The organism is Paraburkholderia suaedae, assembly GCF_040812055.1.
Lineage (GTDB): Bacteria > Pseudomonadota > Gammaproteobacteria > Burkholderiales > Burkholderiaceae > Paraburkholderia.
The window spans coordinates 1-47564 of sequence record NZ_JBFOAH010000042.1; the positions used below are offsets into that span (position 1 = coordinate 1).

The following is a 47564-nucleotide window of genomic DNA, read 5'->3' on the forward strand; positions in this document are numbered from 1 at the left end:
CGTTGCTTTCTACAATCCGGTGCGCCTGCACTCCACGTTGGGCTATCTGTCGCCCGCCGCCTACGAGGCGAATCCGACAGCGAAAGAACCTGTCTACCTGTCCGAAATTAGTTGACCACTACACGGGGTTGACCTTGGCCAAGGACACTTCTGCAACCACGGTGTACTCGCTGAATGTCGAGCAACCCATGTAGTGGTAGATAGGACGACCATTGTAGGAGAAACGGGTAGTGCCATCTGGCATCAGACCCTTGCCTTGTGTTGCACGAACTGCGACACAGAGATTGGTCTTGCCGGACTTGCAGAACAGGCACTCGCCGCACTCGGCCGTGTAGAGTGGGATAACGTGATCGCCGGGCGCAACGGAAGTGACGCCTTCGCCTACTTCGACAACGATGCCAGCCCCTTCATGCCCGAGCACGCAGGGAAACAGACCTTCGGGATCATCCCCTGACAGGGTGAAGGCATCGGTGTGGCAAACGCCTGTATGGGTGACCTGAATCAGCACCTCGCCTTTCTTCGGCGGGGCAACGTCGATTTCAACAATTTACAGTGGTTTGCCGGGAGCAAAGGCGACTGCCGCGCGTGACTTCATGAGTGGCCTCACAGTTGTTCGAGAAAGTTAAACGGCTCAATGTTTTTGAGGGCGCTTTGTATGAAATCCTTATCGGACATTTAGGAAAAGAATTAGTCTGATGTGCTTGCCCCGGCCAGACCTATGTCGATCTACCTTCCCGCGGATCCCGAAAAACGACGCCTCAACCAGTTGGCGAGCACTCCCACCGTCGGTTGTGAGCGACACTTCTGGCTGACGGAAAGGCGAAGACAGGAAGCCCGATCGTTAGCAATCGAGAACCAGACGTCCCCGTTTGCAACCCGAGACGCAAACCATCAGAGACTTGCCGGTTTTCCGCTCCGACTCGCTCAATACACTGTCCCGATGGTCGATTTCGCCTTCAAGGACCGTCATCTCACAGCTGCCGCAAATTCCGTGTTCGCAGCTGAACGGAACGTCAACGCCCGCGGCAATGAGTGCATCGAGGAGACGTCCGCCGCGCTCGACCCGAACGGTTTTCCCGCTCCGGGCTAGTTCAACCTCGTAACCCGGCGTCGCTACGGCACCGATGCTGACCGGAGCGGCGCCAAATCGCTCGATATGAGCGTGGGGGTAGCCGTGCCTGGAGCATGCCTGTTCAAATGCGCTCAACATGGGTGACGGGCCACAACAGTAGTAGCGCGTCTCGGCGCCACGGCCATCAATGAATGCGTCGAGATCAGGCGGCCCGCTCTCGTCAGCGTCAAAGTGCAGCCAGAGCGTGATGCCAAGTGCCTGAATCGGAGCCAGCCATGCGGCGTGTTCGCGAGAACGGCAGCAGTACAGCATTTCGACCTGCTTGCCGAGGGAAACGAGCCGCTGCGCCATGCTGTAGATGGCCGTGACACCGATGCCGCCAGCAATCAGCACGAACCGCTCGCCTGACTCGTCCAGCGGAAAGTTGTTGCGCGGCGCCGAGATGGTGAGGTGGTCTCCCACGCGCAGTTGCTCATGAATGAATAGGGAGCCGCCCTGACTTTCGCGGGCGCGCAGTACGCCCAGTACGTAGCGCTGAGCGTCGTTCGCTGGGTTGACCAGAGAGTAGCTGCGCACGATCCCATTGGGCAGCTTAAGGCTGATGTGCGCCCCAGCGTCGAAAGCAGGCAGATTTTCGCGGCCAACCGGACGCAGTTCGACGCTCAGCGTGTCAGTTGCTTCGACGGTCAGCTTGTCGACCACGACATTGAGAGTAGCAGTGCGCATGTTCATACTCAGATGCAAATACGACGGGCCATGTAGCTGTAAAAGTCGCGCAGCGTTCCCTCGTGGTGTTCCGATGCGAGCGGGCCAGGTCTGTAGAAGCTGGTCTTGAGGCCCGTGTGCAGCGTCTCCAGTTTCACTTTGTCCTCAGCGTTGAACGCATCGGCGAATGCGACGTATTGCTGCAGGTTCTCGTGGCTCGGATTCTTTTCGTGACCAGCGATGCCCCAGCGGATCGCCACGCTGCCAGTCGAAACTGGTCTCAGCAGAAGATAAATAGTCTGGTGCGGCATATACGTAACGACCAGATTCGGGAAGACGCTGTAAAGAAAGCTGTACCGACGCTCTTGCGCAGAAAGTTCGGGGTGGAACGGCGCGCGCTGAGCCGACTCGTGCGTGTAGTGAGAACGGTACGCCGAGAAATGGCCGTTGCCCGGCACGTATTCACATAGCTCTGTTGGGGTGACCGGACGGAGGGTCTTTGGATGCGTCGCGTTCAGGTGATAGCCTTCCATAAAATTTTCGGCAAGACATTTCCAGTTGGTGTTCCACGTCTCTTCTCGCGTGTAATATAGCTCGCGCTCTTCGTTGTGATAGTTGCGGATGTGAGGTTCGAGCGGCGCAAGCGACTGCGCAAGAGGTGCCGCCGTGCCGTCCAGATTCACAAAGATGAAGTTCTGCCAGACGGTCGTGGCAATGGCTGGCAACGCGCAGCGTGCAGTGTCCAGTTCCTTGCTTTCCTGCATCAGCGGTGCGCGTTTAAGCTTGCCCTCAAGGTCGTAGCTCCACGCATGGTAGGCGCAGACATGTACGCGAGCATTTCCGCAACCGGTAGCGACGAGGTTGCCACGGTGCCGACACACGTTTGCGAATACCCGGACCTCGCCCTGTGACGTGCGCTGCACGAGAAGTGGCTCACCGATCAGATCCGTGGTGAAGTAGTCTCCATTGTTGGGAATCTCGCCTACGTGTCCGACGCAGGCCCAGCCATTACGGAATACGCGCTCGCGCTCCAGATCCGCGAAGCTCTCCGAAGTGTAGAACGCACCGGGCATGGCATGGTTGGTACGATTGCAGCTTGAGGCGAGCGTGGAGAGCAGGTCGAGTAACTGGCGGTCAGTTTGCGATGACATCATGGATGTGGACGTGGCGACGTTGGACATGATCAGGCTCCTGTGCTGCACTAAGTGGCCGGTTGACCCTGCAGCGAGTGAATCGTAGAAAATAGAGCGTTGAGTGACTTTTCGTATGCCGCTTGTCATTCTTTTCGACCTGCGGCCGACAGCGACACCGCAAATCTACCGCATCGAATTATTAGCGGGCACATTATTTTTTTATGTATCTCAAAGGCTTTGACTATGCAGATGGGCAAGCGAAGATAAGTCAGAAAACCGTTCGAAACTCATGTTCGGCTATTCGAGAGTCGCCCTATGGAAGTCGTCGCGGGATTCCGATCCGGGAGAAGCCGATGACCGAAGCACGTCGCGATACCGATGCGGAAAAGGTGCTATCGGTAGCTAACTCGAAAAACACGGCACGGGCGACGTGCCCGTGCTGAACAGTGACGCAATGTCCCAGGCCAGTCGGTGTGCTCTGGCCGTTATGGAAGTACTTGTCGATTCTGAGGAAAGGGAGATCGTGGCTCGCCGTCAGATTGCTAGCGGGCCACGCTGGAACCAGCGGACGGGGAGGGACGAGTCAGGCGAAGGCTCTGCTTGCCGCTGCGGCGCGTTTGCGCAGCCAGTTCATGCATGCGAACAGGGCAATGGCAAACACCATGAGAAGCGTGGCCACCGCGAGGATGGACGGATCGATTGAGTCGCGTATGCCACTCCACATCTGTCGGGGGACTGTGCGCTGGTCTGGCCCACCAATGAAGAGGATCACGATGACTTCGTCGAAAGAAGTAGCAAAAGCGAAGACGCTGCCGGTTGCAACGGCGGGCGTAATCAACGGAAGTGTGACGCGTCGGAATGTGACCCACGGTGCGGCGCCGAGTCCGGAAGCGGCGCGTAGCAGGCTCTGATCGAAGGAGAGCATGGATGCCGTCACAGTGATCACGACAAAAGGGGTGCCGAGCGCGGCATGAGAAAGCACAACGCCGAGATAGGAATTGACGAGCCCGAGCGGTGAGTACACCAGATAGAACCCTGCGGCCACGACCACGATCGGTACAATCATCGGCGACACGATAATGGGCATGACGACAGGGCGGAACGGGAAATGAGACCGGCTCAGGCCAAGCGCTGCCAGTGTGCCGAGCACGGTCGCAATTGTTGTTGATGCAGCGCCAATGCCGATGCTGTTCGCAAAGGCGCGCTGCCAGTCTGGCGACCCTAGCGCCACCTCATACCAGTGCAGGGAAAAGCCCTGCATCGGGTAGGAAAAGAAGGATCCAGAGTTGAAGGACAGCGGTATGACCGCAAGGATCGGCGCGACGAGGAAGAAGAAGATCACTGCGCAGTGTACGTTCAGCCCCGCGCTAGCGATGCGCTCCGAAATAAGCCAGGTTCGTCTGTCTTTCATTTAAGTCCGCCTGTTAATGTTCGGTGTACAGTGAGCCTACGGGTAGTCTGAAGCGGCGCGCCGCTTCAGCCGAAACGCAGACGGTCGATGCCAACAAGTCGGTTGAAGATGAAATAGAAAACTGCGGTGAACAGGACGAGATAGCACGAGAGCGCGCCCGCTAGCCCCCAGTTCAATTGGTTATTGGTTTGCGATGCAATGATCTGGCTGATCATTTCATCTCCAGCGCCACCCAGCAGGGATGGCGTGATGTAATAACCGAGTGCCAGGACGAATACGAGGAAACACCCTGCACCAACACCTGGAAGCGTTTGCGGGATATAAACCCGCACGAACGCGACCGCGGGATGTGCGCCGAGAGACTTGGCTGCTCGCATATACGACGGCGATACGTTTTTCATGACCGAGTAGATCGCGAGGATCATGTACGGCAGCAGGATGTGTGTCATGCCGATCAGAACTCCGGTCCGATTGAAGATCAGCGGTAGGGGGTGGCTAACGAGCCCGAATTTCATAAACGCGCTATTGATGATGCCGCTCGGCTGCAGCAGTACGTACCAGGCAGTGGTACGAACGAGAAGCGACGTCCAGAAGGGCACGATCACAAACAGCATCAACCGGTTGCTCTGCTTCTCGGGCAGGGTTGCGAGCAGATAGGCGACTGGATAACCAAACAGCAGACAGAGCAGGGTGACAGTTGCGCTGATCGTCAGGTGCGGCCGAATGCGGCGCGGTACACGGCGCTATCGTCGGCAACCTGCTTGACGGAACCATCTGATGCAATATGCGCGTCAACGGCGTTCAACAGATAGTCGGGGGTCGGCGACACGGACGCCCGCTTCAGCAGGCGCCAGGTTTCGGGCTCATTCCAGCGCGAATCAATATCGATTAGCGCAGGCTTCCATTGCGCAGGGGATCCGGAACGCGTGGCGCGGGCGGTCTTGAAGAGCAGGCTCCGATACTCCGACTTGTAGAAGTTCATACGCCTCGCGATGTTGCCGAGTTGACCGTTCTCGCCCGCATCCTTCACGTCATGTGCGAGCGCGGCGAAAGCAGACTCACCGGGGACGCCGATACCGTCCCACGTTGACAGCGCTGCGCTCAGCTGCGGCATACCGGTCTGCAGTTCCGGATTCTGGACGCTGCGGCCAAGCAGGCTCGCGATCGGTGCGACAAATGTCACCAGAAGAAAGACGAGAAGGGGTAGGGCCAACAGCAGGGCATGTGCCGCCGCCTTTCGACGGGCGACACGAAACGACTGGCGGTCCGCGGCTTGCGAGCTGCGGCCGAACGGAACGGTGGATGGCAGCGGCGTGTTCATCGTTATGAATCTCTCCTGGTCTGATCGGGCCGACGGAACCGCGTCGGCCCGAGTGGTCCCGATGCGGACCGGTCGTTACTGCGTCAGCCAGTTCTGGAAGCGCTTGGCTATCGCATCCGCATTGTCAGCCCAGAAGGAGGCGTTGATCTGCAGTGGGCGCTTGAAGTTGTCCGGTGCAGTAGGCAGGCCGTTCAGACGCGCCTTATCGATAAGGGGAATCGAGTTCTTGCGCGGAGGCGCATATGCGATGTATTTCGACAGGTCGGCGTAGGCCTGCGGCGACGAAGTAGCGACAATGAACTTATTGGCAGCATCGGCGTGCTTGGCGCCCTTTGGAACGCCCCACCATTCGAAGTCGTAAATTTGTGCGTCCCAGACGATCTTGAATGGTTTCTTGTCCTTCTGAATAGCGTCGTCGATCCGGCCGTTGTAGGCCTGGACCATCACGACTGCGCCGTCGGCGAGCAGTTGGGGTGCCTGCGCACCGGCTTCCCACCAGACGATGCTCGACTTGATCGTGTCGAGTTTCTTGAAGGCGCGATCGACGCCAGCCGGCGTGGCGAGTACCTTATAGACATCCTGCGGCGCCACGCCATCGGCGATCAGCGCCCATTCCATCGCACCCTTCGGCGACTTACGCATGCCGCGCTTGCCAGGGAATTTCTTCAGGTCGAAGAAGTCGTTGATGGTGGTCGGCGCAATCTTCAGCGCGGTCGTGTCGTACGCGTAGACCGTGGACCACACCATCGACGCAACAGCGCAGTCGTTGATGGAGTTCGGCAGGAAATCGCTGGTATTGCCGAGCGTTTTCTTGTCGAGTTTTTCGAGCAGACCCTCGTCGCACGCAGTAATGGCGTCGTTCGATTCGAGGTCCATCAGATCCCAAGTCGGGTTCTTCGCCTGTTCCATCGCCTGGAGCTTTGCGAGGCCACCGTCATACGACTCGGTCGAGAACTGTTGCCAGTTTTTGCGGTGAATGGCTCGAACCACGCCTTCTTTGCGGCGGTTTCGTAGGCCCCGCCGAAAGTGACAACAGAGATCGTGTCGCTAGCGTATGCACTAGCCGCACCGAATACGCCGAGCGCGCATGCCGCGACGGTGGTTCTGATTAGGGAAATGGGGGTCTTCATTTCTAGTTGACTCCTGCGATGAGTGGCGATGCGGTCGATGAAGCGGAAGTGGTCGAACAATCGATTACGTCAGCCATAGCGGCAGGAGAAAGTGCAGCCGCATTCGCTGGTAATACCTTGCAGTCGTCACGTCGCCACGCCACGGCGGTCTGCCCGCCAAGTGATGGGAGATCGTGATGCTGGCTGTTTGGCACCTTTACGACCACGGTCTCTCCGTAACCGAGTTTCAGATGTACGCGATGGTGGTCGCCGCAGTAGACGAGTTGCTGCACGAGTCCCCGCACAATGTTCATGTTTTGACGTTCTGCTTCCCGCACTGCGTCCGGCGTCGCCGCTACGTGAGCGCGCTCCGGGCGCAAAGCCAGCATTGCGGTGCCGCCGGCGGCCAACCCGGTGCCAGCGCGACCGAATACCGTGCTGCCATCGGCGAGTTGCATCGCGGCCCATTCCCCGCTGTCCGGCATGACCCGGCCAGTGAGGCCGTTGTTTTCGCCGACAAAATTCGCAACGAACGCATTCGCGGCGTTTTCATACAGTTCGGTTGGCGAGGCAGCCTGCTGGATGCGACCATCGGAGAACACGGCAACGCGGTCTGACATCGTCAGTGCCTCGTTCTGATCATGCGTTACATAGACGATCGTCAGCGACAGTTCCCGATGCAGACGCATGATTTCGTACTGCATGGTCTCCCGTAGTCGCTTGTCGAGAGCACCGAGCGGTTCGTCCATCAGCACGACGCTGGGCTCGAACACCAGCGCCCGCGCAAGAGCGACGCGCTGCTGCTGGCCACCCGACAGTTGCGCCGGCCGACGGCCCGCCAGATGCGCAAGCTCCACCATCTCCAGCGCTCGCATTACGCGCGCCTTCTGATCGCTGCGGCTGACCCTGCGCACAGACAACGGGAACGCCACGTTCTCCGCGATCGTCATGTGCGGGAAAAGCGCATAGTTCTGGAACACCATGCCAATGTCCCGCTGGTGGGGCGGCTTGTCATCCAGCCGCTTGCCTGCAAGGCGGATTTCGCCGCGCGTCAGCGATTCGAAGCCGGCGAGCATCATCAGTGTCGTGGTCTTGCCTGAACCCGACGGTCCGAGAAGCGACACGAATTCGCCGCGAGCAACGTCGAGTTCGAGTCCTTCTACGACGCTGTGAATGCCGTCATACGACTTGCTGACGTCCTCAAACGAGATAAACGGTTGGATTGACATAGAAAGTCCAGCAGAAGATTGAGTAGCGACCGGCGAGGTTGTTACGCTGCGCCGAGGCGGCTCGCGAGATAGCGCGCAAAGTCGTAGTTGGGCCGTTCGAGATGGCTCAGGTGCCCAGGCTTCGCGAGCGGTGCATGCACGCCCCGAAACACCGACTCCACCCCACGCCGGTCTTCTGCGTTGACCGTGTCGAGCAGCGACTTGAGCGTCGTCATGTATTCATCGGCTTTCGGGTCGTTGACGAATTCCGGAGCAAGGCCGCCTCCAAAGCGGATATGCACCTGGCCGACACCGCGCGGCTGGAGAATCAGGTACCAGAAGTAGCCGGGTGTAAGTGTGATGAGGTGAGTCGGGTAGATCGCGAGCAGGGCGGTAGTGCGCCGCCATTGGCCTTCAAGGCGCGTGTTGTCCGGGTGAGCATTCCCGATCGGCAGCGACGCCTCTTTCGTGATCCAGTGGTAGTTGAACGCCGGTAGGCCGGGCGGGCACTCCATTTCTTCAAGTTTCGAATGGGGCCCTACCGTTGCACGATGCAGCATGGGCAGGTGGTAGCTCTCCATGAAGTTCTCAGCGAGAATCTTCCAGTTGCTGTCCCAAACGTGTTCTTCGTGGAACGTCTCGAGGTAGTGGGTCATGCCGTACGGCTCGATCAGCTTCGTCAGTTCCGACAGATGCTTTTCAATCGACGGAGCGTGCTGGTTGAGCGTCACATAGATCCATCCCTGCCATGTCTCGCATCGCACCGAAGGCAGTTTGTATTGCTCCTTGCAGAACCCTGCCTGGCGCTCCATCATCGGAGCGTTGGAGAGCGATCCGTCGAGGGAATAATTCCACGCGTGATACGGCAAACGATGCGGCGCACGTTGCCCCGGCCTTCGAGCAGCACTGACATGCGATGTAGACACACGTTAGAGAAGGCGCGCAACTCGCCGCTCGTGTCGCGCAGAACGACAATCGGCTGATCGTCGATGGCAGCGGTGAGATAGTCTCCCTCTTTCGCGAGCGTGCTTGCCCGTCCTACGCAAAGCCATTCGTTGCGGAACACGTCACGTTGTTCGAGGGCCAGGAATGCCGCCGACGTATAGACCCGAGGCGGCATCGCATGAGCGTCTTCGAAGGGACGTTCGCAGTTATCACGGAGGGCGCGAACGATTTCGAAACCGTTGTCTGTCGAATCGGGAAGGGCTGCCATGCGGGCCTCCATGTAAATGTGTGAATCGATGAACACCAATTTACCAATCCAAATTACCAGTCAAAGTATTGTTTTTTGATGCATTGAATAGCTTTTGCTTATGGCCAACTTTCGGGCAGCTAGCCGACGTGCAGCCGGCGGATGTATGTTTCACAGAATGTCGCAAAGTGCTTTACTATCTCGCGCGGCTTCATGGTGCTCGGCAGCGCGATGCCCAGGATCGTCGCGTTGACGTCCTCCTTGAAGCGCTTCATGACGAAATCTTCACCATCGACCGTCCGACTCGACCTGAGCGGAAAGTTGAGAATGCTGTAGCCGAGTCCGTTGGCCACCATTCCTCGGACGACCTCCGGCTGCGACGAGCGGAACGAAGCCGCCGGGCGCGTGCCTACAGCGTCAAACAGCGCGGAGAAGTATTCCCGGCTGTGGGGCAGGTCGAGCATCACGTACGGCTCGGGAATCAGGTCTGCCAGCGAGACCTTGCGAGCCCGCGCCAGTCGGTGGGTTTTGGGAAGGATCACGTACGGTGGCAGAGACAGCAGTGGGGTAAACGTGATGTCGTCGGTGATGTCCAGGTTATAGGTCAATGCAATATCGAGAGAGCCGTCGCGCAATCCACTGAGCAGGCCATCCTGATGAGCCTCTGTCGTCCGGAACGTTATTGCAGAGTGGTCGTGGACAAAGCGGCTGATGATGCCTGGCATCAACGGCGGCGCAAGCGAGAGGAGGCATCCCAGCGAGATTGCGCCGGTCATGCCGCCGTCCATCTCTCTGGCGGTCAGTTGCAGCTCTTCCGCACTCTTCAGCAGATTGCGTGCGTGACCGAGAAGATCGCGCCCTGATTGGGTCAGTGACAGGCCGCTCGCGTGGTGGCGGATGAACAGCTGGACACCGAACGACGTTTCGAGATCGGCCAGTGCTGTGGAAATGGACGGCTGTGAGATATGCAGCCGCTTGGCTGCCGCCGTGAAAGAAAGGGTCTCGGCCGTTACCACAAAGTATCGAAGCTGCCGTAACGAATAATGTACGGGATTAAATTCCATCGCGCTCCCCATGGTCTGTTCCGGGTGGATTGTCGCCCGCTCAAAAAAGCCTGCATAGAGAAAAGCAATGCATGGCATGTTTTAAATGTATTTTTCCCTATCTGCGGCGAAGCGTAGAGTTTGACCGGGCGTAACCATGCGAGTCCAGACGCGCCGGTATCAGTTGGAGCGTCGCGACGGATGACGCGCGTCCATGACGCAATAGGTCACGAAGACAGAAACGAAACAGACTGCTATTGAGAAGGAGACAGCCATGACGGCTGAAACAACGTCGATCGACACTCTGGTTGTGGGCGCAGGTCAGGCGGGCATTGCCATGAGCGAGCACTTGAGCAAGCTCGGCGTGCCGCATCTCGTGCTTGAGCGTGACCGCATCGCCGAGCGTTGGCGCACGGGCCGTTGGGATTCGCTGGTCGCCAATGGGCCAGCCTGGCACGATCGCTTTCCCGGCATGGAATTCGAGGAACTCGATCCGGATGCGTTCGCCCCCAAGGAACAGGTTGCGGATTACTTCGTGGCCTACGCGAACAGGTTCAACGCACCGATCCGAACTGGGGTGCAAGTGACGAGTGTCACGCGACAGCGCGGCCGTCCGGGGTTCATCGTTGAGACAACCGATGGCGTGTTCGAAGCGAATCGCGTGGTCGTTGCGACGGGACCATTTCAGCGGCCGGTGATTCCACCGATCGCGCCGCGAGACCAACGTTTTACGCAAATTCATTCGGCCGACTATCGCAACCCGGAGCAGTTGCCCCAAGGCGCCGTGCTGGTGATAGGCGCAGGTTCGTCGGGCACGCAGATCGCCGATGAGCTGCGCCGCGCAGGCCGCACGGTGTATCTGTCGGTTGGCGCGCACGACCGTCCACCGCGCGCATATCGCAATCGCGACTTCTGCTGGTGGCTCGGCGTACTCGGGGAGTGGGATAAGGAGGTCGCCGGGCCGGGACGCGAGCACGTGACGATCGCAGTGAGCGGCGCCTATGGCGGGCAGAGCATCGATTTCCGCCGTCTCGCGCACGAGGGCATGACGCTCGTCGGCTTGACCAGGTCGTTCAAGGATGACGTTGTGACCTTCGAACAGGACCTCGTCGAGAATCTGAAGCGCGGCGACGAAAATCTGTTTTCGCTACTCGACGCCGCGGATGCATACGTGGAGCGCAACGGCATTGACCTGCCGGAAGACCCCGAGGCGCGCTACATTCCGCCGGACCCCGAGTGCGTGACGAATCCGCTGCGCGAACTCGATCTGGCCCAGGCTGGCGTCAAGACAATCATCTGGGCGACCGGCTATGCGGTCGACTATAGCTGGCTACACGTCGATGCGTTCGACGAGACAGGCAAGCCGAAACATCAGCGCGGCGTATCGAAGGAGCCGGGCGTGTATTTTCTCGGCCTGCCGTGGCTGTCGCGCCGCGGATCATCTTTCATCTGGGGCGTCTGGCACGATGCGAAGAACATTGCTGATCACATCGTCACGCAGCGCAAGTATCTCGCGTATCGCGATGCGTCACAGCGCAGCCTTGACAATGCAAAGGCAATGAAGGCGGAAGCGCCGGCTTCCGGAGACGCGCAAAACATCAACGAAGTGGGAGTTATCTGATGCCGACGCATACCCGCATCCGCATGTTCAACACAAAAGACACTTACCCGAACCAGTCGCTCGATAACGACCTGTGCCAGGCGGTTCGCGCCGGCAACACGGTCTACGTGCGGGGCCAGGTCGGGACGGACTTCGACGGCAATCTGATGGGCCTCGGCGATCCGCGCGCCCAGGCCGAACAGGCGATGAAGAACGTGAAGCAGCTACTCGAGGAAGCAGGCAGCGACCTGTCGCACATCGTCAAGACGACGACGTATATCATCGATCCGCGCTATCGCGAGCCGGTGTACCAGGAAACCGGCAAGTGGCTGAAGGGCGTGTATCCGATTTCCACGGGCCTGTGCGTGAGCGCGCTCGGCCAGCCGCATTGGCTGATGGAGATCGATGTGATCGCAGTGATCCCGTCCGACTGGACGCCGACGCAACCTTAAGGAGCGAATCGATGACATTCTCGATCGTCGGACGTTGTCATCAGACCGGCCAGCTCGGCATCGCCATCTGTTCGTCGAGCATTTCGGTGGGCGCGCGCTGTCCGTGGGTGCGCGCGGGCGTCGGCGCGGTGGCGACTCAGAACGTAACGCTGCCCGCGCTCGGTCCCGAGGTCCTGGATCTGATCGAACGCGAAGGACTCGCGGCCGATGCGGCGCTCGAGCGCGTGTTGCGCGCGCATCAATGGCGTGACTACCGGCAGGTGACGGTGGTGGACCATCAGGGCCGCACTGCGATGTTCACCGGCAGTCAGGCGCTCGGTGTGCACAACGCGGTCGGGGGCAATCAGTGCGTCGCGGCTGGGAATCTGCTCGGCAGCAAGGAGGTGATCGACACGATGACCGAGACGTTTGAAGCGTCCGACGGCGCGCTTGCAGACCGGCTGCTCGCGGCGATGCACGCCGCCGTGAAATCGGGCGGCGAAGCGGGGCCGGTGCATTCGGCGGCGCTGAAGATCGTCGATACGGCAAGCTGGCCTGTGGTCGATCTGCGCGTCGACTGGGCCGACGAAGATCCGATTGGTCGGCTCGACGCGCTATGGCAGGCGTACCGTCCGCAGATGCAGGACTACGTCGCGCGCGCGCTGAATCCGACGGCCGCGCCGAGCTATGGCGTGCCCGGCGATGAATGATCTGTCGAGTCGCGAGCTGCTTGAGCGGCTGGTTGGCTTTGCAACCGTCAGCCGCAATCCGAACCTCGAACTGATCGCGTTCGTGCGGCAATACCTCGCGGCTCTGGGCGTGGAGAGCGAGCTGTTCCTTAACGCCGAGCGCACCAAGGCAAACCTGTTCGCGACGATCGGACCGCGCGACAAGGGCGGCATCGTGCTGTCCGGTCATACGGATGTGGTGCCCGTCGACGGTCAGGCGTGGACGGTCGACCCCTTCCGTCTCACGGAAAAGGAAGGGCGTCTCTATGGACGCGGCACAGCGGATATGAAGGGCTATCTCGCGTCCGTGCTCGCCACGGTGCCGGTGTTTCTCAAGCGCAAGCTGCAACTGCCCCTGCACCTCGCTTTTTCCTATGACGAGGAAGTGGGCTGCCTTGGCGTGCGTTCGATGCTCGCCGAACTGGAGAAGCGCGCGCACAAGCCGCGGCTGTGCCTGATTGGCGAGCCGACCGAACTGAAGCCGGTGCTGGGCCACAAAGGCAAGCTCGCGATGCGCTGCCACGTGAAGGGCGCAGCGTGCCATTCGGCTTACGCCCCATATGGCGTCAACGCAATTCAGTACGCGGCGCGGCTGATCAACCGGCTCGAAGCGATCGGCGACGAGCTCGCGCAGCCGGAACATCACGACGGACGTTTCGATCCGCCGTTCTCGACGGTGCAAACCGGCGTCATCAACGGCGGACGCGCGCTGAACATCGTGCCCGCCGAATGCGAGTTCGATTTCGAAGTGCGCTCGGTGCCGGGCTTCGATGCGAACACGGTCGCAGAGCGGCTGCGAACTTACGCGGAGAGCGAACTGCTGCCGGGAATGCGCAAGGTGCAGGCCGATACCGATATCCGCTTGCAGCCGCTGAACGCGTACCCGGGCCTCGCGACGTCGCCCGACAGCGACGCGGCCCGTCTCCTCGCGCTTCTCAGCGGGTCGAGCGAGTTCGGCACCGTGGCGTTTGGCACCGAAGGTGGCCTGTTCACGCAGGCGGGCATTCCGACCGTCGTGTGCGGTCCGGGCAGCATGGACCAGGGCCACAAACCCGACGAGTTCGTCAGTGTCGATCAGATGAATCGCTGCGACGCCATGCTGTCGCGACTCGCGGAGCATCTGTGGGGCGCAGGTTAGGTACGGCTCCCACTGATTCCGTTTCGATCGCTGGGTGTTGAAACAGGAGGGATCGGAGTCGTCACACGCGGTCCGAGCCCGATCAGCATCGTCAAGCGTTGACAGTCACCAAGCTCGGGTGCTATCGTGTCCTTGCAATTGCGGATCGATGGTCCGCATAGAAGAACGAACTGAAAAAGTAGCGATATCTTGTGGGGAGGCGTGATGCAGGGATCGCCCAGCAAAAGTGCGGAATATCTCGCGGCGCTCGGTCGAATCACGCAGCAGAGCGGAAGCGGTTCGCGCAGTAATTCAACGACTTCATTATGGTGACGGAAATGGCCTGCTCGGAGCCGGGAGCGCGAGCGCCACGTGCCATAGTCGTCCGACAGGGCTGGCGTGCTGATGATCCGTTCATGACGGAGGCTGCAATATGCAAGCGACGGATCGCGGAGGCAACATCGCCTGCTTCGACGTCCGCTGAAAGCCACCATCGGACGCTTGGCCATACCCGCGCGCTCAAAGACGGCAGCGTGAAGCCGGAAACGTGCATGCTGGAACTCAAGGAAGTCTCCCCGATCATTCGGCGTTCGGGCGCATGTTGCGTGGTCATCAGTCCCGCATGAGCGAGATGGCAATCGCACGTACCTCCGCGCGCGTGCGAACCGCAGGCGTTTTACAGCAGTCCAGGTGTCTCTGGTGCGTATTCCACCAAGGCGCGATCGTGTAAAACACCCGGTTCGGTATGCGTCATCCTAATGATCTGACAGCTAGCGCATCCGCAAGAATCGCGGCCGGCGTGTGAGCGCCCAGCGTCCTACGAGACGCCATCACGGACATAGGCGCGATCACCCGCGCCACAGAGACATCCACACCATTGCATTGAGCGTGCGCGCGCCGATGGATAGCGAGCGCGTGGAGACGGTGAACGAATTGAACGCGAGTCAAGGTGCGTCGATCCCGCGGTCGAACGGCACCTTATTCGTTGGTTGCGACCTGCGCCCCAAACGTTTTCAGTCGTTTCAGCTGCGTCGATGCCGCGTCGATACTGACGCCTTGCCTGTCAATCCGCCCGCAGCGTTGCACTCCATTGGCAGGGTGCGCTTGGGCACAACAACGGAAATTGCTATGCTTGTGCTAAGCAATCTGAAAGTCCGCGCCCGATTATTTACGGGCTTTGGTGTTGTGTTGATCGTGCTGTGCGCCACCTGCGCCATCGCTTTGTATCAGGCGTCCCGAATTGAGGCGGGTACGCAGGACCTTGCTCAAAACTGGTTGCCGGGCGTCCAGGTCCTGGGGGATCTGCGCTCGGCGACGGATTCGGAGCGCCGCGCCACGCTTCGCGTGGTGCTGGAGGTCGATCCGCAAGGAAAGCAGGATGCGATTGCCGAGCGCAGCCACGCCTTGTCGAAGATAACCGGCGCATTTGCGGCCTACGACAAGCTGATCGATTCGCCCACCGAACGCGAGTTCCTCGAACATGACCGGGCAGGGTGGGCCGAGTACCAGAAGATCGACGACAAGCTGATAAAACTGGCATTGGCGGGCGACAGCGATTTTGCCGCCGTACGCACGCTGGCGGCCGAATCCTCGCACGACTACCGCGAGTATGCTCACAAGGTCGACCTCCACGTGGCGTTCAACCGCAAAGGCGCAATGCAGGCGAGCGCGAAAGCGAGCGCCTTTTATCGTTCTGCACTGCAACTGGCGATTGCGGCGATCGTGGCGGCGATTATCTTGAGCATTGCGGTGGCTTACGTCATCACGCGCTCGATCATCGGACCCATTGATCAGGCCGTCACCATCGCCGCGACGGTTGCGTGCGGCGACCTCACTTCCCATATCGAAGTGCGTGGCGACGACGAACTGAGCCAATTGCTGCGCGCGCTTCGGCACATGAATGAACGGCTCGTCGATATCGTGACGCAAGTGCGCGCGAGCAGCGAGAGCGTCGCGACGGGCGCGGCGGAAATCGCCACGGGTAACGCGGATCTAAGCCAGCGCACCGAGGAGCAGGCTGCCTCTCTCGAACAGACGGCAGCGAGCATGGAGCAGTTGACTGCGACCGTAAAGCAGAACGCCGAAAACGCACGGCAAGGCAACACGCTCGCGAACAGCGCCGCGGACATCGCGCAGCGCGGCGGCGACGTCATGCGCGATGTCGTGACAACGATGGAGCACATCGCCAGCAGCTCGGAGCGTGTCGAGCAGATCATCGGCGTTATCGACGGTATCGCTTTTCAAACCAACATTCTGGCGTTGAACGCTGCGGTTGAAGCCGCGCGAGCGGGCGAGCAGGGGCGCGGATTCGCGGTGGTCGCCTCCGAGGTCCGCAGCCTCGCACAGCGCAGCGCGAGCGCCGCTCAGGAAATCAAGGAGCTGATAGGACAATCCGTCGGGCGCGTGGATACCGGGTCGCGGCAGGTGCATGAGGCGGGTGGCACGATCGGAGAAATCGTGCGTGCGGTGCGGCACGTCACCGACCTGATGGGCGAAATCGCCGCCGCTTCCGATGAGCAACACACTGGCATCGTTCAGGTCAACCAGGCAATCGGCCAGATCGACGAGGTCATGCAACATAATGCGGCACTCGTCGAACAGGCGTCGGCGGCGGCGCAAAACGTGCAGGAGCAGTCTGCTTTGCTACAGCAACTGGTGGCGAATTTCCGGCTCGATGCGAGCGATGATGCGCCTTTCGCTGGCGGCGACACCCGTCGCGCGAGCGAACGGTACATATCCTCGGAGAACCCGATTGCGATAGCTCCAGAATCGGGTCCCATCACCGCGCACTTTACGAAAAACGTCAAAGCATGATTGGGCACTGGATGTTGTATTTCGACGCGCCATGCACTGTTGCCCTGTGCCTGCTTTGAAAAGCGGCCTAAAGCCGATCGTAATTATCGATACCAATGCATGTGTGCGACAGTCGCCGATTTGTTCCTCAGTACGGAACGGCATTCCCGAACCGGTAGCGCTAGTGAGTGAAAACCCGTATAATGGTTTACGCGGGTTGCCTTGGAGCGCCCCCTCACGAACCAATCCAGGAATCTCACATGAAATCGTTCGTCAACGTTGCGTTCGCAGTTGTTCTTATCACTCCGGTGCTGTCGCACGCTGCTGAGCCGGTTACGCACGCGCAGGTACGCGCGGAATTGATTCAGCTGGAAGACGCGGGCTACGATCCTGTCGTTAACAACGACTACCCGCAGAACCTGAAGCACGCGCAGGCTATCGTCGCGCAACAGAACGAAGCTAACACCGCGTATGGTCCCGATACTGCAGGTGTGTCTCAATCAAGCAGCAGGACGGAATCCGGCGGAAAGTGAGATAGCTGCCCTAAGCAAAGGCAGCTTTTTTTGGTCCAGGAATGGGACTCTAACCCAGAAACAGGTGATTAAAAACATTGTTCCATTTATTGCGCTGGGCAGCTGACATCGCAGGATCGACAGGCGTCATCTGGCTATGCTGGAAAGGTGACGGGATATTCCGATGCGTCGGAACATAGTCCATGTTCGCCAGAATTTTTTGCGCGTCCAGTGAGAGCATGTAGTCATAGAGCAATATACCCGCAGCCGGATGCGGTGCGTGTTTGAACAGAGCAATGCCATTCGCTCGCGCGGCCGCTGGCTGCAGCAGGAACCAGTCGATAGGCGCATTTTTGCGCTTCGCCTGCATAGGCATATAGTTGTACGTCTCAAGTGCAAGCGGCACTTCGCCTGAGGCAACCAGATTGTTCAGCAATGAGTTGCCATTGCGAACAGACACACCATTAGTGGCAATCAACTCCTTGAAGAATGCGATGCCTTTTTCGGAGCCCATCTGCTGACAAATGGTTGCAAACCAGTCGGAGCTCTTCGACTCGATGCCGAGTTTTCCTTTCCATTTCGGCAATAGCAGATCCTCAAATGAAGAGGGAAGGTCTTCTTTCTTGATGGCATTCGTATTATAGGACTGAACCCAGACAGACAGCAGTGTAGACGCCCACATGTGATGTTCCGGCACCGATCCGGGAATCAGGTCTGCGAACATGGGCGATACGACAGGCTGCAACAGGTTCTCTTGTCGTAGATTATCCAGGAATGAAGAGCCGACATGCACATTATCGGGCATATAACGACCGGCTCGCGCTTCTGAAACGGCTCGTTGCACGACTTGCTCATCCCCTGCACGCCAGGTGTTGACCTTGACACCGTATTTCTTTTCAAACGGATTGAACAACGGTTCGAGGTCCGATTTTGCGATCGTGGTGTAAAAATTCACTTGCCCTTCTTTTTTTGCCGCTGCCAGAATCCGGTCTGCGCGATCCGAGCCCGAATAGTCTGTCAGTGCAAGATTCGGCGAAATCTTTTCGGCCGATCTGGCATGAAACGGCAAGAATGCCGTGCTCGATGCGAGGCCCAAACTGGTTTTCAATATGGTACGTCGGGTAATCATCTTGTCTCCGTGCTTGAAATGAAACGCCCCGAATGTGGGAGCATTCAGAGCTGTGGTTGACACGTGCCCGTGTATCACTGATTCGCGCACATCGCTGGCCGATTGCGCGGCAAATTTGATTCACATACTCGGTGAATTTCGTTGTACGCTTGATCGATAATGGACCCGGGCGCGGCCGATCGCTATCCATGACTTTTGCAGACAGCTCGGACGACGTGAGAATAAAAGATACGATCCGACAGGAACGCAGCTTCACCCATCAGTCGCGCGACGAACAGCACCGTTTGCGGCCTTGCTTCCCAAATGCGCATCAATTCCGTCTGCACGATTGCACGCGTCTGCGCTTCGAGCTGTGCTGGCCTGTTCGAAATTCGCGATGATGCGCAAAAAAATGGTCTTGCCGCAGCCGCTCGCGCCAAGCAACGAAATTAATTCGAGTTTGGCGATCGTCGCTTGAATGGCGCTCGACACTTCGAAATTGTCGAACGTTTCCTCCGAGTCGATACGGTCAGCTTTTCTGTACCTGTTGTCGCTTGCTCATTGCCCTTTACTCCCCGCATGAATTCGCAAACCGCCTGCTTCATTTGGACTTGCGATGAATCCCACTATCTGTAAATTAGTAATTTCCCCATGACGCGTCTATGATGGGAGTAAACCGAGTTCGCAAGACCGACGTTCAGACCCACAGGTGAGACCATGAAACTCCTGATCAATGCTGTTGGTGCTGCTGCCGTGCTCGTTCCGATGTTGTCGCATGCGGGAGAGTCCATCACGCGCGCCCAGGTGATCAACGAACTTGAGCAACTGGAAGCGGCGGGCTATAACCCCGGCGTGGCTGAAGATAGTTATCCGGAGAATCTCGAGCAAGCGAAGGCAGTTCTTGAGCAACGAAGGAACGCAGCAGCTTCCTTGGGACTGGGTGCGCAAGGCGTAACGCAATCGGGTTATAAAGGCGGCCTCGGGTGAACGAAGCCGTTTCAGACCGCACGTTCCGGAGCGGTGTCGCTTGCCGAGCATCGCGGCTATCTCCCATGCTATGTCCTGGATTGCCAGTACCGCCGGAACTGATCGCGTAGAAAGCGTTTGCGCTATTGCTGAAATGACCCGCTCGCACCGGCCCCAGGGTCCGCCGTTCACGCTATTGCGATTGCTCGCCTTTCCGCAAGTTTCCGACGGGTAACGTGCATCTCAATCCGCGTAGAAGACGGTAGGAACTTCACGTCGACCGAGGCGGCCGACGAGAGGTCAACGCTTGGCATTCCCTTTTCCGACACCAGGTTTGAAACCGGGTAGAAAGCGCACGCGGGCAAGGCGGCGCAGGCAAGCTTCTTCCCTATGCAATGGATGCGGAGTTTTCGCGTGTTTCGTCTCGACGTTGTTCCCGCCTCCTTCACTGGATATGAAATCGCAGGGGGTACTTGTTCGGTGTTTACTTACGGATAACAATTGCGCGAAAAACCACATGACGGTCATCCAAAGCGCACTTTTGAAGAAATTGCCGTAGAGCATCCGACTGTTTTGTAAGCTCAATTCTCTAGCAGGATGTAATTCTCTCTTCCCACGATTTTTATCCATCGAATCATCGTTCCCCTATGTGGATCGACGTGCTATCTTTTGGAATAAATAAAGTCTACTTGCGGCTAATATTGATGTCAATCTGGATTCGTCGTTTTTCGGGTTAGGCTCGTTTTGAATAGACCGAACAACGCGGTTAGGTGCCAGGTGGAACGGATTTTGTTGGAAATCGTTCGTACATCGAATTATTGTGTTTTATAAAGCGCGGGATTCATCATCCGGCTTATCCAAAATAAACAAGTGGCCAAAGGCACCCCAAAAAACACAGAGCGAAGTGACAGGAATCAGGTTGACGCGCTCGCCTTGAGGGCGGCACGCTTCGGATCACGTTGTTCCGGATACACGTATGGCCCGAGACGCATGATTGAGACTACGGCGATCGAAACAAAGGCGGAGAATGTCCAGAGGGCGGTCTTGTAGGAGTGTGTGAGGTCGAACGACAGTCCAGATGCGAAGATCATGATGCCGGCACCCCATCCCCACGCCATCCACATTGCACCACTTACCCGGCCAAACAGGCGCAGGTCAAAGTAGCGGCTTACGATGAACGTTATGATGTCCGCTTCCGCCCCAATCGAAACGCCAATCAGCGCAGCGGCAATCATTGCTGTGTAACCGGTCGCACCGGTTGCGAGAGTGAGCACGCCAATGAGCGTCAGCGCAAACGACATCGCAGCACAGTAGGGCGCATGAACCCGATCCATCAACCAACCAGCGAACAGACGGCCGACCGCTGACGTTAAACCGGCGATTGAAAGCATCGTTGCAGCAGCCGACACCGTTTCGCCGCGATCGGTCATCATGGGTACAAGCTGCGAGAGCAACGCGAGCAGCACACCGGACACGCAGAAGATCGAAAGGCCCAACAGACGGAATGTGGGATCCTTGACGAACAATGACCAGAGCGATGGTAGCTCGCGTTTCGCTTCACGCGCTTTACGCACCATTTCTTCGTCTACGCCAGGCGGCATCTTGACGAGGAAATAGAGCGCGGGAACGGAAAACACGGCCATCAATCCAGCCACGCCGAAATAGCCGGCACGCCAGCCGAAGTGTTTCAGCAGGTAACCCGCATAGTGCGGCATGAACATCGCGCCTACTGCGGTACCGCCGACCATCAAACCCAGTGCCAGACCACGCTGACGGTCGAAGCGAGCACAGATTACCTTCGCATAAGGCAGCGCGTTGGTGCTCGGCGCAAACAGACCGACTGCAACGAATGCCAGCGCGAATATCCATGGAGACGCCGGCAATACGCCCACGAGAGCTGTAGACGCTGCAAAAAGGATCAGAAATAGCAGGGTAGGACGCCGCACGCCCATTTTGTCGATCAGCGAGCCGAGAAGGATGGTGCCGGGTCCCATCGAAAATTCGAAGACGGTCAAGCCGAGCGAAACCTGTGCACGGCTCCAGTGGTTCTCCGTGGCGATCGCCTTGATGAACATGCCGAACATGAATGCCGACAACACACCCGCGCCGACGGAAACACAGACCGCGCCGCCGAATACCGTCCACCATCGATTAATGTCGCGTTTCAAAATGTTCTCGCTCCTACGCGCCGAGCGCAGAAAGTAGATCGTACAGATAACCGGCCTTCGTCGGAAGAATCATCATCGTGCTGTAAGGACGTAACGTATCGGCCGCGCCGTTCGATTTCCTGTCGGACGGGCTGATCACGACGGAAACGGTGACACCATTCATGCGATAGGCCTTTGCCGCGACTGCAATCGCTCGCGCATCGTCATCATCCCGGCCAGAAATCACGACCGTATCAGGCGTGCCGAGCCATTCGCTTATCGCATCGGGGGCCAGGTCAGCGTTTGCACTAGAGACTTGCGAAAGCACGGCGAACTCGCTCGCCATCGCAAATTCCACATCGGCGTAGGTGCGGCAGGCTGCGACTTCGGGATCGTTATCGGTCAGCGCGATCACGCGAATGCGGCGAGGGGAAGAATTCGGAGTCTGAATTCTGTAAAGCACTTCGGATGGGATCTGATGATCAGGCATAGCTTACTTCCAAGGATCGATCGTCATGTGAATCGCACAGCCGACACCTTCTCCCTGCAAGGTGCGCAACGCCAGGTCCGTGTCTTCGAGACCGAACGTGTGAGTGCTCATTTGCGTAACGCCGTGACGGTTCGCGGCGATGAGTTGCATTGCGAGTTCAACGGACTGGTAACTGTGACCATGCATACCTTTCACCGTGAGAAAGCGCGCGCTGATCATGTCGCTGCTGAATTCGGGAATCGGCACGCGCTTCTGTCCATCGAGCAGGACCGTTCCCCGCTTTCGTGCAAGCTGGATTGCGGAGGCAACGGTTGCCGGACCGCTCGATGCACTATCGATCACGAGGTCAGCCATCGAGCCGCCCGTGAGGTCGGCTACGCGTTCAAGCACATCTTCCTGATCCACCTGGATCGTGTGATCTGCGCCGAGCCGTTTCGCCAGCGCAAGGCGTTCGCGATCGGTGCCCGTCGAAAGCCCCGTGACGATGATTTTTTCGGCGCCTGCTTCGCGCGCTGCAACGACGCACGACAAGCCTTGTTGTCCAGGACCCTGGATAACAACTGCCTGGCCCGGGCCTGCACCGCCTTGTAAATAAGCCGATTCGATACCGTTGCCAAGGAGCAGGGCAAGTGCTGCGTGCTTCGGTGCGACGGTCGAGGGCACCCGGTGAAATACAGTGTGCAACTGCAGGTACTGGCATTGGCTAAAGCCGCCCCAGAAAGACGGTGCAGTCTTCAGGCCAGTTGCGCCATAGCACAGACCATTCAGGCGCCAATCCGTTGCGTTGCACAGGCGGAATTCGTTTGACAGACAATATTCGCAGTGACCGCACGGAACGTATTCTTCGAGCGCGACGTAATCGCCTTCCTTAAGGCCCCAACGTGCGCTGGAAAGCTCACCTACTTCATCGATATGGCCGACCGTCTCGTGTCCAAGGATCAGCGGCCCGCGGCTTTTTGGAAGTTGCTTGTAGTAAGGGCCGTCGCTGCCACATACGCCCGTAATCGCAACCCGAAGCAATCCGGTAGACGGTGTAATTGCAGGGCGCTCGAACGTCCGAATCTCCGTACGTGATGGTTCGACAGCAACAGCCGCCCTGAAATTACGTGGGATGGATTGGATTGTGGCGTTCATACGTGCTGCGCGTGCGAAAATCTCTGAAATAACGCGAGGCTCCATACACCAGGGCCTCGCACATCCATCAAATGGCTTTAAAAACGATGCCGAAGAATGAGCTTAACCGCGACCTGCGTAGGCGTTGAAGAAGCGCCGAGCGAACCGATCGTTGCGACCGCGGACTTGCCAGTCGAATCGATACCCGAGGCGTGTTGCCAGACGCCACTGAGCTGAATATCGGTTCGCTTGGACAGGAAATAATCCGGTCCGGCGTTGACTTGTTGATAGTGCGCAGCTCTGCCCCGTGCACGTACTGTCGTGTAGTCATACGCCGCCGCAAGCAGCAACGTCGGCATCACACGATAGCGAATGTTGCCTTCGTAGCTGCTGAGCGTCGCCGACCCGGTATTCGGTGTCGTTTTCGATTGCAGCATATCGCTGAAGACGGTTCGCGTGTACACGAAGCTGACCTGACCGCCGGTGCCGAATTTGTAGCCGATACCTGCTGCGAAAATTTCTTGCGAATTCGCAGACAGGAAGCCGCTGAACGATGGCGACTTGCCGGGCGACGAGAATGCCGGCGTGCCGGGTTCAGCAGTGCTGTCGTAAACCGAAACAGCCGGATTGTTTAAATTCTCGTATGCGATTGCGCCGAGAATCGGGCCGGAATCATACGTCGCCGCAAGCTGATAACGGCGGTTGGTGGCGAAGTTACCCGGCTGGCCGCCCGGTGCGAATAGCAGATCGAGCTTGACGCCGGCATACGTAGGCGAGATATACCGGATCGAACTATCCATCCGGAAATTGGCGTTCAGGTTATCGAAGTCGCCCACGTGACTGCCGATCCACGCCCATATTCCGGTCGCGGACAGGCGCTCGCCGACATCGTCGTGCATGGCGTCGTATTGACGACCGAACGTCAGTCTGCCGTAGCGCGTTTGAAGACCCATCCACGCTGAGCGGCCAAACAGACGACCGCCTTGCGATAGTGTGCCGGCAGAAGCGTCGAAACCGTTCTCCAGGACAAAGATAGCTTTCATGCCGCCGCCGAGGTCTTCAGAACCCCGGAATCCCCAGCGACTACCATTGGTCTGCCCTTTCACGAGGCCGATCACGGAGCCACCGCTCTGATTGTTGATGTAGTCGATCCCTTCATTCACAATGCCGTACAACGTGACCGAACTTTGTGCATGTGCAACGCTCGCAACACTTGCAAGAGCGGGGAAAGCCATCAATGCGAGTAGTTTCTTATTCATGAGTCTCCGACGTTGATTTAATAGTTTGAGTATGGCGCCGCATGTACTGCCTATTCGGTGTCAAATGAACAACACGAATAACATTTGAACGGGTGAGAAGCCCCCATTTCTAAAGCAGTCCTGATCATGGTGACACTTTTTTGTCGACTTGGAAAAGAGGTGCTGAAATCGGACGCACCTGTTTCTAAACGAGGATCAATTCATGCCGTTGAATACGGTATCGAAAAGCGCCTGGTTTTTTGCCTGGTTGTCGATGATGTCCTTGTTCGAAATGATCTGCATCGGAACATCCGGCAGCTTTCGCTTGACCGTCGTGTTCGTCACAGCCATATCGTGATCGGCGTAAACGACTTGTCCATCGGTCATCAGGAAATCGTAAAACAGCACGGCCGCATTCGGATGCCTGAGCGTGTGCGCGACACCGACGCCGTTCGGCTGGGTGATAGCCGGTCCGATCGAAAACCAGTCGATGGGCGCACCGGCTTCCTTCATGGACTGAACCTTGTAGTTGTAGATGCCGAAAGCCATCGACACGTCGCCCGAGGCGACCAGATTCGCCAGCAGCGTATGGCCGCGACGCACCGACACGCCGTTTTTGGCGACGATCTGCTTGAACAGGTCGATACCTGCCTGACCGCCGATATTTTGAACCGTGTCCGCGAACCATGGAATCGAATCCTGGCCTTCCACGCCGAGCTTGCCTTTCCATTTGGGGTCGAGTAGGTCCTTGTAGGTCTTCGGCAGGTCTGCCTTTTTGATCAGGTTCGTGTTGTACGCGACGGTGAACACGTTCAGGCGCGTAGCCGTCCACGCATTGTTGTCCTGAATCGCTTGGGGAATCAGCGATTTTAGAACCGGCGAATTGATCGGTTGCAACAGCTTTTCGCGGTACATCGCTTCAAGCTGCGGGCCGTTGGTTTCGAACACGTCCGCTTCATAGCGGCCGGCGCGGCCTTCCGAAATTGCGCGTTGCAGAATGCCAGAAGCGCTCGAACGCCAGACCGTTACGTGCACGCCGTATTTCTTTTCGAAGGCCTGGACGACCGGATTGAAATCGTCAGGCGGCAGCGACGCATATACCGTCAGCTTGCCTTCCTGCTTCGCTCCGGCGACCAGTTTTTGCATGCGATCGGCGCCGTTATATCGCGCGACAGATTCGCTCGATACATAGCCGGCTGCTAAAGCGGGACTGGAACCCATGAATATCAGCGCGGCACTGAGAAGCCCAGCAATTGCTGCGAGGCGGAAATTCCTCATCAAGAGTCTCCGAAGAGTTTATTTTTGGCAGGGGCACATCGGCCCGATGTACCCCGCCTGTTCAGCCGTAGCGGATTAACGGTTCAGCGACAGGAATTTAACCTGCGAGCGGCGGCAGTGTTTCCAGTTCCTTCGCGTACGCGCCGTCCATCTGCATCGCGAGACCGATCTTTTCCAGTTCCGACGCGAACGTCGAACGGATGACCGGATTTTCATCTGAGTAGTCGATCTGACAACCGCCGATGCGACGCGATATCCACGCCTTCGGCACGCCTTGTGAATTGCGCTGCGATACGACTTCGTGCTTCAGCGCGAGGTAACGCGACGGATTCGGGTTCGTGTTGAAGTGCTGGTGGAACTCGCCGTTGGCCGGCGTGATCAGCGAACCGGCTTGCCAGTCGTAGCGCTTTGGCTCTTCGCCTTCACGCCACATCATCGAGTAGCCAGAACCGCTCATGATGATGACGTGCGCGCCCGGACCGTGCGAGTGCGCTTTCTTGTACGTCGAGGTTGGGAACTGCGAAATGTGGCTGTTCTGTGATCCGCGCGCCATATTGAAGCGGATGTGACCGCCGCCGGCACCACGTTCAGCGGCGCTGACCAGCGGCAGGTTCACAGCGTCGGCGACGAAATTCGTATCCATCAGCAGACCCTTCTGTTCGCCGCCATTAGCGAAGTAGTCGGGCTCGCCGTTAAAACGGTTCTTGAAATCATACGCCGTGCCGAAGATGAAATCGATGTCTTCGAGCGCGTTGATCGTGGGAGGGCCGTTCGTGACAGCGACGAAACGCGCGGCGTCCTTGCCGGACGTGTTGTAGTGCGTGTGCCAGCAGTTCAGCGGGATGGCGAAGAGGGCACCGGCTTGCCATTCGAACGTGACTTCCGCGCCTGCTTCGTTACGAACGGTGGTCGATCCCCGGCCGCTCAGGACATAGATCATTTCTTCGAACAACTGGCGCTGCGGTGCGAGCGATTTGCCCGGTGGAATTTCGCAGACGTAGCAGTCGTTCGACGTGCGCGAGGCTTCGTGATTGATGTAGACGCCCTTGCCACCTCGACGCGCCCAATACTTGAGATCGACGGTACGCAGGTCCTGGATGTAGTGACCGTCGATGATGTCCAGGCCTTGCTGGGCAATCCAGCGCGTATACGCCGTTTCCTTCTCGGTGGCGAACTTCTTCGCCATGTCCTCCGAAACAACTGCGTTCTTGCTCATTTACTTCTCCATTCAATGCTCGTTGCGTACACGACAAGATAGCCCGCGGACGTGCGAGCTAACTGGTCCAGGCGTTTCCTAGACGGTTGTGGTGTTCTTCAGGTAATCGCGAATCTTGTCGGCTGTGAGCGTCACGGTCGGATCGTATTCCGGCGCGTCTTCGAGTTGTTGCAGATCATTGAGGCCGCTCTTCCAGAAAATGCGATTGATCGCGGAAATCAGGCGCACGGGGCGATCCGGGTCTGCGTTGAAATGCTGATGCGCGGTGCCAGGCGGAATATAGATTACGTCGCCGGCTTCCCATTCGAAGCGCTTGACTTCACCGACCGGCTTCCACGCGTATTGATCGACGATTTCGACGTCGTAGTCCTGGTGCAGGTCATAGCCGCGGCCTTCGAGCACGTACAGGCACTCCTCCGCCAGGTGACGGTGCTTGCCCGATTTGCTGCCCGGCGGAATGATCTGCATGTACGCGTCGACCGTTTCCATGCGCGTGTTCATGCCTTCATTCAGTAGGTGCTTGAGCAGGCCTTGACGTGACATTTCCCACGGCATGTTCTCAGGTCGCACGATCTTTGCGCGCTTGGCGTTGCGCTCCGGGGCCTGTTCGGCGTTTTCGAGCAGACCTTGGTAAAGCGCGCGATTTTCCTGGCCTGTCAGCCAGTTTCCCGATTCGGTCCATGCCATGATCAGTAGCCTCCTTCCGGATGATTGAAATCAGTTTCTTCCATGCGTGCAACGAAGCCAGCACCGGTCGGCGACGGCTCGTCAGGGCGAGGTTCGACGGTCTTCTGGAACAGCATGTTCATGAACATGAACATCGGCTTCGTCTTGATGACGAGCGCACGTGCAGGTTTATCCAGGCTGCGGTTGAAGTGCTGGTGCACGCAGTTGTTGTGCACGATCGCAATGTCTCCGGCTTCCCAGTCGTAGCGGATGCCGTCGTGCACCTCGTAACCGATGCCGTCGAGGATGTAGAACGCGGCCTCGTTCACGTGGCCGTGTTTCTGCGAGTGACCGCCCGGCGAGTATTCTTCGAGGTGGATGTGAAAGGTCTGCGTGATTCCATCTTTCGGCTGCACGTAGTGGCGGCTGAAGGTCTGCGGTCCCTTGCTGAACTTGACTTCTTTGCCTTTACGCACGCGCGGAACGGAACGCAGACGTTCGAGTTCCGTGTTCAGGTTGTACGCGCCTTCGATGCCACGCACGAATACGCGATTTTTCACATTGCCAGCGGTGCTGTGGTGCGATTCTTCAGCGCGCTGATCTTCCTCATACATTCCGTTCGTGTCGATGTTTGCTTCGGACATTGTGCCTCCTTTGGTCTAGCGAATTTACTGCGGGTTCAACGCGATACAGCGGGCTGGATCAACGGTGAACCAGATCTTCGCGCCAACCGGCTCGCGATGCGACGGATGCGCACGTGCGAGCAAAACCTGTTCACCGACCTTGATTTGCAAATCAAGCGTTCCGCCCAGGAATACTTTCGAATAGACGGTACCTTCGAACACATTGCAATGCTCGATCGTCGGTTTGCTATCGAAGATTTCCAGGTTCTCCGGGCGCAACGACACTACGGCTTTTGCACCGACATTCATGCCGTCACTGTTGGCCACAGTGATCGTGCCGATGGTCGAATCAATGATTAACTTCTCACCGTTCGTGTCTCGGACAGTCCCATCGACCAGGCTCGTGGTGCCGATGAAATCCGCGACGAAGCGGTTGGCCGGCTTTTCGTATATATCGCGAGGCCGCGCCTTCTGGATGATGTGACCGTCCTTCATGATCGCGATTTCGTGCGACATCGCGAGCGCTTCTTCCTGGTCATGCGTCACGTAGATCGTCGTGACGTTCAGCTCACGTTGCAGGCGCTTCATTTCGAAACGCATCCTGTCGCGCAGCTTCGCGTCAAGATTCGACAGCGGTTCGTCGAGCAGTAGCAGTTTCGGCTCCATTACGATCGCGCGGGCCAGGGCCAAACGTTGCTGCTGACCACCGGACATCTTCGTTGCATCGCGATGTGCTGCATGATCGAGGCCCACTGCGGTGAGCGCGCGCATCACCTTGTCGGCAATCTGCTGTTTCGTGAATTTCTTTGTGCCGACTTCAAGCGGAAAGCTGCAATTTTTAAAAACGGTCATGTGCGGCCAGATGGCGTACGACTGAAACACCATCCCAAACTGACGCTTGTTCGGCGGCACGAAGGTCTTACGGCTAGCATCGAAGACGGTCACGCCGTTCACGGTGATCTTTCCGCCATCGGGTTTTTCAAGACCGGCAATCGAGCGCAGGGTAGTGGATTTACCGCAGCCGCTCGGGCCGAGCAGCGTGAACAGTTTGCCTTCAGGGACCTCGAAACTCACATTGTCAATGCCCGCGACTTTCGCGCCGTGACTGTCGAGATACACCGTGTTCAGATTCTGAATGTTCAGCATTGTCGTCCCAATAATTTTTTTTATGGCTAGTTCAGACGGATTTCACGCCGAATTTGCTACCCACCCACTGCGCGAACGACACCAGCGCGAGCAGACCAATCGCAAACATCACGCTCAGCGCCGACAGTTCGACGTATTGTCCGTTTTGCCACAGCTCCCATACCACGACGGAAATCGTTTCGCTACCGGGGCTATACAGCAGTATCGAAGCGGACAGCTCACGGATCGATACGATGAACACGTAAATCCAGCCGCCCATCAGACCGGGCTTAAGCAGCGGCAAAATGATACGAAAGAACGTCGTACCCCAGCCAGAACCACACATTTCCGCCGATTCTTCCAGTTCTTTCGACAACTGAACCATCGAAGTTTGCGTATAACGCATCCCGTAGGGCATGAATCGTGCGACGTACGCAATGAGGAGAATCCAAAGCGTGCCGTAGATGCCGACGTTCACGTTCAGGAAGAAGATCATGAACGCCAGACCCAGCACCAAACCGGGAAACACCATCGGAAGCGATGCCAGGTTATCAAGCAGCCAACGCCCCCGAATCTTCGTTTTGATCACGATCCAGCAGACGATTGCGGAAAGCAGCATCACGCCGGTTGCGCACGAAAATCCGAGAATCAAACTATTCTCTACAGCTTCCTTAAGTTCGGGATAACTGAATATATAGCGGTAGGAGTCAAGGGTCAGATGATGCAAAGCTTCCAACGACGGCGGCACATAAAACTTCTGGAAAGACGACCACAGCAGCACAAGCAGGGGCAGTACCACGGTCAAAAGCGCGTACAGCACGAAGATTGCCGCAGTGAGATAGCGCCATGGACCAAGGTCGATGGCGCGTGAACGAAACGCTTTACCAGTGACCGTCGTAAATTTACCGCCGTTGGCAAGCAGGCGGCTCTGGATAAAGAAACCGGCCGAAGTGATGAGCAGCAGGATGGTTGAATACGAAGCGGCCAGTCCCGTCGGCGTCGGATATTGCTGCAACGCCTCGTAAATCGATGATGTGAGTACCTGAATTTTAACCGGCAGACCAATCAGTGCAGGAACTTCGAACGATTCGACGGCGCGCACGAAGAGGATGAGCACCGTCGAAACGATTGCAGGCAACGCAAGGCGAAATGTGATGCTGAACGTCGTCTTGAGCAGGCCTGCGCCGCTCATGATTGCTGATTCTTCCAGCGAGGGGTCCATGCCGCGAAACGCTGCCGACATCAGCAGGAAAGCCATTGGCGAATACTGCAATCCGTCGATCCAGATCATCCCGCCCATGCTGTAAATGTTGAGCAGCGGATGCGAAAGACCAAACCAGTGCATCAGCGCGACGTTCAGCACGCCGATTTTCGGGCTGGCAAGCAGAATCCACGCGATCGTGAAGAGGATGGCCGGATTGATGAGAGGAACCACCGTCACGACCGAAAAGAAACGGCGCAAAGGCGTATTGGTACGCTCGTTGATCCAGGCAAGACCCGAGCCGATAACAAATGAAACGACTGCGGCACCAACAGCGAATTCCACCGAATTGGCGAAAGCCGACCAGGAGTCTGCGCTACCGAACGCGATCCGATAGTTGTCGAGGGTAAATACGGATGACGTGTCTGCACCCTGCGGCGTCATGAAGCTCTGCCATAGCAGGAAGCAAAGCGGAATCAACGCCAGCACCGCAACGATAAGGATTGTGCTGCCGATCACCAGCCATTTTGAATCGAATCGCTCCCAGAACCGGGGCGGCGTATCGGTGACATCAAGTTGAAGCTCCACCAACTGTCTCCTTGTGTGACTTCGCTGTGTTCTCCTATATAGAACGGCGTTTCTATATGGAGGTGCAGTTGCCGTATTGGGCGCGTCTCGTTGATTTTTGTCAAGGGATTAGGGGGGCGGGTTAGCCCCAGGGTGGACAGTTCCATTGAACACTGCGCCCCCATCTTTGCCATGCAACCCATGAGCGACGCGGGTTTTTACGGAACGATTCTCTTATGCGGAGAGGCGTTCCATTTTTGAGTACTGCCGTTGCGTAAGCTGCGGTATGATCCGCGTGCATATGCCATACAAACCGGAGACGCACTATGCCGAACGATCCCACCGTTCATTCGCTTGACGATCATCTGTACGGCTACGATCCTGACCATGAGCACGGTGACGATGCTGATCATGATCATGACCACGATTTCCCCGACTCCGAAACCAATCAGGAGGCCGCGTGGCTACTTGATAACGTCATTCTCAACAGCGTAGGTATCGACATCGGTTCGTCGGGTACGCAGCTTGTGTTCTCACGTATCCACATGCGGCGCATCGCTGAAGAACTATCAAGTCGTTACATCATCGTGGAGCGGGAACCGATCTACCAGAGCCCGATTTCGCTCACGCCGTATCTGAGCGAAACTCAGATGGACACGCTGGCGCTCGAGCGCATCGTTGCGGCGGCATACAAGGAAGCCAATCTCGGTCCGGACGACATTGATACGGGGGCCGTGATCCTGACCGGTGAAGCGCTGCGTCGCGAGAACAGTGAAGGCATTGCAGAGATGCTCGCGGAACGGGGCGGAGAATTTGTCTGCGCGACTGCCGGGCATCACATGGAAGCAATGCTGGCCGTGTATGGTTCGGGCGCGGCAAAATATTCGCACCAGCAAAAGAAACGCGTGCTCAATGTCGATATCGGCGGCGGCACGACCAAGCTAGGTCTGGTAGATTCCGGCAACGTGATCGGCACTGCTGCAGTTCACCTGGGTGGACGATTGATCGTGACGGACCAAGGAGGGCGCATTACGCGCCTTGACCCAGCGGGCAAGGAACACGCACGGGCGGCAGGATTCGCCTGGGAAATCGACAGCCAGACGACGCGCGAGCAGCTTGAAGACGTTGCCGACTGGATGGCGCAGACACTTCTGCGTGTACTGAGCGAGCGTTTTACCGCGGATGATCTGAATTCACTGTTCCTGACCGATCCGATTGCTGATTTGGGCAGGCTGGATGGGCTGATCTTCTCGGGCGGTGTAGGCGAATATGTGTATGAGCGCGAATCGCGCGACTTCCTCGACCTGGGGAAACTTTTCGGCTCTGCCGTGCGTCGCCGTTTGGTGGCAAATCAACTGCCCTGGCCGCTGCTGCCTGCCATCGAGTGCATTCGCGCAACCGTTCTCGGCGCTTCCGAATACAGCATCCAGTTGAGCGGCAATACCACTTTCATTTCGAATCCGCGCAATCTGCTGCCGCGCAAGAATATGCAGGTCGTGCCGATCGAAGAACGCATGCCCGAGGTGATCGACCCGGCTGCGGTCGTTGAATCACTGCGCAAGAGCTTCCAGCGCTACGATCTGAAAGAGGGTGATCAGGACGTGGCAATCGTGGTGCGTTGGGCGGGGCCGCCGGAATATTCGCGTCTGGCTGCACTCGCGCGCGGGCTGATCGACGGAAATCCGTTGACCATCGCTGCCGGCAAGCCGCTATACGTTATCACCGATGGTGACATTGCCAATTCGCTCGGCAACTTGTTGCGCGAGACGCTGGATAGAAATGACCTTTTCGTGATCGATGGTGTTTCGCTGCGAGGGCTCGATTACGTCGACCTGGGCCGCATCCGTTTGCCGTCACGCACCGTTCCTGTGACGGTCAAGTCGCTGGTATTCAGCGAAGACCCGAGCCTGCACGGTAAATCAGATACGTCCGAATGGCATACGCACGAGGATGGCACCCTACATCGTCATCATCACCACGTAACCGCAGGCAAGCATCAACATCACGATCATGCACACGCACACGGCCATCACCATCATCACGATCATGACCCTAGTCACGGTGCTGATCACGGGCATCACCACCATGCGGATCACACGCATGACCACTCGCAGAGCCAGGACTAACGACTAAAGCAACAGACGCCGTCACACGTGCAAATGCTCGTGTGGCGGCGCGCACTCTTTCATCAGCGGCATCAGATGCAGATTGCTGTTGCGCACGCCACGCTGTGACGCAAGCGACCACGCGAATTGCTGAATCGTACCCACTTGACCACGCAGCACGATCACTTCGAGGCAATTGTCGTGGTCCAGATAAATGCGACTGCTGCTAACGATCAGTGCATGTTGCGTGTGATACGCATCCGATAGGCGCTGCGCGAGTTCGCGCACGCCGTGCTCGAACACAATCGTCAATGTGCCGACACATTGCGCATTGGCCTCAGCCAACAATTCCTTTGAGCGATGGGCGCGCAGGATATCACGTAGCGTCTCTGAACGGCTGTTGTACGCGTGCCGCTTCATCGTGTCGTCGAGCCTCGCGAGCAGGAAATCGTCAATCGTAATCGTGATGCGTTGCATGCCGGCTACCCATTTCGCGGTAACTGTGTCTTGACACCACCATAGCATAGCCCCCATTATTCAGGCAAAGCGTTCCACATATCAATCTGCAGTTCTCGTATATGGAACCGGCTTGATGATCACGAGTATGACGATTCTTTAAATAAGTATGCGTGATGTGCGGTCCGCGTATGGCGATCTCTCGCTGGAGACGTGAATGATTGAATTCCTGAAGTTCCTGTTCAACGATGCCGGCCCGAATATTCGCGGCCGTATTGCTGCGATGTATGCGCTCCTGGCCGTGTTCACTCTCGGAGCATGGACGTGGGCCTTTATCGCTTTCCACGGCCAGTCGGTGCTGCTCGGTACTGCCTTTCTTGCCTATAGCTTTGGGCTGCGTCACGCAGTCGACGCCGACCACATCGCCGCCATTGACAATGCGACGCGCAAGCTGATGCAGGAGGGGCAGCGGCCGGTGACGGTGGGTTTCATGTTTTCGCTAGGTCATTCGACCATCGTCATCGCTGCAACCGCTGCGATTGCAGCTACGGCCATGGCGTTGCAACATCGCTTCGAGGCGTTTCGGGAAATCGGCGGCGTAATCGGCACGCTGGTATCGGCCGGGTTCCTGTTCGTGATCGCCGCAATCAATCTCGTCGTGCTGAAATCCGTGGTCGCTACGTTTATGCGCGTGCGCCGAGGCGAGCGTTACGATGAAGAGGATCTCAATCTGCTGCTCGCAAATCGCGGCCTGCTCGCACGCATTTTCAAACCGATGTTCCGCTTGATTACGCGTGGCTGGCATATGTATCCGCTGGGGGTGCTCTTCGGACTTGGCTTTGATACGGCATCTGAAATCGGATTGCTCGGTGTTTCGGCTACCCAGGCCTCACATGGCGTCCCTATCTGGTCGATCATGGTATTTCCCACGCTGTTCATGGCAGGAATGTCGCTCATTGATGCGACCGACAGCATCCTGATGCTCGGCGCGTACGGCTGGGCGTTCATGAAGCCGATCCGCAAGCTCTACTACAACATGACGATTACGTTGGTGTCGGCGGTTGTCGCAATCGGCGTTGGCGGGGTAGAAGCACTCGGCCTCATTGCCGACAAATTGCATTTGAACGGTGCGTTTTGGGATGGAATTGGTGCGATCGCAGATAACTTCGGGATGGTCGGCTATTCGATTATCGGGTTGTGCGTATTCATCTGGCTGGCCTCTACGATCGTCTACAAATGGCGACGTTTCGATGAAGTCGAAGTGTAGTCGCGATGGAGAAACGGCACAATAAACGTCTTCCTCGTGGACTCGCCGGTCTTGGCCTGATGGCAGCTCTTGTCGCACTCGATTCCAACGTGCCAGCTCAAAGCGACGTGTCCCTGTACGGTGAAATCGATGCTAGCGCCGTTTGGCGGAGCGATGTCGGCGGCCGGCATCAATTTCAGATGCCATCGGGTCTGATCGACGGCAGTTTTTGGGGTCTCCAAGGTTCTGAAGATTTGAGCGGCGGTAATCGGGCGATCTTTCGCCTCGAACGCGGTTTCAGCGCCACGACAGGCGCTGATCAGAACGACCATCCGTCTTACGTAGGCGTCGCAAACGACATATATGGCACGCTGACGCTCGGGCACCAATACGATTCTATCCACGACTACCTTGCACCTTTCACGCTGACCGGGAGTAATGGCGGCACTGCGTTTGCGCATCCATTCGACAACGACAACACGAACAATTCGTGGCTCGCGCAGCAACGCACTCAAATACACCAGCTCATTGTTTGACGGGCTGAGTTTTGGCGGGATGTATGCGTTCTCAAACGGAGCGGGTGGATTTGCTGACAATCGCGCGTACAGCGTTGGCGCGAATTATGGCAACGGCGGTTTCAATGCAGGTGCGGCGTGGCTGCATCCCGACGGGAGGGGCGGCACGGAAAACGGCGCTTACGATGCAGTAACGTTGCCGGGCACGAATCGCAATACGTTCGATGCTTCAGTACAGACACAAAATACTTTCGGTATCGGTGCGAGCCAGGCGTTTGGTCCATTCACGCTGGCAGCGGCCTGGGCGCGGTCGATTTATAGCGGTATAACCGACAGAGAAACAGGTCTGGCTGTTCGAGCCCTGGCTTTCGATAATTATGAGATTAACGGGACGTGGCAGGCGGACAGTGCGCTGTCGCTCAGCGGTATGTACATGTACACGAAAGGTACGAACGCGCATTGGAATCAGGGCGCACGGCAAGCCGATTACCTACTGACAAAGCGCACCGATACATACATCGAAGCGATCTGTCAGTTCGCTTCGGCTCAAGCAGCGGCCGTGATCAATTCGATGATGCCTTCGAGCAGAAGCAGCCAGTTATTGCTCGCGGCGGGCATTCGCCATCACTTCTAAAACCTCAACGAAAAGACGAGTGGCCTGCCTGAACTGAACGCCAGACGTGCGGTTCAGTAACGCCGCGCCGGCAGAGTCTCGGTTCTGTATTGAACAGGAGCGAGTCTTTCCAACTTCCGCCGGATGCGTTCGTGGTTGTAGTAATGGATGAACTGGGGAATCCCGCCTTGCAGTCGCTCAATGGTGTTGAGGTCGGTCAGGTGGAATAACTCCGCCGTGACCGTACCAAGGCGTGGGGCTCTGTTGATCCGCTACCCGTTTCGTACTATTAGAGCGCCGTATAAAACACGGCCACGTAAGTTAGCGCCACGGCTGACATCAGAATGTATGGGTTGAGCTTGGTGAAATACACGACGCAAGCTGCAATAGCCGTTGTTGCCCACGCGAGCGTAGTCGCGTGCATGGATTGCATCACGGCGACAGCACCGGCGAAAATCAGACCAACCGCAACAGGTGCCAGTCCGTGCTCGATCGCGCGACGCCAACGCGTGCCTTCACTCTTATGCCAGAACAGCGTCACGGTCACGAATACCGTTGACGACGGGATATACATCGCGAGCGTCGCAACGATCGCGCCTACAAAGCCCTTCAAATGCCAGCCGATGAGCGCGGAAATCAGGGTGGTCGGCCCAGGGGATACGCGCGAGATAGCGAAGAGGTCAGCGAATTCCTGACCCGAAAGCCAGTGATACACCGACACGGTTTGAAGCTGGATATCTGCGATGATGGTCTGGCCGCCGCCGAACGACAGCGCGGAAAGCGGCGCGAACAGCAGAATGATTCGCAGCAGGACGTTATCCATTTAGTTTTCCCTGACAGCGCAAAAGATACTGAGTGGCGCGAGTACGAGCACCACGGGCACAGTAGGCAAATGCAGCACACCGACCGAGACGAAGGCGAGAAGGGCGAACACATAGCGGAGCAGCTTGCGCTCGATGCGCACAGCGACCTTGGCGCCCATCGAGAACGTCGCACCAACACCGGCAGCGGCAACGCCGAGCAGCAAAAAGTGTGTGAGCGGATAGCCCGAGAGACGCGTATAGAGCATCGCCAATGCGAGCACAACGACAAGGGCGGGCGAAATCATGCCGAGCGCGCCGACGAGCGCACCGAGCGGCCCACGCAGACGCTGGCCGACATAAAGGGAGACGTTGACCGGGTTTGCTCCGGGCATGACTTGCGAGAGAGTCATGCCAGCAACGAAGGCATCGTTAGCCAACCACTTGCGTTCCTCCACGACGGCGCGATAGGACCATGCGGCAGTGCTACCGCCGAACGACATCACGCTGATGCGCACGAAAGTGGTAAATATGTCCCATAACGCGACGTTTTGAGCCGTGGACGCGGCAGCGGAATCTTCGACGGTAGACATGGCACGAAGTGGATAGAGTGTTAGTGAGCGTGCCGTTTACCGGAACGTGATTCGAACGTTGCCAATGATTCAGGCATGCTATTTATATGCCAGGCAATCAGGTTTTTCGCGATGTTTACGCCCCTTTGTGTTATGGAAAGAGATAAGCGCTGTGCCTATGGTAGGCGCGGCGCTTTGAATCGCGAAGCTACAGGGCTCAGATCGTTTGGTGCTTCTTGCCTTCTTCGGCGACCATCGCATCGCGTGCGCCTTCGCTGAACGGCGTGTCACGCTTGAGCAGAATGGCCACCGAACGAACCTTCTGCGACTTCGGATCACGGCCTGGCGGGAGCGTGCCGTTCTCGGCGAGTGCACGCGCACACTTGATGATCCGGCTGCGCATCATGATGATGCCGTTGTCGGTGCCCACCAGGTTCTCTCTCGTACGATCCTGGATCGGCCCCATGCTTTCCTGAAGCGAGGCATCCTGCATGGCGATGCCTTCGACACCGCTGTACGTGGTGCCTGCCCTCTGTGCTGCACGGTCCATCAGGTAGTTGTTGGTCTTGTTCTGCTCGGGAATGTAATTGCTGCCCGGCACGTAGCGCACATGGATACCCTTGCCGTCCTTCATCGCCAGCACTTCCTCTTCCGTCAGTTCGCGCGTCGGATGGTAGTCGAAGCTCCATGCCCAGCAGTTGTGGTCATCGATCGGCACCCAGAAGTGGCCGTGCACGGGGTGATCGCCGCGCGGGGGAACCATCGTGAAGCAAGGCATGACCCACGGCGTGATACGCCAGTAATACTGATCGTCCTCTGCATTGCGACGCACACCGATTGCCAGACCGCCCGCCGCTTCGACAACCTCGAACACCGGCGCCAGGTCGCTCAAGTTGTATTTGTTGCCCTTCGAGCCCTTGAACAGCGGATCGGAGTTGAGGCTGCCGCTGTGCAGGAACGAAACGTGGCTCGAATCGATGCCGCCTTCGAGTGCCTGCAACCAGTTGCACTCCTGAACCCGCTTGCTCGTGAATGACTGGCGTGCCGGCACGGTCGAGAATTCCCATGCTGGCAGCGGCGGCTGTTGATCGGCCGGCCCCATGTAAACCCAGATGACGCCGCCCTGTTCAATGAGCGGGTAAGACTTCAGCTTGATCTTCTCCGCGTACCCGCTTTCCTTCGCTTCGGACGGTACCTCGGTGCACTGACCGGTTACGTCGTATTTCCAGCCGTGATACGGGCAGCGAATACCGCCTGCCTCATTACGGCCGAACCACAACGAGACACCACGGTGTGCGCAGAATTCGTCGATCAGGCCCAGCTTGCCTTCCGAATCCCGGAACGCAAGCATGCGTTCCGAAAGCAGTTGCAGGCGAACCGGTTCGCCACCAGGTTCCGCTAGTTCTTCCGACAGCAGCGCCGGCAGCCAGTAACGACGGAACAGTTCGCCCATCGGCGTGCCGGGACCGGTTTGTGTGACGAGATCGTTTTGTTCTTTTCTCAACATGGTATGTGCCTCAGGGTTGCTGTTTTGCGCGACGCAGTTTGCTACCGGTTTGCAATCCGTTCGTTTATCGATTCCTGTATATGGAACGCTGTTCACGAAGCAAGAACAAAGTTATCATCGGTCCTACAACATGTCAACGATGGAGATTTCCCCATGAGTCACGCTTGTGCATTTGCTCACCTCTGCCACGCAGGCGACGTAGCCGAAGGAAAAGCGATCAAGGTCGAAAAGAACGGCCTGACGCTCGCTGTATTCAACATCCAGGGCGACTATTTCGTGACGGATGACACCTGCACGCATGGTCCTGGATCGCTGTCAGAAGGCTATATCGATGGCGATACGGTGGAATGCGATTTCCACAACGGCTCGTTCAACATCAAGACCGGCGAGGTTGTGGCGCCGCCATGCATGATTCCGCTCAAGACGTACAAAACGCACGTTGAAGATGGCGTGATCGTGATCGAAACGGATAGCGACTGAAATAAGTGCGCCAGACGTTTCAAAAAAACGCCTGGCGCGCTTTCCTGCCGCGTTCGTTATTCTGTGAGTGCCCGAGTTTCACATTCTCTTCGCGATCAAGGTCAGGCCGCTTTTCACGCCTGCCAAACTTGATGTTGCCTCTGTAATCTGCGCGAATCTGTCGCCCAGCACGAATTGCACGACTACGGGTGAACGTCCGCTTTCCAGGCGCACACAACCCTTTAACCGCAAAAGTGAATCGCCGAATTGCGATGTGAGTTCGTGCAGGCGCGAGCACAGTGCGCTGCGATCCGGCACGTCGTCCATTGCAACGAAACGCGTGATTGCCCCGTGTGTATGAGTCAATCGCGAAAAAAGTCCGTCTGCAACGGCCGTGCGTGCGGAACTGTTCACAGGCCGCGAAAGCAGTGTAAGTGCGTCGTGTGGCCAGAGATTGCCGTTAGGCGAACGGAGGATGTGCGAACCGGTGTAACAGGTGCTTATTAGCGATTGAGCAGCATCGACTTCTGGTGGCTCGACAATATCCGTATGAGTGAGGATCACCACGTCTGCACCCCGCAACTGCGCACGCGCCTCATCAAAGCGTGCGAGCGTATGGGCCGCATGGTGCGCCGCAATCGTCGCGAAAGTACCAGCGACGCAGTAGCGCTGTTTCACGAGGGAATTCAGATTCAATGACGCGATAAGCGGACCCGGATCAGCAAGCCCTGCCGTTTCGATCACGACCATTTCGAACCATGGGATACTGCGATGCAGGCGCGCCCAGAAGAGCGTTTCAAGTACTTCGTTCAGCGCCGGCAGACCGTTACAACATACGCATGCATCTGGGAGCAGGGTCGACCTATTACCTGCAAATCCTGGCGTCACATGATCAAGGCCGACCTCACCCATTTCGTTGAGAATAAATGCCGCCTTGGAAAATGGTATTTTTTTCATCCAGCGTGCGAGCAGCGTAGATTTACCACTGCCGGGAAAGCCGGTCATCACATAGATTGGTATGCGTTCGTGATGCATGTTCGATGCCGGATTTTGTTACGCGCGGAGCTTGCCAGCATGGTAGTCCCACACTTTTTGCAGCAGATTCGGTTTCCACAGGTTACGGCTGATCGTTTCGAGCTGTTCAGCCGATAGAACCATCGGCTCACCGATTTGTTGCGCAAGGTACTGACGATGCGCGTTCTCTTCGAGATAAAACGCGAGCACGAACGCTTCAAGAATGCCTTCGGCCGCAATCACCGCGCCGTGCGATTTGAGCATTGCGACGCGGTGCCCGCCGAGACACTCCGCCAGTTCTTCACCGAGCGGCTTCTTGTTGATTGATGCGGTCTTCGGGAACTGCTGAATCTCACCGAGCACCGACGCCTGCATGATCACCGGTTGCACGACATTACCGGTCATGCTGAAGAGGGTGGACCAGGTAGGATGCGTATGCACGACCGAATTGACGTCGGGACGTTTGCGATAGATTTCCGAGTGAATGTGAAACTCCATCGGCGGGACCGCCTCGCCCTCTATCAGGTTGCCGTCGAAGTCGATCGTCACAATGTCGTGCACGGTAAGTGCGCTACGCACCGATGCGCCCGAATTGATCAACATGTGATTCTGACCCGGGATACGCGAGCTGAAGTGACCGTTGAAGTCGATCACTTCGGCGCGCTCGAGCATCAGAATTGCGTCAACGAGCATTTGTTTCTGTTGCATGTATGCGCTCATGTTCACTTCCACGGGATCAGCTTGCGTTCAATTTCATTCAGCAGCAGGGAAATGCCGTAGCCAAGGGCGGCAATAACAATCAAGCCGACGTACATCTGTTCGACCGACAGCAATTCCCAGGCATTCCAGATCATGTAGCCAAGACCGCTCTTCGAACCGATCATTTCGGCAATGGCGATCAGCATCAGGCCCAGACCAAAACCCAGCTTGATGCCGCTCATGATGTGCGGTACGGCACCAGGCACGGCGATAGTGCGAAACACCTGCCATGGATTTGCGCGAAAGTTGCGGCCCACGTCCAGGTAGATCTTGCTGATTTCGAGTACGCCCGTTGTCGTATTGATGAGCATGGGATAAAAGACGCCGATTGCGACCATCGCGATTTTCGACGCTTCGCCAAGACCGAAAATCAGCATCAACAGCGGAAAAATGGCGCTCTTCGGGACAGGATAGGTTGCAGCAATCAGAGGTTCGAATACGGCGCGCAGAGGCTTCGAAAGACCGGTTGCCACGCCTAGCAGCAGTGCGGGAATGCCGCCAATCAATCCACCCCACAAGAGACGCAAAAGCGTCGCCGAGGTGTTGTCCCATAGCGACCCGTCCTTAACGAGTGCGATAAAGGTACTGAAAATCTGCGTGGGCGCGGGGAAGAAGCGGACATCAATGAGCCCCATCCGCGCTGCACCCTGCCATAGCAGCAGTAACAGAACGGGAGACGCAGCACTGATGATGCGATCGCGTTGTCCTCTACTTAGTTTGCGCCGGCTTGACGCGGTAGCGCGCAATATCGTACTCATGCTTTCTCACCGAGGTCGCGGGAACGCACGCGCTCGACTTCCTCGCGCAATTGCCCCCAGATGGAGTAGACAAATTCGCCGTATTCCGGCTGTGCACGCAGTTCGAGCACCGAGCGTGGGCGCTGGAACGGAACGTCGATGATGCGTTTCACACAGCCGGGCTGCGCCGTCATGATCATGATGCGATCACCCAGCGTCGCGGCTTCGTCCACGCTGTGCGTTATGAAAAGCACTGTTTTCCGCGTTTCATCCCAGATGCGCAGCAACTCTTCCTGCAGCAGAAGCTTGTTCTGTTCATCGAGCGCCGAGAACGGTTCATCCATCAAAAGGATGTCAGGATCGTTCGCGAACGCGCGGACGATGGAAACGCGTTGTCGCATACCGCCCGAGAGTTGATGTGGATAGGCCTTCGCAAAGCGGGTGAGGCCTGTGCGATCAAGGTAGTAGTCAACCGTCTCGCGAATTTGTGCTTTGGGCACACCTCGAAGCGTCAGCCCATAAGCCGCATTGTTGAATACCGTCGTCCACGGAAACAGCGAATCGCCCTGGAAGACCATTGAATTCCCCGGCCGATTCTGCGCGGGCGACGCGATTTCGACCGTTCCGCTCGTGGGGGATTCGAGATTTGCAAGGATACGCAGCAGCGTAGTCTTGCCGCAACCGGATGGCCCAACGATCATGAAAAAGCAGCCAGTAGGGATGTCGAGCGAAACATTGTCGAGCGCCGTCACCTTACCACCTGCCGTCTCGAACGATTTCGTGAGGTTCCTGAGCCGGATCTTCACGGATGTGTCTTGCATCGTGCGTGAATCAATCGTTGCCATAAAACGCTTTCCTGTTATTTGGTGCGCGGCTTGTACGGCCCGAGCGCCGCGTCTGCGGCTTGCACAAACGACGGATCGACGACCTGGGAAACCGTGACGTTACCCTTCACGTCGCCATGACTCTTGAAGTAGGACAGGTCATTTTCAAGACTCGCGATGTTGAGCTTGCCGTCAGGATTCGTGCCTTGAGGAACAATGTCGCGATAGAGGGAGGCATCCTTGATCGACGTATACTGAGTGAGGATCGAAATCACCTCGTCCGCATTCGCACCCGCGATCTTGCCGTTCTTGAGTGCATCGTTGTAATCGCGCGCCGCGCGCAGATAGGCACGCATGAACGCTTTGGCCGTGTCTGGATGATCGTGGATGAATGTGTCCGAATAGAGCAGGACGGCAAGCTGATGATTCGGGTAAATCTGGTCATCGCCCATCACGCGAATTGCGGCACCACTGCGAACGGCCTGCGTAGCGGAAGGCTCGGTTGTCAGAGATGCGTCAACGGCCTTGTTTTCGAGCGCCATCACATGCTGAGGAAAGCCCAGATAGACGCGCTCAACGTCACTCGGTTTAAGGCCTGCTTTTTTGAGCGCTTCGTTCATGGTCGACGTAGAAGCGCTGCCGGTTGCGCTGCCGGCAATCTTCATCCCTTTCAGGTCTGCGAGCGTCTTGTAACGACCACTCTTGACGAGATCCGCGCGCACGAGCAACGGCTGATAACCGTAGCCTGGCGGCGTCGATCCCTTGTCCGCAACGATCTTGATACCGATGCCCCGCATCACGGCGTTGTAAAGCCCCGCGGACGGCGAACCGCCGGCGACCTCCAGTTGCCCCGAACCGAGCGGGGCAACCATTTTCGCGCCGGAATCGAACGGAACGAATTTCGCGTCGATGCCTTCGGCGCGAAAGTAGCCTTTCTTGTCGGCAATGAAGAACACGACATCACTGCTTGCATCCGCAATACCCACGTGAACGGTCTGCAAGGGTGCGGCCACTGCTACAGTCGAGCCCAGCATGAAACAGATGGCCAGCGCCGCGCCCACAATCCTGATGCCTTTCACTGCATGTCTCCTGGATTTCATCTTCGCAGCTGTCGGGCGGATTACATCAGACTTGGGATCCGGGGTAACTGGCGCTACCCTTAGCTGCCGCGTAAAAAATTGGTTCTTATATGTGGAACTTAGTATGTTATAATGGAACGCATGGAGTTTCTCTTCGAACGGATGCCGAGTCAAGATAAACGGAACGGACCTAGGGTTAGTCCGCATGCGTCGGGAGAAGGGCCGCCGAAAAATGCCCGATCGGGGGGCGATAAATAGAACAGCGTGTGCCGTGACTATGCGGCGCTAAATTTAATGAGGATTGGGTAAATTGGACGCGAAAATCATGCGGAACAATGAAATGGAAACGGAGGCGGAACAGGAGGGGCCGCGCAGGCTGTCGTCAGTAACGGCTGCATTGCGACTGCTCAAGATGTTTACGGAAGAGGAGACCGAACTGGGCATCAGCGCATTGTCAAAGCGCATGGGCCTCGCAAAGAGCACGGTGCATCGTCTGTGCGCGGCGTTGCTGGCTGAGGGATTGCTGGAACAGAACCCGGATAACGGCCGTTACCGCCTCGGCGTGCAATTGTTCACACTTGGCGCGCTCGTGCGCCGACGTTTCGACGTGACGAAACAGGCGCTACCGTTCTTGCACGTGTTGCGCAAACAGACAGACGAGACCGTACAGCTTGCGATTCTGGATGATACGAGCGTCGTATACATGTTCAATCTGGAAAGCGAACAGGCGATCCGTATGCGCTCGTATATCGGCGTTCGCAAACCCGCCAGCTATACCGCAGAAGGGCATGTACTGCTCGCGTCCAGCACCCCGGACGTCGTTTCGCGCGCAATCAAGCAAGGGCTCGTAGCACGCACACCAAAGACAAACACGGATACGCAGGCGTTTTTGAAAATGCTTGAGGAAGTGCGTCGCGATGGTTATGCGATCGATGATGAGGAATCTGAAGTAGGCATGCGCGGCATTGCTGCGCCTGTGCGTGACACTACGGGTAATGTCGTAGCCGCCATCGGTTTCGGCGGACCTGTACAACGTCTCACGAAGAAGGCGCTGCGCGCGGCGGTGCCCCATTTGATCGCCGCGGCTGAAGGCATTTCTGCAACTCTTGGCTATCACCCTTGAGATAGCTCATTAGGACATGGATGAGACTCTTGTGAACAATCAGAAACATCGCATCACGCTCGCGGGTACTGATCAGTCTTTCGAATGTGGTAGCGACGACGTGCTGCTGCGATCAGCTCTTCGGAATAACATCGCGTTTCCGTACGAGTGCAATGTAGGCGCATGCGGTAATTGCAAATTCGAACTGATTGAAGGTGAAGTTTCCGTCAAATGGCCAGAGGCGCCTGGCTGGACGGCGAAGGATCGCGAACGCCGTCGTTATCTCGGCTGTCAGAGCATGCCTAAAGGGGATTGCACGATCAAGATGCGCCCAAATCAGCGCTACCTACCTATACATCGACCGCAGCGTGTAACGGGTACGTTGAGATCGAGTCGCCCGGTCACGCACGACATCGGCGAATTTCGTTTCGAGCTTTCGGATGACATGCAATTCGAGCCAGGACAATACGCACTACTGACGCTACCGGGCGTTAGCGGTCAGCGGGCCTATTCGATGAGCAACATAGTGCAAGGCTCGGATGCAAAGGCGCTTGATTTTCAGGTGCGTCGGGTACCAAACGGTCAGGGTAGCAACGCGCTGTTCGACACGCTGGCGACGGGCGAACAGGTCCAGATTGACGGGCCTTACGGTATGGCCTATCTGCGTCGGGACGTGAGGCGTGACATTCTGTGTCTCGCCGGCGGTTCGGGCCTTGCGCCGATGATTTCGATCGCGCGCGGTGTTGCCGCAGACCCAGAAATGCAGGGTGTCAAACTGCACTTCCTGTACGGCGGTCGCGCGCCACGTGATGTGTGCGGACGTGACATGCTCGAAGTACTCGAGAACTTCGGCACGCATCTTCATTTTCACGCGGCCGTTTCGGAGGCAGGTGGCGCGCAGTGGGACGGTCACACTGGGTTTGTTCACGAACTGGCCGAGTCGATGTTCGGTGACAACCTGCGCGACATGGAAATCTATTTTGCGGGTCCGCCTGCGATGGGCCAGGCGATCCAAAAGATGCTGCTGGCGCGCAAGGTGCCGTTTGAACAGGTGCACTTTGACCAGTTCTATTGATTTTCTTCACTTGCTAAAGGAGACAGTGTGAGCAAGTTGCAGCTTTCAGTTGCGGTCGGTCCCTATGACCGTATGCGCCCCCTGGTCGACGGTGAAGTGCAGATCGAGGGCGTCGATCCGACGTTCCTGTTGCAGGAACCGGAAGAAATCTTCTTTCGCGCGCTGCGTCATGCGGATTACGACATCTGTGAACTGTCGTTGAGCAGCTATTCGGTCAAAACGGCAGCGGGTACGTCGGCTTACGTTGCCATTCCGGTGTTTCCGTCGCGCGCGTTCCGTCACACGTCGGTGTATGTGAACGCGAACGCAGGCATCAACAAACCGGAGCATCTGAAGGGCAAGCGTATTGGCGTGCCGGAATACCAGTTGACGGCAAATGTGTGGGTGCGCCTGTTCCTCGAAGAGGAGTACGGCATCAAGGCATCCGATGTCACGTGGGTGAGAGGCGGTTACGAAGACCCGACGCGCGTCGAAAAGATCAGCCTGACTCTGCCCAAAGATGTGGAACTGGTGAACGCACCCGAAGGCAAGACGATCTCCGGAATGCTCGAAGCCGGTGAAATCGATGCGCTCATCGGCCCGCGCGCACCGTCGTGTTTCGATCGGGGCTCCTCGAACGTCAAGTATCTTTTCGATGATCCGCAGGCAGAAGCTACGGCGTGGTATCGCAAAACGAAGCTGTTCCCGATCATGCACACGCTCGGCATCCGGCGCACGCTCGTTGAACAGCATCCGTGGCTGCCGATGTCGGTGATGAAGGCCTTCGAGAAATCGAAAGCGATCGCATTGCACCGTCTGACCGATACGTCGGCTACTAAAGTCACGCTACCGTTTATCGAGACTCAGCTTCGCGCGGCCCGTGAATTGATGGGCGACGATTTCTGGTCGTACGGTTTCGCCGCGAACGAACATACGCTCAACCGATTCCTGGCGCAGCATTACGCAGAAGGACTGTCGAGTCACCAGCTGGAAGCGAAGGATCTCTTCCATCCGGCGAGCCTCGAAAGCTTCGGCATTTAAACGGTCATCACGAAACGCCGGGGAAACCCCCGGCGTCTCGATCCTGGATCGTGTCAAAGAAAGCTAATCATGCAACGGATGGCAATCGAGCAGGGTGGTTTTGCAACAAAGGAAGATGGGCTTAAAGGCGGTAAGCTAATATTTGGTGTGCTGGCAATATCGCTTGCTACGACGCTCAGTTTGCTCGATAGCGTGATTGCCAATATAGCGTTGCCTACCATCACAAACAGTCTAAACATCAGCCCCTCGGATTCAGTGTGGATCGTCAACGCTTATCAGTTGTCGATCGTCATGACGTTGTTGCCCCTGTCGTCACTTGGTGACCGTATCGGCTATGCACGTATCTACATGGTTGGTCTCGTTCTCTTCACGTTCGCATCACTGATGTGCGCGATGTCGCAATCACTTGAAATGCTGATTATTTCACGTGTCTTGCAGGGACTAGCAGGCTGTTGAAATTGGGAACGGTGTAAACGGGCTTCGAGGCCCGAGCGTTATGGATATTGTGTTCATGACCTTGGGCGATGAGTGCGATGCGTGGAATGGACGAGATGCAAGAACCGCTGTT

The 47564-nt window shown here is 57.3% G+C and carries 44 protein-coding genes and 4 pseudogenes; 16 read left to right on the forward strand and 32 right to left on the reverse strand.

The features are described 5' to 3' along the window. Positions 1–124: 124 nt before the first annotated feature. From ABQJ48_RS33885 to ABQJ48_RS33925, 9 genes and pseudogenes are all read right to left on the reverse strand, one after another. Positions 125–547, reverse strand: a pseudogene (locus ABQJ48_RS33885) (alcohol dehydrogenase catalytic domain-containing protein); the annotation flags it as partial. Between the two features lie 294 nt (positions 548–841). Further along, on the reverse strand, positions 842–1798 hold the full coding sequence (locus tag ABQJ48_RS33890; RefSeq protein ID WP_367842286.1) for a PDR/VanB family oxidoreductase: 957 nt from the start codon (positions 1796–1798) through the stop codon (positions 842–844). An 8-nt stretch (positions 1799–1806) separates the two neighbouring features. Further along, complete coding sequence (locus ABQJ48_RS33895; protein WP_367842287.1) at positions 1807–2958, reverse strand: aromatic ring-hydroxylating oxygenase subunit alpha; 1152 nt, start codon at positions 2956–2958, stop codon at positions 1807–1809. A gap of 535 nt (positions 2959–3493) precedes the next feature. Further along, complete coding sequence (locus ABQJ48_RS33900; protein WP_367842288.1) at positions 3494–4321, reverse strand: ABC transporter permease; 828 nt, start codon at positions 4319–4321, stop codon at positions 3494–3496. Positions 4322–4386: 65 nt separating this feature from the next. Continuing rightward, positions 4387–5642 (reverse strand): annotated as a pseudogene (locus ABQJ48_RS33905) (ABC transporter permease). Positions 5643–5717: 75 nt separating this feature from the next. Continuing rightward, positions 5718–6772, reverse strand: a pseudogene (locus tag ABQJ48_RS33910) (ABC transporter substrate-binding protein). Between the two features lie 2 nt (positions 6773–6774). After that, positions 6775–7980 carry an ABC transporter ATP-binding protein gene (locus tag ABQJ48_RS33915; protein ID WP_367842289.1) on the reverse strand — a complete coding sequence of 402 codons (1206 nt, stop codon included), beginning with the start codon at positions 7978–7980 and terminating at the stop codon, positions 6775–6777. Positions 7981–8021: 41 nt separating this feature from the next. Beyond that, positions 8022–9172, reverse strand: a pseudogene (locus ABQJ48_RS33920) (SRPBCC family protein). Between the two features lie 119 nt (positions 9173–9291). Beyond that, positions 9292–10215 (reverse strand): LysR family transcriptional regulator, encoded by a 924-nt coding sequence (locus tag ABQJ48_RS33925; protein ID WP_367842290.1) that lies wholly within the window; start codon positions 10213–10215, stop codon positions 9292–9294. A gap of 253 nt (positions 10216–10468) precedes the next feature. On the opposite strand from ABQJ48_RS33925, the gene ABQJ48_RS33930 reads away from it, so the two are divergent. The 6 genes from ABQJ48_RS33930 (at position 10469) to ABQJ48_RS33955 (ending at position 17396) form a co-directional block, all read left to right on the forward strand. Next, a complete protein-coding gene (locus tag ABQJ48_RS33930; RefSeq protein WP_367842291.1) occupies positions 10469–11815 on the forward strand; it encodes a flavin-containing monooxygenase in 1347 nt (448 codons plus the stop codon). Continuing rightward, positions 11815–12246: a RidA family protein gene (locus tag ABQJ48_RS33935; protein WP_367842292.1), complete on the forward strand. Its 432-nt coding sequence runs from the start codon at positions 11815–11817 to the stop codon at positions 12244–12246. The genes ABQJ48_RS33930 and ABQJ48_RS33935 overlap by 1 nt, the downstream gene beginning before the upstream one ends. 11 nt (positions 12247–12257) lie before the next feature. Then, positions 12258–12935 (forward strand): DUF1028 domain-containing protein, encoded by a 678-nt coding sequence (locus ABQJ48_RS33940; RefSeq protein ID WP_367842293.1) that lies wholly within the window; start codon positions 12258–12260, stop codon positions 12933–12935. Next, positions 12928–14091, forward strand: coding sequence for an acetylornithine deacetylase (argE, locus tag ABQJ48_RS33945; protein ID WP_367842294.1), 1164 nt, complete (start codon positions 12928–12930; stop codon positions 14089–14091). The genes ABQJ48_RS33940 and argE overlap by 8 nt, the downstream gene beginning before the upstream one ends. A gap of 1107 nt (positions 14092–15198) precedes the next feature. After that, positions 15199–16884, forward strand: a complete 1686-nt coding sequence (locus tag ABQJ48_RS33950; protein ID WP_367842295.1) for a methyl-accepting chemotaxis protein — start codon at positions 15199–15201, stop codon at positions 16882–16884. A 239-nt stretch (positions 16885–17123) separates the two neighbouring features. Further along, positions 17124–17396 carry a DUF4148 domain-containing protein gene (locus tag ABQJ48_RS33955; protein ID WP_367842296.1) on the forward strand — a complete coding sequence of 91 codons (273 nt, stop codon included), beginning with the start codon at positions 17124–17126 and terminating at the stop codon, positions 17394–17396. 49 nt (positions 17397–17445) lie between these two features. Here the strand turns inward: ABQJ48_RS33955 and ABQJ48_RS33960 are convergent, their stop codons facing one another. Continuing rightward, complete coding sequence (locus ABQJ48_RS33960; RefSeq protein ID WP_367842297.1) at positions 17446–18504, reverse strand: ABC transporter substrate-binding protein; 1059 nt, start codon at positions 18502–18504, stop codon at positions 17446–17448. 252 nt (positions 18505–18756) lie between these two features. Beyond that, positions 18757–18975, reverse strand: coding sequence for an ATP-binding cassette domain-containing protein (locus tag ABQJ48_RS33965; RefSeq protein ID WP_367842298.1), 219 nt, complete (start codon positions 18973–18975; stop codon positions 18757–18759). Positions 18976–19200: 225 nt separating this feature from the next. Here ABQJ48_RS33965 and ABQJ48_RS33970 point away from each other — a divergent pair, with 225 nt between their 5' ends. Next, positions 19201–19470, forward strand: coding sequence for a DUF4148 domain-containing protein (locus tag ABQJ48_RS33970; RefSeq protein ID WP_367842299.1), 270 nt, complete (start codon positions 19201–19203; stop codon positions 19468–19470). Between the two features lie 279 nt (positions 19471–19749). Here ABQJ48_RS33970 and ABQJ48_RS33975 read toward each other — a convergent pair whose 3' ends face one another. The 11 genes from ABQJ48_RS33975 to ABQJ48_RS34025 all read right to left on the reverse strand — a co-directional run bounded on the left by ABQJ48_RS33975 (position 19750) and on the right by ABQJ48_RS34025 (position 31134). Continuing rightward, the gene (locus ABQJ48_RS33975; RefSeq protein WP_367842300.1) at positions 19750–20079 is read right to left on the reverse strand and encodes a hypothetical protein; all 330 of its coding nucleotides are present in this window, start codon (positions 20077–20079) and stop codon (positions 19750–19752) included. A gap of 284 nt (positions 20080–20363) precedes the next feature. Next, complete coding sequence (locus ABQJ48_RS33980; RefSeq protein WP_367842301.1) at positions 20364–21617, reverse strand: MFS transporter; 1254 nt, start codon at positions 21615–21617, stop codon at positions 20364–20366. 13 nt (positions 21618–21630) lie between these two features. Continuing rightward, the gene (locus ABQJ48_RS33985; protein ID WP_367842302.1) at positions 21631–22011 is read right to left on the reverse strand and encodes a hypothetical protein; all 381 of its coding nucleotides are present in this window, start codon (positions 22009–22011) and stop codon (positions 21631–21633) included. Between the two features lie 78 nt (positions 22012–22089). After that, complete coding sequence (locus ABQJ48_RS33990) at positions 22090–23265, reverse strand: zinc-dependent alcohol dehydrogenase (RefSeq protein WP_367842303.1); 1176 nt, start codon at positions 23263–23265, stop codon at positions 22090–22092. A gap of 32 nt (positions 23266–23297) precedes the next feature. Then, complete coding sequence (locus ABQJ48_RS33995) at positions 23298–24458, reverse strand: porin (RefSeq protein WP_367842304.1); 1161 nt, start codon at positions 24456–24458, stop codon at positions 23298–23300. A gap of 195 nt (positions 24459–24653) precedes the next feature. After that, a complete protein-coding gene (locus tag ABQJ48_RS34000) occupies positions 24654–25583 on the reverse strand; it encodes an ABC transporter substrate-binding protein (RefSeq protein WP_367842305.1) in 930 nt (309 codons plus the stop codon). Positions 25584–25812: 229 nt separating this feature from the next. Then, complete coding sequence (locus ABQJ48_RS34005) at positions 25813–26931, reverse strand: cupin domain-containing protein (protein WP_367842306.1); 1119 nt, start codon at positions 26929–26931, stop codon at positions 25813–25815. A gap of 78 nt (positions 26932–27009) precedes the next feature. Continuing rightward, a complete protein-coding gene (locus tag ABQJ48_RS34010; protein WP_367842307.1) occupies positions 27010–27618 on the reverse strand; it encodes a cupin domain-containing protein in 609 nt (202 codons plus the stop codon). 2 nt (positions 27619–27620) lie between these two features. Then, entirely contained in the window at positions 27621–28241 is a 621-nt protein-coding gene (locus tag ABQJ48_RS34015) for a cupin domain-containing protein (protein ID WP_367842308.1), read from the reverse strand. A 24-nt stretch (positions 28242–28265) separates the two neighbouring features. After that, positions 28266–29366, reverse strand: a complete 1101-nt coding sequence (locus ABQJ48_RS34020; RefSeq protein ID WP_367842309.1) for an ABC transporter ATP-binding protein — start codon at positions 29364–29366, stop codon at positions 28266–28268. A 31-nt stretch (positions 29367–29397) separates the two neighbouring features. Further along, the gene (locus ABQJ48_RS34025) at positions 29398–31134 is read right to left on the reverse strand and encodes an ABC transporter permease (RefSeq protein WP_367842310.1); all 1737 of its coding nucleotides are present in this window, start codon (positions 31132–31134) and stop codon (positions 29398–29400) included. A 305-nt stretch (positions 31135–31439) separates the two neighbouring features. Here ABQJ48_RS34025 and ABQJ48_RS34030 point away from each other — a divergent pair, with 305 nt between their 5' ends. Further along, positions 31440–33239 (forward strand): ethanolamine ammonia-lyase reactivating factor EutA, encoded by a 1800-nt coding sequence (locus ABQJ48_RS34030; protein WP_367842311.1) that lies wholly within the window; start codon positions 31440–31442, stop codon positions 33237–33239. 21 nt (positions 33240–33260) lie between these two features. Here ABQJ48_RS34030 and nikR read toward each other — a convergent pair whose 3' ends face one another. Next, positions 33261–33695 carry a nickel-responsive transcriptional regulator NikR gene (gene nikR, locus ABQJ48_RS34035; protein ID WP_367842312.1) on the reverse strand — a complete coding sequence of 145 codons (435 nt, stop codon included), beginning with the start codon at positions 33693–33695 and terminating at the stop codon, positions 33261–33263. Positions 33696–33891: 196 nt separating this feature from the next. Here nikR and ABQJ48_RS34040 point away from each other — a divergent pair, with 196 nt between their 5' ends. The 3 genes from ABQJ48_RS34040 to ABQJ48_RS34050 are packed head-to-tail and all read left to right on the forward strand — an operon-like array spanning position 33892 to position 36069. Further along, a complete protein-coding gene (locus ABQJ48_RS34040) occupies positions 33892–34941 on the forward strand; it encodes a HoxN/HupN/NixA family nickel/cobalt transporter (RefSeq protein WP_367842313.1) in 1050 nt (349 codons plus the stop codon). 5 nt (positions 34942–34946) lie between these two features. Continuing rightward, the gene (locus tag ABQJ48_RS34045; protein ID WP_367842314.1) at positions 34947–35456 is read left to right on the forward strand and encodes a porin; all 510 of its coding nucleotides are present in this window, start codon (positions 34947–34949) and stop codon (positions 35454–35456) included. Beyond that, positions 35374–36069: a porin gene (locus tag ABQJ48_RS34050; RefSeq protein WP_367842315.1), complete on the forward strand. Its 696-nt coding sequence runs from the start codon at positions 35374–35376 to the stop codon at positions 36067–36069. Before ABQJ48_RS34045 ends, ABQJ48_RS34050 begins: the two co-directional genes overlap by 83 nt. Before the next feature lie 53 nt (positions 36070–36122). Here ABQJ48_RS34050 and ABQJ48_RS34055 read toward each other — a convergent pair whose 3' ends face one another. The 4 genes from ABQJ48_RS34055 to ABQJ48_RS34070 form a co-directional block, all read right to left on the reverse strand. Further along, entirely contained in the window at positions 36123–36317 is a 195-nt protein-coding gene (locus ABQJ48_RS34055) for an IS3 family transposase (RefSeq protein WP_367842329.1), read from the reverse strand. A 20-nt stretch (positions 36318–36337) separates the two neighbouring features. Then, on the reverse strand, positions 36338–36871 hold the full coding sequence (locus tag ABQJ48_RS34060; protein WP_367842316.1) for a chromate transporter: 534 nt from the start codon (positions 36869–36871) through the stop codon (positions 36338–36340). Then, positions 36872–37441, reverse strand: coding sequence for a chromate transporter (locus tag ABQJ48_RS34065; RefSeq protein ID WP_367842317.1), 570 nt, complete (start codon positions 37439–37441; stop codon positions 36872–36874). It lies immediately after the preceding gene. A 196-nt stretch (positions 37442–37637) separates the two neighbouring features. Beyond that, entirely contained in the window at positions 37638–38927 is a 1290-nt protein-coding gene (locus tag ABQJ48_RS34070; protein WP_367842318.1) for an aromatic ring-hydroxylating dioxygenase subunit alpha, read from the reverse strand. Positions 38928–39080: 153 nt separating this feature from the next. Here ABQJ48_RS34070 and ABQJ48_RS34075 point away from each other — a divergent pair, with 153 nt between their 5' ends. After that, positions 39081–39407, forward strand: a complete 327-nt coding sequence (locus tag ABQJ48_RS34075; protein WP_367842319.1) for a non-heme iron oxygenase ferredoxin subunit — start codon at positions 39081–39083, stop codon at positions 39405–39407. Positions 39408–39485: 78 nt separating this feature from the next. Here the strand turns inward: ABQJ48_RS34075 and ABQJ48_RS34080 are convergent, their stop codons facing one another. The 5 genes from ABQJ48_RS34080 to ABQJ48_RS34100 form a co-directional block, all read right to left on the reverse strand. Continuing rightward, a complete protein-coding gene (locus ABQJ48_RS34080) occupies positions 39486–40421 on the reverse strand; it encodes a CobW family GTP-binding protein (protein ID WP_367842320.1) in 936 nt (311 codons plus the stop codon). A gap of 18 nt (positions 40422–40439) precedes the next feature. Continuing rightward, the gene (locus tag ABQJ48_RS34085; RefSeq protein ID WP_367842321.1) at positions 40440–41108 is read right to left on the reverse strand and encodes a class II aldolase/adducin family protein; all 669 of its coding nucleotides are present in this window, start codon (positions 41106–41108) and stop codon (positions 40440–40442) included. Between the two features lie 14 nt (positions 41109–41122). Then, on the reverse strand, positions 41123–41917 hold the full coding sequence (locus ABQJ48_RS34090; protein ID WP_367842322.1) for an ABC transporter permease: 795 nt from the start codon (positions 41915–41917) through the stop codon (positions 41123–41125). Next, positions 41914–42648 (reverse strand): ABC transporter ATP-binding protein, encoded by a 735-nt coding sequence (locus tag ABQJ48_RS34095; RefSeq protein WP_367842323.1) that lies wholly within the window; start codon positions 42646–42648, stop codon positions 41914–41916. The genes ABQJ48_RS34090 and ABQJ48_RS34095 overlap by 4 nt, the downstream gene beginning before the upstream one ends. Positions 42649–42755: 107 nt before the next feature. Next, positions 42756–43973, reverse strand: a complete 1218-nt coding sequence (locus ABQJ48_RS34100) for an ABC transporter substrate-binding protein (protein WP_367842324.1) — start codon at positions 43971–43973, stop codon at positions 42756–42758. Between the two features lie 136 nt (positions 43974–44109). Between ABQJ48_RS34100 and ABQJ48_RS34105 the strand changes: the two genes are divergently transcribed. The 4 genes from ABQJ48_RS34105 (at position 44110) to ABQJ48_RS34120 (ending at position 47452) form a co-directional block, all read left to right on the forward strand. After that, on the forward strand, positions 44110–44922 hold the full coding sequence (locus ABQJ48_RS34105; protein ID WP_367842325.1) for an IclR family transcriptional regulator: 813 nt from the start codon (positions 44110–44112) through the stop codon (positions 44920–44922). 31 nt (positions 44923–44953) lie between these two features. Beyond that, positions 44954–45976 (forward strand): 2Fe-2S iron-sulfur cluster-binding protein, encoded by a 1023-nt coding sequence (locus tag ABQJ48_RS34110; protein WP_367842326.1) that lies wholly within the window; start codon positions 44954–44956, stop codon positions 45974–45976. 27 nt (positions 45977–46003) lie between these two features. After that, entirely contained in the window at positions 46004–46996 is a 993-nt protein-coding gene (locus ABQJ48_RS34115; RefSeq protein ID WP_367842327.1) for a substrate-binding domain-containing protein, read from the forward strand. 69 nt (positions 46997–47065) lie between these two features. Then, on the forward strand, positions 47066–47452 hold the full coding sequence (locus tag ABQJ48_RS34120; RefSeq protein ID WP_367842328.1) for an MFS transporter: 387 nt from the start codon (positions 47066–47068) through the stop codon (positions 47450–47452). Positions 47453–47564 lie beyond the last annotated feature (112 nt).

Coding starts and splice junctions, on each gene's coding strand:
- ABQJ48_RS34120 (WP_367842328.1), top strand. CDS start 47,066: ATGCAACGGATGGCAATCGAGCAGGGTGGTTTTGCAACAAAGGAAGAT.
- ABQJ48_RS34075 (WP_367842319.1), top strand. CDS start 39,081: ATGAGTCACGCTTGTGCATTTGCTCACCTCTGCCACGCAGGCGACGTA.
- ABQJ48_RS34065 (WP_367842317.1), bottom strand. CDS start 37,441: ATGTCTACCGTCGAAGATTCCGCTGCCGCGTCCACGGCTCAAAACGTC.
- ABQJ48_RS33900 (WP_367842288.1), bottom strand. CDS start 4,321: ATGAAAGACAGACGAACCTGGCTTATTTCGGAGCGCATCGCTAGCGCG.
- ABQJ48_RS34085 (WP_367842321.1), bottom strand. CDS start 41,108: ATGCAACAGAAACAAATGCTCGTTGACGCAATTCTGATGCTCGAGCGC.
- argE (WP_367842294.1), top strand. CDS start 12,928: ATGAATGATCTGTCGAGTCGCGAGCTGCTTGAGCGGCTGGTTGGCTTT.
- ABQJ48_RS33970 (WP_367842299.1), top strand. CDS start 19,201: ATGAAACTCCTGATCAATGCTGTTGGTGCTGCTGCCGTGCTCGTTCCG.
- ABQJ48_RS34005 (WP_367842306.1), bottom strand. CDS start 26,931: ATGAGCAAGAACGCAGTTGTTTCGGAGGACATGGCGAAGAAGTTCGCC.
- ABQJ48_RS34015 (WP_367842308.1), bottom strand. CDS start 28,241: ATGTCCGAAGCAAACATCGACACGAACGGAATGTATGAGGAAGATCAG.
- ABQJ48_RS34020 (WP_367842309.1), bottom strand. CDS start 29,366: ATGCTGAACATTCAGAATCTGAACACGGTGTATCTCGACAGTCACGGC.
- ABQJ48_RS33960 (WP_367842297.1), bottom strand. CDS start 18,504: ATGATTACCCGACGTACCATATTGAAAACCAGTTTGGGCCTCGCATCG.
- ABQJ48_RS34090 (WP_367842322.1), bottom strand. CDS start 41,917: ATGAGTACGATATTGCGCGCTACCGCGTCAAGCCGGCGCAAACTAAGT.
- ABQJ48_RS34045 (WP_367842314.1), top strand. CDS start 34,947: ATGGAGAAACGGCACAATAAACGTCTTCCTCGTGGACTCGCCGGTCTT.
- ABQJ48_RS33995 (WP_367842304.1), bottom strand. CDS start 24,458: ATGAATAAGAAACTACTCGCATTGATGGCTTTCCCCGCTCTTGCAAGT.
- ABQJ48_RS33950 (WP_367842295.1), top strand. CDS start 15,199: ATGCTTGTGCTAAGCAATCTGAAAGTCCGCGCCCGATTATTTACGGGC.
- ABQJ48_RS34070 (WP_367842318.1), bottom strand. CDS start 38,927: ATGTTGAGAAAAGAACAAAACGATCTCGTCACACAAACCGGTCCCGGC.
- ABQJ48_RS34080 (WP_367842320.1), bottom strand. CDS start 40,421: ATGCATCACGAACGCATACCAATCTATGTGATGACCGGCTTTCCCGGC.
- ABQJ48_RS33895 (WP_367842287.1), bottom strand. CDS start 2,958: ATGTCCAACGTCGCCACGTCCACATCCATGATGTCATCGCAAACTGAC.
- nikR (WP_367842312.1), bottom strand. CDS start 33,695: ATGCAACGCATCACGATTACGATTGACGATTTCCTGCTCGCGAGGCTC.
- ABQJ48_RS33930 (WP_367842291.1), top strand. CDS start 10,469: ATGACGGCTGAAACAACGTCGATCGACACTCTGGTTGTGGGCGCAGGT.
- ABQJ48_RS33915 (WP_367842289.1), bottom strand. CDS start 7,980: ATGTCAATCCAACCGTTTATCTCGTTTGAGGACGTCAGCAAGTCGTAT.
- ABQJ48_RS33940 (WP_367842293.1), top strand. CDS start 12,258: ATGACATTCTCGATCGTCGGACGTTGTCATCAGACCGGCCAGCTCGGC.
- ABQJ48_RS33955 (WP_367842296.1), top strand. CDS start 17,124: ATGAAATCGTTCGTCAACGTTGCGTTCGCAGTTGTTCTTATCACTCCG.
- ABQJ48_RS34000 (WP_367842305.1), bottom strand. CDS start 25,583: ATGCAAAAACTGGTCGCCGGAGCGAAGCAGGAAGGCAAGCTGACGGTA.
- ABQJ48_RS33890 (WP_367842286.1), bottom strand. CDS start 1,798: ATGCGCACTGCTACTCTCAATGTCGTGGTCGACAAGCTGACCGTCGAA.
- ABQJ48_RS34030 (WP_367842311.1), top strand. CDS start 31,440: ATGCCGAACGATCCCACCGTTCATTCGCTTGACGATCATCTGTACGGC.
- ABQJ48_RS33925 (WP_367842290.1), bottom strand. CDS start 10,215: ATGGAATTTAATCCCGTACATTATTCGTTACGGCAGCTTCGATACTTT.
- ABQJ48_RS34060 (WP_367842316.1), bottom strand. CDS start 36,871: ATGGATAACGTCCTGCTGCGAATCATTCTGCTGTTCGCGCCGCTTTCC.
- ABQJ48_RS34040 (WP_367842313.1), top strand. CDS start 33,892: ATGATTGAATTCCTGAAGTTCCTGTTCAACGATGCCGGCCCGAATATT.
- ABQJ48_RS33935 (WP_367842292.1), top strand. CDS start 11,815: ATGCCGACGCATACCCGCATCCGCATGTTCAACACAAAAGACACTTAC.
- ABQJ48_RS34010 (WP_367842307.1), bottom strand. CDS start 27,618: ATGGCATGGACCGAATCGGGAAACTGGCTGACAGGCCAGGAAAATCGC.
- ABQJ48_RS33975 (WP_367842300.1), bottom strand. CDS start 20,079: ATGGATAAAAATCGTGGGAAGAGAGAATTACATCCTGCTAGAGAATTG.
- ABQJ48_RS33990 (WP_367842303.1), bottom strand. CDS start 23,265: ATGGAGCCTCGCGTTATTTCAGAGATTTTCGCACGCGCAGCACGTATG.